Origin of the sequence: Mesorhizobium sp. L103C131B0 (genome assembly GCF_000502275.1) — a bacterium.
Taxonomy (GTDB): domain Bacteria; phylum Pseudomonadota; class Alphaproteobacteria; order Rhizobiales; family Rhizobiaceae; genus Mesorhizobium.
Genome location: NZ_AYXC01000026.1, coordinates 1 through 52,600 on the forward strand (window position 1 = coordinate 1; position 52,600 = coordinate 52,600).

54 protein-coding genes and 3 pseudogenes are annotated in these 52,600 nt (G+C 62.7%); 16 read left to right on the forward strand and 41 right to left on the reverse strand.

Translation table 11 applies throughout. The features are described 5' to 3' along the window. Positions 1-199 (reverse strand): annotated as a pseudogene (locus X730_RS01000000164905) (peptigoglycan-binding protein LysM); the annotation flags it as partial. Between the two features lie 125 nt (positions 200-324). On the opposite strand from X730_RS01000000164905, the gene X730_RS138060 reads away from it, so the two are divergent. Continuing rightward, complete coding sequence (locus X730_RS138060; RefSeq protein WP_023673582.1) at positions 325-936, forward strand: TIGR00730 family Rossman fold protein; 612 nt, start codon at positions 325-327, stop codon at positions 934-936. A 31-nt stretch (positions 937-967) separates the two neighbouring features. Here X730_RS138060 and X730_RS138055 read toward each other — a convergent pair whose 3' ends face one another. The 9 genes from X730_RS138055 to cysS all read right to left on the reverse strand — a co-directional run bounded on the left by X730_RS138055 (position 968) and on the right by cysS (position 8,849). After that, entirely contained in the window at positions 968-1,654 is a 687-nt protein-coding gene (locus X730_RS138055) for a glutathione S-transferase family protein (RefSeq protein ID WP_023827486.1), read from the reverse strand. Between the two features lie 11 nt (positions 1,655-1,665). After that, positions 1,666-2,595 carry an EamA family transporter RarD gene (gene rarD, locus X730_RS138050; protein WP_023824155.1) on the reverse strand — a complete coding sequence of 310 codons (930 nt, stop codon included), beginning with the start codon at positions 2,593-2,595 and terminating at the stop codon, positions 1,666-1,668. Positions 2,596-2,733: 138 nt separating this feature from the next. Continuing rightward, on the reverse strand, positions 2,734-4,350 hold the full coding sequence (gene cimA / locus X730_RS138045; protein WP_023709768.1) for a citramalate synthase: 1,617 nt from the start codon (positions 4,348-4,350) through the stop codon (positions 2,734-2,736). A 187-nt stretch (positions 4,351-4,537) separates the two neighbouring features. Continuing rightward, positions 4,538-5,494, reverse strand: a complete 957-nt coding sequence (gene pip / locus X730_RS138040) for a prolyl aminopeptidase (RefSeq protein WP_023824156.1) — start codon at positions 5,492-5,494, stop codon at positions 4,538-4,540. 8 nt (positions 5,495-5,502) lie between these two features. Then, positions 5,503-5,979 carry a GFA family protein gene (locus tag X730_RS138035; protein ID WP_023684470.1) on the reverse strand — a complete coding sequence of 159 codons (477 nt, stop codon included), beginning with the start codon at positions 5,977-5,979 and terminating at the stop codon, positions 5,503-5,505. Next, a complete protein-coding gene (locus X730_RS138030; protein ID WP_023705379.1) occupies positions 5,976-6,482 on the reverse strand; it encodes a GFA family protein in 507 nt (168 codons plus the stop codon). The genes X730_RS138035 and X730_RS138030 overlap by 4 nt, the downstream gene beginning before the upstream one ends. 22 nt (positions 6,483-6,504) lie before the next feature. Beyond that, a complete protein-coding gene (locus tag X730_RS138025; protein ID WP_023684472.1) occupies positions 6,505-6,891 on the reverse strand; it encodes a VOC family protein in 387 nt (128 codons plus the stop codon). Then, complete coding sequence (locus tag X730_RS138020; RefSeq protein ID WP_023684473.1) at positions 6,888-7,292, reverse strand: endonuclease domain-containing protein; 405 nt, start codon at positions 7,290-7,292, stop codon at positions 6,888-6,890. Before X730_RS138020 ends, X730_RS138025 begins: the two co-directional genes overlap by 4 nt. A gap of 123 nt (positions 7,293-7,415) precedes the next feature. Continuing rightward, complete coding sequence (gene cysS / locus X730_RS138015; RefSeq protein WP_023827489.1) at positions 7,416-8,849, reverse strand: cysteine--tRNA ligase; 1,434 nt, start codon at positions 8,847-8,849, stop codon at positions 7,416-7,418. Between the two features lie 391 nt (positions 8,850-9,240). Here cysS and X730_RS1000000166865 point away from each other — a divergent pair, with 391 nt between their 5' ends. After that, positions 9,241-9,396 (forward strand): hypothetical protein, encoded by a 156-nt coding sequence (locus tag X730_RS1000000166865; protein WP_023673568.1) that lies wholly within the window; start codon positions 9,241-9,243, stop codon positions 9,394-9,396. 134 nt (positions 9,397-9,530) lie between these two features. Here the strand turns inward: X730_RS1000000166865 and X730_RS138010 are convergent, their stop codons facing one another. Then, positions 9,531-10,289, reverse strand: coding sequence for an SOS response-associated peptidase (locus tag X730_RS138010; protein WP_023754766.1), 759 nt, complete (start codon positions 10,287-10,289; stop codon positions 9,531-9,533). A 124-nt stretch (positions 10,290-10,413) separates the two neighbouring features. On the opposite strand from X730_RS138010, the gene X730_RS138005 reads away from it, so the two are divergent. The 4 genes from X730_RS138005 (at position 10,414) to X730_RS137990 (ending at position 12,761) form a co-directional block, all read left to right on the forward strand. Then, entirely contained in the window at positions 10,414-10,821 is a 408-nt protein-coding gene (locus tag X730_RS138005; RefSeq protein WP_023827490.1) for an NUDIX hydrolase, read from the forward strand. Positions 10,822-10,888: 67 nt separating this feature from the next. Continuing rightward, complete coding sequence (locus X730_RS138000) at positions 10,889-11,266, forward strand: TIGR02301 family protein (RefSeq protein ID WP_023754767.1); 378 nt, start codon at positions 10,889-10,891, stop codon at positions 11,264-11,266. A 327-nt stretch (positions 11,267-11,593) separates the two neighbouring features. Then, positions 11,594-11,851: a hypothetical protein gene (locus X730_RS137995; protein WP_023673564.1), complete on the forward strand. Its 258-nt coding sequence runs from the start codon at positions 11,594-11,596 to the stop codon at positions 11,849-11,851. A 106-nt stretch (positions 11,852-11,957) separates the two neighbouring features. Next, on the forward strand, positions 11,958-12,761 hold the full coding sequence (locus X730_RS137990; protein WP_031197385.1) for a hypothetical protein: 804 nt from the start codon (positions 11,958-11,960) through the stop codon (positions 12,759-12,761). A gap of 21 nt (positions 12,762-12,782) precedes the next feature. On the opposite strand, the gene X730_RS137985 is transcribed toward X730_RS137990, so the two are convergent. The 3 genes from X730_RS137985 to X730_RS137975 all read right to left on the reverse strand — a co-directional run bounded on the left by X730_RS137985 (position 12,783) and on the right by X730_RS137975 (position 15,187). After that, positions 12,783-13,511, reverse strand: a complete 729-nt coding sequence (locus X730_RS137985; protein WP_023684480.1) for a nucleotidyl transferase AbiEii/AbiGii toxin family protein — start codon at positions 13,509-13,511, stop codon at positions 12,783-12,785. Between the two features lie 62 nt (positions 13,512-13,573). Next, positions 13,574-13,801 (reverse strand): hypothetical protein, encoded by a 228-nt coding sequence (locus tag X730_RS137980; RefSeq protein WP_027049982.1) that lies wholly within the window; start codon positions 13,799-13,801, stop codon positions 13,574-13,576. A gap of 54 nt (positions 13,802-13,855) precedes the next feature. Continuing rightward, a complete protein-coding gene (locus X730_RS137975; protein ID WP_023698668.1) occupies positions 13,856-15,187 on the reverse strand; it encodes a dihydroorotase in 1,332 nt (443 codons plus the stop codon). 82 nt (positions 15,188-15,269) lie between these two features. Here X730_RS137975 and X730_RS137970 point away from each other — a divergent pair, with 82 nt between their 5' ends. The 3 genes from X730_RS137970 to X730_RS137960 all read left to right on the forward strand — a co-directional run bounded on the left by X730_RS137970 (position 15,270) and on the right by X730_RS137960 (position 18,968). Continuing rightward, a complete protein-coding gene (locus tag X730_RS137970) occupies positions 15,270-16,130 on the forward strand; it encodes a folate-binding protein YgfZ (protein WP_023754768.1) in 861 nt (286 codons plus the stop codon). Further along, complete coding sequence (locus X730_RS137965) at positions 16,130-16,768, forward strand: HD family hydrolase (protein ID WP_023754769.1); 639 nt, start codon at positions 16,130-16,132, stop codon at positions 16,766-16,768. Before X730_RS137970 ends, X730_RS137965 begins: the two co-directional genes overlap by 1 nt. 67 nt (positions 16,769-16,835) lie before the next feature. After that, the gene (locus tag X730_RS137960; RefSeq protein WP_031197386.1) at positions 16,836-18,968 is read left to right on the forward strand and encodes an EAL domain-containing protein; all 2,133 of its coding nucleotides are present in this window, start codon (positions 16,836-16,838) and stop codon (positions 18,966-18,968) included. On the opposite strand, the gene X730_RS137955 is transcribed toward X730_RS137960, so the two are convergent. Beyond that, positions 18,937-19,785, reverse strand: a complete 849-nt coding sequence (locus X730_RS137955; RefSeq protein WP_031197387.1) for an AraC family transcriptional regulator — start codon at positions 19,783-19,785, stop codon at positions 18,937-18,939. The genes X730_RS137960 and X730_RS137955 overlap by 32 nt on opposite strands. A 91-nt stretch (positions 19,786-19,876) precedes the next feature. Here X730_RS137955 and X730_RS137950 point away from each other — a divergent pair, with 91 nt between their 5' ends. Continuing rightward, positions 19,877-21,043 carry an amidohydrolase gene (locus tag X730_RS137950; RefSeq protein WP_023827494.1) on the forward strand — a complete coding sequence of 389 codons (1,167 nt, stop codon included), beginning with the start codon at positions 19,877-19,879 and terminating at the stop codon, positions 21,041-21,043. 12 nt (positions 21,044-21,055) lie between these two features. Here X730_RS137950 and X730_RS137945 read toward each other — a convergent pair whose 3' ends face one another. Further along, entirely contained in the window at positions 21,056-21,973 is a 918-nt protein-coding gene (locus X730_RS137945; RefSeq protein ID WP_023827495.1) for a fatty acid desaturase family protein, read from the reverse strand. Positions 21,974-22,060: 87 nt separating this feature from the next. Here X730_RS137945 and X730_RS137940 point away from each other — a divergent pair, with 87 nt between their 5' ends. Then, positions 22,061-22,960, forward strand: coding sequence for a LysR substrate-binding domain-containing protein (locus tag X730_RS137940; RefSeq protein WP_023753089.1), 900 nt, complete (start codon positions 22,061-22,063; stop codon positions 22,958-22,960). Between the two features lie 12 nt (positions 22,961-22,972). Here X730_RS137940 and X730_RS137935 read toward each other — a convergent pair whose 3' ends face one another. The 8 genes and pseudogenes from X730_RS137935 to X730_RS137905 all read right to left on the reverse strand — a co-directional run bounded on the left by X730_RS137935 (position 22,973) and on the right by X730_RS137905 (position 30,975). Further along, positions 22,973-23,245, reverse strand: coding sequence for a DUF3303 family protein (locus X730_RS137935; RefSeq protein WP_023687293.1), 273 nt, complete (start codon positions 23,243-23,245; stop codon positions 22,973-22,975). 38 nt (positions 23,246-23,283) lie between these two features. Continuing rightward, positions 23,284-24,692: pseudogene (locus tag X730_RS01000000164910) on the reverse strand (RimK family protein). Positions 24,693-24,697: 5 nt separating this feature from the next. After that, a complete protein-coding gene (locus X730_RS137930; protein ID WP_023692865.1) occupies positions 24,698-25,795 on the reverse strand; it encodes a peptidase C39 family protein in 1,098 nt (365 codons plus the stop codon). Between the two features lie 206 nt (positions 25,796-26,001). After that, positions 26,002-26,793: an anti-sigma factor gene (locus X730_RS137925; RefSeq protein ID WP_023687291.1), complete on the reverse strand. Its 792-nt coding sequence runs from the start codon at positions 26,791-26,793 to the stop codon at positions 26,002-26,004. Continuing rightward, complete coding sequence (locus tag X730_RS137920) at positions 26,790-27,308, reverse strand: RNA polymerase sigma factor (protein WP_023670250.1); 519 nt, start codon at positions 27,306-27,308, stop codon at positions 26,790-26,792. Before X730_RS137920 ends, X730_RS137925 begins: the two co-directional genes overlap by 4 nt. 162 nt (positions 27,309-27,470) lie before the next feature. Further along, the gene (locus tag X730_RS137915; protein ID WP_023731424.1) at positions 27,471-27,887 is read right to left on the reverse strand and encodes a type II toxin-antitoxin system VapC family toxin; all 417 of its coding nucleotides are present in this window, start codon (positions 27,885-27,887) and stop codon (positions 27,471-27,473) included. Then, positions 27,887-28,129: a type II toxin-antitoxin system VapB family antitoxin gene (locus X730_RS137910; RefSeq protein WP_023687289.1), complete on the reverse strand. Its 243-nt coding sequence runs from the start codon at positions 28,127-28,129 to the stop codon at positions 27,887-27,889. Before X730_RS137910 ends, X730_RS137915 begins: the two co-directional genes overlap by 1 nt. A gap of 47 nt (positions 28,130-28,176) precedes the next feature. Beyond that, complete coding sequence (locus X730_RS137905; protein WP_023827499.1) at positions 28,177-30,975, reverse strand: DUF2339 domain-containing protein; 2,799 nt, start codon at positions 30,973-30,975, stop codon at positions 28,177-28,179. A gap of 247 nt (positions 30,976-31,222) precedes the next feature. Here X730_RS137905 and X730_RS137900 point away from each other — a divergent pair, with 247 nt between their 5' ends. Further along, positions 31,223-31,705: an NUDIX domain-containing protein gene (locus X730_RS137900; RefSeq protein WP_023827500.1), complete on the forward strand. Its 483-nt coding sequence runs from the start codon at positions 31,223-31,225 to the stop codon at positions 31,703-31,705. Here X730_RS137900 and X730_RS1000000166870 read toward each other — a convergent pair. From X730_RS1000000166870 to rpoZ, 12 genes and pseudogenes are all read right to left on the reverse strand, one after another. Further along, entirely contained in the window at positions 31,676-32,632 is a 957-nt protein-coding gene (locus X730_RS1000000166870) for a TIR domain-containing protein (RefSeq protein ID WP_081731663.1), read from the reverse strand. The two genes, X730_RS137900 and X730_RS1000000166870, sit on opposite strands and share 30 nt — an antisense overlap. A 524-nt stretch (positions 32,633-33,156) precedes the next feature. Continuing rightward, on the reverse strand, positions 33,157-33,933 hold the full coding sequence (recO, locus tag X730_RS137895; RefSeq protein WP_023827502.1) for a DNA repair protein RecO: 777 nt from the start codon (positions 33,931-33,933) through the stop codon (positions 33,157-33,159). Positions 33,934-34,035: 102 nt separating this feature from the next. Beyond that, positions 34,036-34,928, reverse strand: a pseudogene (locus X730_RS02610) (aminoglycoside phosphotransferase family protein). 45 nt (positions 34,929-34,973) lie between these two features. After that, positions 34,974-35,900 (reverse strand): GTPase Era, encoded by a 927-nt coding sequence (gene era / locus X730_RS137890; protein ID WP_023670243.1) that lies wholly within the window; start codon positions 35,898-35,900, stop codon positions 34,974-34,976. Next, positions 35,897-36,613 carry a ribonuclease III gene (gene rnc / locus X730_RS137885; RefSeq protein WP_023692856.1) on the reverse strand — a complete coding sequence of 239 codons (717 nt, stop codon included), beginning with the start codon at positions 36,611-36,613 and terminating at the stop codon, positions 35,897-35,899. Before rnc ends, era begins: the two co-directional genes overlap by 4 nt. After that, complete coding sequence (gene lepB / locus X730_RS137880; RefSeq protein WP_023670241.1) at positions 36,613-37,362, reverse strand: signal peptidase I; 750 nt, start codon at positions 37,360-37,362, stop codon at positions 36,613-36,615. The genes rnc and lepB overlap by 1 nt, the downstream gene beginning before the upstream one ends. A 90-nt stretch (positions 37,363-37,452) precedes the next feature. Next, complete coding sequence (acpS, locus tag X730_RS137875) at positions 37,453-37,866, reverse strand: holo-ACP synthase (RefSeq protein WP_023670240.1); 414 nt, start codon at positions 37,864-37,866, stop codon at positions 37,453-37,455. Beyond that, on the reverse strand, positions 37,863-38,447 hold the full coding sequence (locus tag X730_RS137870; RefSeq protein WP_031197391.1) for a DUF2062 domain-containing protein: 585 nt from the start codon (positions 38,445-38,447) through the stop codon (positions 37,863-37,865). The genes acpS and X730_RS137870 overlap by 4 nt, the downstream gene beginning before the upstream one ends. A gap of 289 nt (positions 38,448-38,736) precedes the next feature. Continuing rightward, positions 38,737-39,117 (reverse strand): VOC family protein, encoded by a 381-nt coding sequence (locus X730_RS137865; protein WP_023827505.1) that lies wholly within the window; start codon positions 39,115-39,117, stop codon positions 38,737-38,739. Between the two features lie 11 nt (positions 39,118-39,128). Beyond that, a complete protein-coding gene (gene pyrE, locus X730_RS137860) occupies positions 39,129-39,707 on the reverse strand; it encodes an orotate phosphoribosyltransferase (protein ID WP_023670237.1) in 579 nt (192 codons plus the stop codon). Between the two features lie 80 nt (positions 39,708-39,787). After that, positions 39,788-42,019 carry a bifunctional (p)ppGpp synthetase/guanosine-3',5'-bis(diphosphate) 3'-pyrophosphohydrolase gene (locus tag X730_RS137855; RefSeq protein WP_023670236.1) on the reverse strand — a complete coding sequence of 744 codons (2,232 nt, stop codon included), beginning with the start codon at positions 42,017-42,019 and terminating at the stop codon, positions 39,788-39,790. Between the two features lie 127 nt (positions 42,020-42,146). Next, complete coding sequence (rpoZ, locus tag X730_RS137850) at positions 42,147-42,548, reverse strand: DNA-directed RNA polymerase subunit omega (protein WP_023670235.1); 402 nt, start codon at positions 42,546-42,548, stop codon at positions 42,147-42,149. Between the two features lie 330 nt (positions 42,549-42,878). On the opposite strand from rpoZ, the gene X730_RS137845 reads away from it, so the two are divergent. Together X730_RS137845 and X730_RS137840 are read left to right on the forward strand one after the other, a co-directional pair. Beyond that, entirely contained in the window at positions 42,879-43,460 is a 582-nt protein-coding gene (locus X730_RS137845; protein ID WP_023670234.1) for an NYN domain-containing protein, read from the forward strand. Further along, positions 43,457-44,122 carry a uracil-DNA glycosylase gene (locus X730_RS137840; protein ID WP_031197392.1) on the forward strand — a complete coding sequence of 222 codons (666 nt, stop codon included), beginning with the start codon at positions 43,457-43,459 and terminating at the stop codon, positions 44,120-44,122. The genes X730_RS137845 and X730_RS137840 overlap by 4 nt, the downstream gene beginning before the upstream one ends. A gap of 268 nt (positions 44,123-44,390) precedes the next feature. On the opposite strand, the gene X730_RS137835 is transcribed toward X730_RS137840, so the two are convergent. The 3 genes from X730_RS137835 to dapA all read right to left on the reverse strand — a co-directional run bounded on the left by X730_RS137835 (position 44,391) and on the right by dapA (position 46,567). Continuing rightward, a complete protein-coding gene (locus X730_RS137835; protein ID WP_023820172.1) occupies positions 44,391-45,110 on the reverse strand; it encodes a GH25 family lysozyme in 720 nt (239 codons plus the stop codon). Between the two features lie 70 nt (positions 45,111-45,180). Beyond that, entirely contained in the window at positions 45,181-45,660 is a 480-nt protein-coding gene (smpB, locus tag X730_RS137830) for an SsrA-binding protein SmpB (protein WP_023687280.1), read from the reverse strand. Positions 45,661-45,685: 25 nt separating this feature from the next. Then, positions 45,686-46,567, reverse strand: coding sequence for a 4-hydroxy-tetrahydrodipicolinate synthase (gene dapA / locus X730_RS137825; protein ID WP_023727558.1), 882 nt, complete (start codon positions 46,565-46,567; stop codon positions 45,686-45,688). Between the two features lie 277 nt (positions 46,568-46,844). On the opposite strand from dapA, the gene X730_RS137820 reads away from it, so the two are divergent. Together X730_RS137820 and X730_RS137815 are read left to right on the forward strand one after the other, a co-directional pair. After that, complete coding sequence (locus X730_RS137820; RefSeq protein WP_023827508.1) at positions 46,845-48,878, forward strand: lytic transglycosylase domain-containing protein; 2,034 nt, start codon at positions 46,845-46,847, stop codon at positions 48,876-48,878. 311 nt (positions 48,879-49,189) lie between these two features. Then, complete coding sequence (locus tag X730_RS137815) at positions 49,190-50,092, forward strand: alpha/beta hydrolase (RefSeq protein ID WP_023709789.1); 903 nt, start codon at positions 49,190-49,192, stop codon at positions 50,090-50,092. 59 nt (positions 50,093-50,151) lie between these two features. Here the strand turns inward: X730_RS137815 and X730_RS137810 are convergent, their stop codons facing one another. Continuing rightward, positions 50,152-51,228, reverse strand: a complete 1,077-nt coding sequence (locus X730_RS137810; protein ID WP_023754782.1) for a site-specific integrase — start codon at positions 51,226-51,228, stop codon at positions 50,152-50,154. Positions 51,229-51,468: 240 nt separating this feature from the next. Further along, positions 51,469-52,599, reverse strand: coding sequence for a porin (locus tag X730_RS137805; protein ID WP_050588159.1), 1,131 nt, complete (start codon positions 52,597-52,599; stop codon positions 51,469-51,471). Between the last annotated feature and the right edge of the window lies 1 nt (position 52,600).

A 52,600-nucleotide genomic window follows, 5' to 3' on the forward strand; every position in this document is an offset into this window, starting at 1 on the left:
GCGCGGCGGGCGCCGGCGGCAGCCTTCCCTCGGTCCCCGGATCGGCCGGCTTTTCAGCCGGCGGCGTCAGCGATGCAATCGCCGCAGGCGGCGTGGGATTCAGATACGGGTCGAGTGCGCCCGATACATAGGCGGTTCCGACGACCGCGACGGTCCCACCGGCCGCGAACAGAAACGCCTTCAATGGATTAACAGCCATATTTCCCCTACCCCTTAGCCACCTGAAGCCGGTCTAGCGTGTTTTGCCGGCACCGACAAGAAAAAGCCCGGGCTTGTCAGCCCTTGGGGCTTGACCCCGCATTCAGACCCAATCACCAATCACGAATGAACACGATTCGATCCGTCTGCGTCTATTGCGGCTCGTCTCCGGGCCGCGATGAAATCTATGCCAAGGCCGGGCACCTGCTTGGCCGCTCGCTCGCCAAAGCCGGCCTGCGGCTGGTCTATGGCGGCGGCACCAAAGGCATTATGGGCGCAGTCGCCGAAGGCGCGCTCAAGGCCGGCGGCAAGGTAACGGGCATCATTCCGCGCTTCCTCATCAACAAGGAGGCAACCGAAACCGCGCTTGACCGGCTCGACGAGTTGCTGATCACCGACAACATGCACGAGCGCAAGCACAAGATGTTCGAGAAATCCGACGCCTTTGTGGCGCTGCCCGGCGGCATCGGCACGGTCGAGGAAATCGTCGAGATCATGACCTGGGGCCAGCTCGGCCATCACCGCAAGCCGATCGTCTTCGCCAACGTTCAAGGGTTCTGGGATCCGATGCTGGCGCTGCTCGACCATATGGCCAGCGAAGGCTTCATCCACACCGCGCAACGGGTCAAGCCGCTGGTGGTCGAAGACCCCGAGGCCATCGTCGCCGCCATCATGGTGGCGGGGTCGTCGGTCGATGCGCCGACGGAAGGCGTGCAGTCGGTGATTGACAAGATGTGATAGTGACTAGTGAGAGAGGCCCCGCTGCCCATCACGCCGTAGCGCGAAAATCCTCGACGATGGTGCCGGCGGCAGCGACCTCCGCCTCATGGTCCGGCTCCCGCCAGGTCTCGGCGAGACCCGCCGCATACCATTCCTGCATGGCCGGCAGGCCAAGCAATTGCGGGGGATAGGCTGCAGCTGCCCCTTCGAAAGACAGCCCATAGGATAGCACACGGAACGCCACCGGAGCAAAGAAGGCGTCGACGGCGGTAAAATGGCCGCCGGCAAGGAACGGCCCGCCGAACAGGGCAAGGCCATCGTTCCAGAGATCGCCCAAACGGGACAGATCCTGCTTCAGCGCGTCCGACATCGGCAACGGTTTCACCCGCAAGCCGCAATTCATCGGGCATGCGCCGCGCAAGGCCGTGAAACCAGAATGCATTTCGGCGGCGGCCGAGCGCGCCCAGGCTCGCGCCTTGGCCTCGGCAGGCCACACACCATGGTGGCGCTCGGCGAGATACTCGGCAATAGCCAGCGAATCCCAGACAGCCCAGCCGTCATCCACCAGGCAAGGCACGCGCCCGCTGGGCGAGAACGCCCGGTAAAGATCGAAACTGGGCCCGGTCGGAAACGGCGTCAATTGCTCCTCGAACGGAATGTCGAGGGTGCGCATCAGCACCCATGGCCGCAGCGACCATGACGAATAGTTCTTGTTGGCGATATGCAGCACGTACATCGAAAGGCTCCCTACTTCGGGGCCAACGCCACTGGGCTGATTTCACGGCCACGAAACATCGACCAGGAATACATCGCCAATGCCGCCCAGATCAGCGCGAAGGCAATTGCTTGCGTGGTGCCGAACGGCTCGTCGAAAATCAGCACGGCGATCAGGAACACCATGGTCGGTGCGATGTACTGCATGATGCCGATGGTGGAGAGGCGCAGAAGCTTGGCGCCGAAGGCGAACAGAAGCAGCGGCACCGAGGTGACTGGGCCGCAGCCGATGAGCAAAGCCATATCGGTGCCGTTGCTGGAGATGAAATGGTCCTGGCCGTTGACGACCAGGAAGACGATGTAGGCAAGCGCCGGCACCGACAGCAAAAGCACTTCGAGCAGAAAGCCCTGGCTCGGGCCGATCGGCAGCGTCTTGCGGAAGAACCCATAGGCAGCGAAGGAAAACGCCAGCGCCAACGACACCCAAGGCAATTTGCCGGCATCGACGGTCAGAACGGCAACTGCGACCGCCGCCAGCAACACGGCCGCGATCTGCAGCCGGTCGAGCTTCTCGCCGAGCAACAACGCGCCGACGACGATGCTAACTAATGGGTTGATGTAGTATCCGAGCGCGGTCTCGACGGTGCGGTCGACCGAGATCGCCCAGACATAGATGGCCCAGTTGACGGAGATCAGGGTCGCCGTCAGCGCCGCCATGGCGATGCTGCGCGGCGAGCGGATCGCCGCCTTGAAATCGGCTGTGCGGCCGGCCCAGACCAGCACTGCAGCAGCAATCGGCACCGACCAGACGATGCGGTGGGCGATCACCTCGATCAGCGGCAGATGCGCAACCGCCTTCATGTAGAAGGGCAACAGCCCCCATAGCAGATAAGCGCCGAGCGCGAGGAGAAAGCCGCTACGGGCTTTGGAGTCGGCGTCGGGCTGGATCGTGTTGCTGGCCATGGCAAACGCTATGGCCCAGTGGGCCATCCAAAACCATCGCAAAATTATGATGGATCAATGGACTTCCGCTGATGGTTCAAGGGGCGCCGCCAGTTCCTCGCCCCACTTCGAGGGGCGAGGAACCCAAGTCCTGCAAGCTTACTCCGCCGCCACCAATCCCGCCATGTCGCGGTTCTTCATCAGCTTGTAGACGATCGAATCCATCAGCGCCTGGAAGGAGGCGTCGATGATGTTTTCCGAGACGCCGACCGTCCACCAGCGGGCGCCGGTGCCGTCATGCGATTCGATCAGGACGCGGGTGATCGCCTCGGTGCCGCCATTGAGGATACGCACCTTGAAATCGGCGAGCTCCATGTCGGCGATCTCGCTCTGGAATTTGCCGAGGTCCTTGCGCAACGCGATGTCGAGCGCGTTGACCGGGCCGTGGCCTTCGGCCACCGACATCTTCTCCTCGCCCTCGACCATCACCTTGACGATGGCTTCGGAGACCGTCTTCAACTGGCCGTTGGCATCGAAGCGGCGCTCGACCATGCAGCGGAACGAAGTGACGTTGAAGAACTCCGGCAGGCCGTGCAGCATTTTGCGCGCCAACAGCTCGAAGGAGGCATCGGCGCCCTCATAGGCGTAGCCCTCGGCCTCGCGCTCCTTGACCACCGAGATCAGCGCATCGAGACGATGGTCGTCTCTGGGCACATCGATGCCGCGCCGCTTCAGCTCGGCGAGGAAATTGGCCTTGCCGCCCTGGTCCGAAACCATAACGCGGCGGCGGTTGCCTACCGCCTCGGGCGGCACATGTTCATAGGTCGCCGGCTCCTTGGCCAGTGCGGAGGCATGGATGCCGGCCTTGGTGGCGAAGGCCGAGGCGCCGACATAGGGCGCCTGCGCTTCCGGAGCGCGGTTCAGCAATTCGTCGAAGGCGCGGGAAAGCCGGGATATCCCGGTCAGCGCCTCGGCCGAGATGCCGGTTTCAAACCGATCGGCGAAGGCCGGCTTCAGCGCCAGCGTCGGTACGATCGAGACCAGATTGGCGTTGCCGCAGCGCTCGCCGATGCCGTTCAGCGTGCCTTGGATCTGGCGCACGCCGGCCTCGACGGCGGCGAGCGAATTGGCCACCGCCTGGCCGGTGTCGTCATGGGCATGGATGCCGAGATGGCCGCCCGGAATACCTGAAACAATGACCTTGTCGACGATGGCGCGCACTTCCGAGGGCTGCGTGCCGCCATTGGTGTCGCACAACACCACCCAGCGCGCGCCGGCTTCATAGGCAGTCCTGGCGCAGGCCAGTGCGTAGTCCGGATTGGCCTTGAAGCCGTCGAAGAAATGCTCGCAATCGACCATCGCTTCCTTGCCCGCGGCGATTGCTGCTTCGACCGAAGCCTTGATGGAGTCGAGGTTTTCCTCATTGGTGCAGCCGAGCGCGACGCGGACATGATAGTCCCAGCTCTTGGCGACGAAGCAGATGGCGTCGGACTTGGACTGCACGAGCGCTGCCAGGCCCGGGTCGTTGGATGCCGACACGCCTGCCCGCTTGGTCATGCCGAAGGCGACGAACTTTGCCTTCGCCGTGCGCTTCTGCTGGAAGAAGGCGGTGTCGGTCGGATTGGCACCGGGATAGCCGCCTTCGACATAGTCCATGCCGAACTCATCGAGCAGCTTGGCAATCGCGATCTTGTCCTCGACGGAAAAGTCGATGCCCGGCGTCTGCTGGCCATCGCGGAGGGTTGTGTCGAAGAGATAGAGGCGTTGTTTGGTCATTGTTCTGTTGGCGCGCGAGCACCCCCCTCTGGCCTGCCGGCCATCTCCCCCTCAAGGGGGAAGATCGGCAGCTTTAGCGTCGGATCGTTTCCTGCAGCGATGAAGATTTGCGAAAGCGCCGATGACAGCCAATCTCCCCCCTTGAGGGGGAGATGTCCGGCAGGACAGAGGGGGGTGCCACGCGCTGTCATTTCCTCGCAAACCCATCCGTCGCGCGTATCAGCCGATCCAGAATCCCCGGCTCCGAATAGGAATGGCCGGCGCCTTCAATGAGGTGGAAATCCGCCTTCGGCCAGGCCTTGTGCAGGGCCCAGGCATAGCGCGCCGGGCACGGCATGTCGTAGCGGCCGTGGACGATTGTGCCGGGAATATCCGCGAGCTTATGGGCATCGCGCAGAAGCTGCCCCTCCTCCAGCCAGCCGGCGTGGACGAAATAGTGGTTCTCGATGCGGGCAAAGGCGATGGCGAAGTGGTCCTCGCCGAACTTGTCGCTGGTCTCCGGCTCCGGTAGCAGCGTGATCGTCTCACCTTCCCACAGGCTCCAGGCAAGGGCGGCTTCCAGCTGCGCCTTGCCATCGGCGCCGACCAACCGCCTGCGGTAAGCGGCCATCATGTCGCCGCGCTCGGCTTCAGGAATTGGCGCCAGGAAACGCTCCCATTTGTCGGGGAACATCTCGGAGACGCCGAACTGATAGTACCATTCGAGCTCGGCGCGGGTCAGCGTGTAGATGCCGCGCACGACAAGCTCGCTGACGCGATTAGGATGCGTCTCGGCATAGGCCAGCGCCAGCGTCGAGCCCCACGAGCCGCCGAACACCAGCCATTTTTCGAAGCCGCACATCTCACGCAGCCGCTCGATGTCGGCAACCAGGTGCCAGGTGGTGTTGGCCTCGAGCGAGGCGTTGGGTGTCGATTTCCCGCAGCCGCGCTGGTCGAACAGGATGACGTCGTAAAGCTTCGGGTCGAACAATTGCCGATGTTTTGGCGAGAAGCCGCCGCCAGGACCGCCATGCAGGAACACGGCCGGCTTGGCGCCCCTGGTGCCGGAGCGCTCCCAATAGATATGATGGCCGTCGCCGACATCGAGCATGCCGGACTCGAAGGCCTCGATCTCGGGATAAAGAGTACGAAGTTCACTGTTCATTTCATTGCTCATATCTTCAGGCCGTGCGCGGGCCAGTCCGTGGTTTCGTGGTCGGGATGCTGGAACGAGATGATCTGCTCCTGGCGGGAGTAGAAATCCGGATCCTGATGCACGGGCTGGTCAAAGATCGTTTCCACCCAAGGCAATCGGACCGCGTAGTTGACCTGGATTTGCGGCGCCAGATCGGAGCGGTCGTCGAAGGCGCCGATGGCGATCTCCAGTGCGCCAGGTTGGCGATAGGTCAGCGGTGTACCGCAGCGGGCACAGAAGCCGCGATCGATGTTGACCGACGACTGGAAGTAGGTCGGCTCCTCGCGCACCCATTCGACGCCATCCTTGGGCACTGTCACCAGGGCGCCGAAAAACGACCCGAACTGTTTCTGGCACATGCGGCAATGGCAGATGGACGCCCGGCCGAGCTTGCCCTTGATGCGGAAACGCACGGCGCCGCACTGGCAGCCGCCGGTTCGAACTTCATCCGTCATGATTTTCCCTCTGGCGGCCGGTGTTCGGTGTCCCATTGGTCGGTGTCATGGTCGGGATGCTGGTAGGAGACGAGCTCGGCGAGATAAGGCGCCGACGACATGTCGGCCATAGTGTCCTCGGCCGGCAATTGCGGGATGGTATCGACATAGGGAAGTTTTGCCTCCGTGCCCCACTGGATCAGCGGCACGATATCAGCCGGATTGTCGAAGGCGCCAATGGCGAGGCCGATGCCGTCGGGCGCGGTAAAGGTCAGCGGCGTGCCGCAATTGGCGCAAAAGCCACGATCGACATGGCTGGACGAGGCGAAATATTTCGGTTCGCCGCGCGTCCAGTCGAGTTTGGCGCCACGCACCGAGACCAGGGGCGCGTAAAATGAGCCGAACGCCTTCTGGCACATGCGGCAATGGCAGATCGAGGCGTCACCCAGCGCACCCTCGACGCGAAAGCGCACCGCGCCGCACTGGCAGCCGCCGGTGTAGATCGGCCGGTTGTCGAGGCTCATGGCGTTTCACTCCGTTTCATAGTCATTCGGGCGCATGGCAGACGGCCTCGACATTGTTGCCGTCGGGATCCAAGACGAAGGCGCCGTAATAGTCCGGGTGATAATGCGGGCGCAGCCCCGGCCCGCCATTGTCCTTGCCGCCGGCGGCGAGCGCCGCGGCATGGAAGGCGTCGACCTCGGCGCGGCTGCGCGCGGTGAAGGCGACGTGCTGATGGGTCCTCGGCTTGTCATCGCTGGCCTGCAGCCAGAACACCGGCCGGTCGCGGCCATAACCGCCGACCTTGGCGCCGCCGGTATATTCCAGTGGCACCATGTAGATCAGCGAGGCGCCAAGCGGCGCCATCGCCTGGTCATAAAAGGCTTTCGACGCGCCGAAATCGGCGACATTGATGCCGAGATGGTCGATCATGAAACAAGTTCCTCCCTTGCTGGCGCCGGCACGTCGGCGCCGGCCAAGCCGGCCTCGATCACGATGTGCTGGCAGACATTGTCGATATCGCGGATGACGTCGTCGTTCCAGAAGCGCAGGATGGTCCAGCCACTGGCACTCAATTGAGCGCTGCGTGCCTTGTCGCGTTCTGCATCTTCTACGTCGGCATGCTGACTGCCATCAACCTCGACTACGAGGTGGTGGGCCGAACAGGCGAAGTCGACAATGTAGGGCCTAATCGGTACCTGTCGGCGAAAGCTCATCCCCATCAGCCGGTGAGCCCGCAACTCATTCCACAGTTTCAGCTCGGCATCGGTCATGACGCGACGCATGGACTTTGCATTCTTGCGCTGACGCGATGGAACGAGGTCGTGACCCATGCTCAGGCCACTCCGCGCTGGCGATTAGCGAAAACCGAGGCGAGGGCTGATCTCCCCCCTTGCGGGGGAGATTGGCTGTCGCTCCGGCCTTCGCCAATCTTACAACGGTGTCTCGCGCCACCCTCACCGCTTTACCTCCCACGTCGTCACGCGTTCGCCAGTGATAGGATCCTTGCCGTCTTTCAGCTGCACGCCCTGCGCCAGAAGCTCATCGCGGATGCGATCGGCTTCGGCCCAGTTTTTCGCTGCGATCAGTTCCAAGCGCTTGGCGATCGCCTTGGCGACCGCAACCTCGTCGACCTTGGCCGCGCCGATATCGAAGCCGAGGAACAACAGCGATGCCTTCAGCGATGCGGCCGCTTCGTTGCCCTCCGCGGCCTCACCGGCAAGCTGCGTGAGCTGCTGGAAGGCGGCATAGGTGGCGAGGTCGTCAGACAGCGCCGCCACAACCTCCGCCGGAACTTGCCCTGCCGACGGGGCGAGATCGGCGGCGCGCTTCCATTTGCGCAGCGTATTCTCGGCCTCTTCCAGCTTGCGTACGGAAAAGTCGATCGGCTCGCGGTAATGCGTCATCAGCATCGCCAGCCGCAGCACCTCGCCCGGCCATTTGCGGCCGCCGAAAGTGTCGGTCTCCAGCAGTTCGGCGATGGCGTAGAAATTGCCGAGGCTCTTCGACATTTTCTGGCCCTCGACCTGCAGGAAGCCGTTGTGCATCCAGACATTGGCCATGACGTCGGTGCCGTGGGCGCAACGCGACTGGGCGATCTCGTTCTCATGGTGGGGGAAGATCAGGTCCAAGCCGCCGCCATGGATATCGAAGACATCGCCGAGATAGGCGGCCGACATGGCCGAGCATTCGATGTGCCAACCGGGCCGGCCCCTGCCCCATGGGCTGTCCCAGCCGGGCTCTTCCGGTGACGACAATTTCCACAGCACGAAATCGCCCGGGTTCTTCTTGTGAGCGTCGACGGCAATTCGCGCACCGGCCTGCTGTTCGTCGAGATTACGCTTCGACAGCTCGCCATATTCCGGCATCGAGGCGGTGTCGAACAGCACTTCGCCGGCGGCGACATAGGCGTGGCCGCGTTGGATCAAACGTTCGATGAGGGTGATCATGTCAACCTTGCCGTCGGCGCGGCGCGCCACGAACTCGGTGGCGCGCGGCTCGACCGTCGGCGGCAAGCAGCCTAGTGCGGCGACATCCTTGTGGTACTGATCGGCGGTCTTTTCGGTGACGCGGCGGATCGCTTCGTTGAGCGTCAGGTTTCCCGACGCGATCTCGGCGCCGAAATCGCGCAGCGCGCGGGCGTTAATCTTGTCGTCGACATCTGTGATGTTGCGCACATACGTGACACCAGTCTCGCCATAGAGGTGACGCAGCAAACGGAACAGCACGTCGAAGACGATAGCCGGACGCGCATTGCCGATATGGGCAAAGTCGTAGACGGTTGGGCCGCAGACATACATGCGCACATTCGACAGGTCGATCGGGACGAACACGTCCTTCGTCCGCGTTAGCGTGTTGTAGAGGCTGAGACCCTTCGATGCGTCAGACATGCGTGCCCTTCCGGTCCGTTAAGTTCTGGAGAGAGCCTTACCTGTGCCAAGGCACAAATCGGGCTCCAGCCTGCTGGCCGGGGCGTTTGTCCACTCTGGGGAAAAATGAGGCGAAAACGTCCGGACCAGCGCGAAGCTAGCCAATAATGCAAATGCCACAAATGGCGAAAAACGTTTTCATCGGCGGCTTTATCGCCTTGGGCGGTGTTGCCGTCAAGTCGCAACTTCCAGCAAAAGCGTCGCTGGATCATAGGTCAGGAGCCGCTGAAACATTTTATTAAACATGTCGGCACAGTCATGAAACATTCGCCGGCTAGTCCACCATAGGTCACGATTCGGTCAGATTCGGCCGGCAAACGCAGACACGGAAATGTTACCAGGGAAGAGATCGATGTCACGAACCAAGCAGGAATCGAGCCGCGCCAAGCAACCGGCGCTCGCCAACCACTACCGTGCGATCGGCCCGGCCGCGATCGTCGCCGCCCTTCTCCATACCGCGAAGAATAAAAAGCCGGCGCCGAAAATCACTTCGCCCCGCGCTGCCTGAACAGGCATCGTGCCGCCGCCGACAAGGCGTGCGCCGGAACGGAAGGCTGAGGCCCCATAGCGCGCCTGAAACAACAGCTCTTCCTATTGAGCAGGTTCTTCCCGAAGGCCGGACTGGCTTCTTGGGAACGCGCTCTAAAACAGCGTCATCTGACTGCCGTCCGCGCCGGGCTTCTGGCGCCTGACCTTGTCGGGCTCGACGATGCCCATGTCCTGTATCTCCGGCCCGGTGTTGGCGACCTTGCTGACGAGGTCGGAGACCGGAATTGCCTCGAAGAAATCGGGCAGCGCGGGTTTGAGCAGGTCGGCCACGTCGCGCGGTTCGAGCGTGCGGCAGTCCAGCCAGCGGTCAAAATCTTCAGGCGCGATCACCACCGGCATCCGGTCATGGATATGGGCGATGCTGGCATTGGCGTTGACGGTAAGAATGGCGCCGGTGTCCATTTCCGAACCGCCCGGCTCGGAATAGGTTTCAATCAGCCCGGCAAAGGCGATCAACCCGCCACGCCTCGGCCGTATCCAGTAGGGCTGGCCCTTCTTGCCGCTGCCGGATTGCTGCCACTCATAGAAGCCGGAGGCCGGCACCAAGGCACGGCGATGGCGCATGGCGGCTTTGAACGAGGCTTTTTCAATAGCGCCTTCCGAACGCGCGTTGATGAGCAGCGGAAATTTCCTGGTGTCCTTGACCCAGGTGGGGACCAGCCCCCAGCGCACCAGCATCGCCTGGCGATCCGGGAAATTCGAGCCCGGCATGCGCGGCGGCCCCGACAGCGCCATCAGCACCGGCTGCGTCGGCGCGATGTTGTAGCGGGCCGGAAAATCGTCCAGCTCCGCCACGCCGAGCAAGGCGGCGGTCTGGTCCGGCGTGGCCGTCAGGGCAAAGCGTCCGCACATTGGCAAGCTCGATGAATTGATCCGATCGCGAACGTGGCGATGGAACCGGCGCTGCGCAACCGCTAAAGCTGCTCGCTGCCAGCCGGTCCACAGGGTGTGGCCTCACATAAGCGAATCGATATCGATGAACGAGCAGCGCAAGACACTTCCCGCAGTCTCGGTCGCCGTCGTGCGCGGCAGGACGGTGCTGCTGGTCAAGCGGGCGCGGCCGCCGTCGCAGGGGCTTTATGCCTTTCCCGGCGGCAAGGTCGAGCCCGGCGAGACGCTGCAAGAAGCAGCGTCGCGCGAATTGCTGGAGGAAACCGGGCTGCGTGCGCAGGACTATCGTCCGCTTCGCGACATCCGCATCGACGGCAGCGGCGAGAATCACCCGGTCGACTATCTGCTGACCGTGTTCGGCGCCGTTTATGCCGGCGGCGAAGCGACGGCCAGCGACGATGCCGAGACCGCTGCCTTCTATAGTCTTGATGAAATGGCGACGCTGCCGCTCGCGGGTGACGTCATGGAGGTGGCTGAAGAGCTTTTGGCCTGAAGCAGGCCCATATCTGCCGCTCCGAGAATCGCCTTGCAGGCGACAAAATGTTTCGTCAGATAGACTTATGACCCGCACCTCGCTGTTCCTTGCCGCATGCATCGCCACCGCCACGGCTGTTGGCGTGCAGCCGGCGCTGGCCGCCGAGTCGCCGTTCGAGCCCGGGCTGATGCGACTGGCCGAGGTGCTGGGGTCGCTGCATTTCCTGCGCAATCTGTGCGGCGAAAAGGGCGACCAGTGGCGCACCGAGATGGAAAAGCTGATCGATTCGGAAAATCCCGATCCGGAGCGGCGTGCCCGCTTCATCGCCAGCTTCAACCGCGGTTACCGTTCCTTCGGCGGCACCTATACCCAATGCACGCCGTCAGCGACCGAAGCCATCAGCCGCTACATGAAGGAAGGCGAGACGCTGTCGCGCGACATCGCCTCGCGTTACGGCAACTGACGAGCGCCAGACGGCGTTTAGCCAACGCCTTTTCGAGCACCCGCCTTGTATCCACGGCACGTTGATGCAATCTTGGTGTTGCACTTGCGCAACAGTATTAACGAAACGTTAGCGCGCGAATGCGGAATTAACTCAAACTGAAGGTTTTCATCCCGCTCACCGGTCTAATCGGCTAAGTTTGAATCGGACCGAACGCAGGCGACGAAGTTGTAAAGACGATCAAAAAAATGTCGTATTTACAGATACTTACTTAGCCTGCGTGAGATAGGGGCAGCCCAAGCCGGATCCGACCCGTCGGACCGCCGCTTGAAAAGGTGGACATCGCAAATGGAACATGGCGTCAACGACATCGACGCGCTGGTCAGGGAAGAAAAGCGCCTGACCGCGGTGGAAAGCCATAGCGAGGCCTGGGCGGAAGGTCTGTCGGCCGGCATAGAACCTGAGATCATCGCCGAGGCAGCGCTTGAAACCGCGTTCGGCGAGATGCTGCGAGCCAATGGCGAAACCTCGGCCCTTGCCCTGCTCGATCGCATGCGTGAAAAGGTGATCGCCGGCGCCTTCGAGCCGGAGCGGTTTCGGCACTAGGCGTCGCGCGTCTCAGAGGGTGCACTGCCAGCTTACCGGTTCTTTGACGACGGCGAGTCGTTTGGGCATCATGCCTGAAGAGCCTAGGCCCGAGGAGAGGCAAGCGGTGAATTTTTCGATGTCAGGCCGGCCTCGCGGCGTGGCCCTCAGCATCTGGCTTGCCGCTTCCTGCGCCGCGGTTCCGCTGGCGCTTGTCCTGACCAGCAACCCTGCCTATGCGCTGAGCGAGATCAAGCGCGAGGAGCTTCCAGCTCCTGCCGGGCCACCAGCCAATGGTGAGACGGCGCCGTCTGAAAATTCAGTGCCAATGCCCGATCTGCCCGGCACGGCGCCACCGGCCGCCAGCCAGCCGAAATCGCCCACGGAGCCCGAACAAAGCCAACCGGAAGCCCCCGCCAACGATGGCGGCGTGGCCAACCCAAGTGCCGATCCCGAAGGGCCGGTGCCTGAAGTCGTCTACGACCTTTCCAAATTGCCGGAGCCCGTCAGGCGCATGCGCGATCTGATGGTCGAGGCCTGCGTCAGCGGCGACATCGAGAAGCTGCGGCCGCTGATCGGCAAGGGCGACACCATGACCCAATTGTCGCTGGGCGAAATCGAGGGCGACCCGATCGCGTTCCTGAAAGGGCTATCGGGCGACAAGGAAGGTCAGGAAATCCTCGCTATCCTGGAAGAGGTGCTCAATGCCGGCTATGTCCATGTAGACGTCGGCACACCGCAGGAACTCTATGTCTGGCCGTATTTCTTCGCCCTGCCGCTGGACAAGCTCAACGCCAGACAGCGGGTCGAACTGTTCAAGATCGTCACCGCCGGCGACTATGACGACATGAAGCAGTTCGGCGCCTACATCTTCTACCGCGTCGGCATCACGCCGGCCGGGCAGTGGACATTCTTCGTCGCCGGGGATTGAACGGCGATTCCCCTGGGATGGCTACTGGCTAGGGCTAGAAAGCTCGAGGCCTGTGTCAGGCCATATGCGGATACCTTCATTTCGAAGGGCCGAAATCGCTTCGACCGCCGCGTTGGGATCCATTTGCAGCACCTCGGCGGCATGCCGCAATTCTTCCTTGTCCCGCAGCCTGTTTACCACCCAAGCCACCTTGCGCTCGATATCCACGCCATAGGCCGCCTTCGCCTTGCCAACAGCGTCGCTCGGGATTTCCTTATAGATGCCAACCAGCACTCCAAGATCGATGGCATCGCGATATGCAATTGCACGGTCCTGACATCGATCCGCGTTCGCCAGCAACTTCTCGGCAAACATATCCGCCGGGACCAGGGCGGATACATTCAGATCGTCGTCGAAATGGCCTCGCAGTTTTATGCGGCCTTCGCGGATGACTTCAAACTTGATCGTTTGGCCTTTCAACCGCACGATCGTCCGCAAGCCATATTGATCGATCTGGAAGTCCCGAACAGCCTCGACCGGCTCAGGAAAGAATGCTCTGACGCCACGTTCGGCTGCGGAGGTCCGCAATTCGCGATAGCCATCACTGTCGGCACACAGGAAGTCCACATCCAGTGAGCGGCGATATTCCCCGAATTTCATAACGATCGCAGTGCCACCGCCGAACCAGCACTGGTTTGCGGTCAGGAAATGGCGATCCATCAACCCGAGCGCTTCGGCAATGATCTGGTGCTCGGGCCTCTTGAATTCCATCATGACGCTCGCGGTGTGTCCTGTTGATATTCCGGCTGCGAGGAACGATCAGGTGAGGGAAATCAGCCGGCGGTCAAGAGCACGCCGTGACCGAATTTGTCTGCCAAACTTTGGATAAGCATCTTCTCACGCACAGTAAGACGCTTTTGATCGACAAACCGCCAATTACGCTCATACAGCGCAAATGCCTCTTCGGCCGGAATCGGGCGTGCCGCATCGCGGTTCCAGGCGAGCGCCTGGAGCTCCGGAAACTCCGCAGGGACAATCATGGGCGCGATATCTGCGTTCATAATGCCCTTAACGTAGTGGATAGCGCTTAAAAAATCCAACGCAGCAAGAAACCGCTAAGCCGGCAGCGCCTCGGAAAACTCTACCGGCCTGCCCTGCCCGGGCGTGACGATCTCGCCTTCCCACATCACGCGACGACCGCGCACGATGGTGCCGATCGGCCAGCCGGTGACTTCCTTGCCGTCATAGGGCGTCCAGCCGGCCCTGGAGCCGGCTTGCGCATTGGTGATGGTCTCGCGCCGCTGGAGGTCGACAATGGTGAAATCGGCATCGTAGCCGGCGGCGATGCGGCCTTTCCTGGCCATGCCGAAGATGCGCTGCGGGCCGTGGCTGGAGAGGTCGACGAAGCGCTGCAGGGTCAGCAGGCCTGAATTGACATGGTCGAGCATGATCGGCACCAGCGTCTGCACCCCGGTCATGCCGGACGGCGAGGCCGGATAGGGCTTTGCCTTCTCGGCCGGCGTGTGCGGGGCGTGATCGGAGCCCAGCACGTCAATGATGCCTTGCGCAATGCCGTGCCAGACGCCGTCGCGATGGCGGGCCGCGCGAACCGGGGGATTCATCTGGATCAGCGTGCCCAGCCGCGCATAGTCGTCGGCGGCGAGTGTCAAATGGTGCGGCGTCGCCTCGCAGGTGGCGACATCCTTGTGCTGTTGGAGGAAGATGATTTCCTCGGCAGTGGAGATATGCAGCACATGGATGCGGGCGCGGGTGTTTCGCGCGATGCGCACCAGCCGCTCGGTACAGCGAAGCGCCGCGATCTCATCGCGCCAGACGGGATGCGATGACGGGTCGCCCTCGACGCGCAGGCCCAGGCGCTCGCGCAGCCGGAACTCGTCCTCCGAGTGAAAGGCGGCACGGCGGCGGGTGTTGCGCAGGATCGATGCGACACCCTCGTCGTCCTCGACTAGCAGGTCGCCGGTGGACGAGCCCATGAACACCTTTATCCCGGCAGCACCCGGCAGCCGCTCGAGCTCACCGACATCATCGGCATTCTCGCGCGTGCCGCCAACCCAGAAGGCGAAGTCGCAATGCATCCGGCTGGTGGCGCGGCGCACCTTGTCGGCAAGCGCCGCCTCGCTGGTGGTCAGCGGATTGGTGTTGGGCATTTCGAAGACGGCGGTGACCCCGCCCAGCACAGCCGCGCGCGAGCCCGTCTCCAGATCTTCCTTGTGCTCCAGCCCCGGCTCGCGAAAATGCACCTGACTGTCGACGACGCCTGGCAGGACGTGCAGCCCGCGACAGTCGATCGCTTCGCCGGCCGAAGCTTGGCGAAGATCGCCTACTGCGACGATGCGACCACCCCTAACGCCGACATCGCGCGCGGCTTCGCCATCATGGTTGACCACAGTGCCGCCTGTCAGGATGAGGTCGTAGGTGGTGGCCATGGGCGTTCGGTCTCTTGCGGGGGGAGTATCGTCGGCTTACGTAAAGGCCGACTGTTTTGCAAGATCAGGTTCTTTGCCGCCCATGCCTTTTGCCCTGTTCAAAGACCGCGCCCTCATTTCCGTGTCAGGCCCGGATGCCGAGCATTTTTTGCAGAATATCCTCACCACCGACCTCGACACGCTGGCCGTCGACGCGGCAAAGCCAGGTGCGCTGCTTTCGCCGCAAGGCAAGATCCTGTTCGATTTCCTGATCTCGCGTAGCGGCGAGAACGCATTCCGGCTGGATTGCCGTGCCGACATCGCAGACGATTTCCTGCGCCGGCTGATGCTTTACAAGCTGCGCGCCAAGGCCGAGATTGCCAGGCAGGATCAAGTGCTTGTGACGGTTGCGTGGGGCGATGATTCAAGCGCTTCACAGTCTGATTCAACGGTACTTGCCGATGCCCGCTTCCGCGAGGTGGCTGTGAGCCGCTCCTATGGCGGCGCATCCGTAGGTGGCGACCCGGCTGCGTGGCAGGCGCTCCGCATCGCCAACGGCATTGCCGAAAGCGGTTCCGATTATCAGCTCGGCGATGCCTTCCCTCAAGACGTGCTGCTCGACGAGACCGGCGGCGTCGGCTTCAAGAAAGGCTGCTATGTCGGCCAGGAAGTGGTTTCGCGCATGCAGCATCGCGGCACCGCCAGGCGCCGCGTGCTGATCGTTTCGGCCGACCGCGCCTTACCCGCGCCCGGCACGGAGCTGACGGTTGCGGGGCGGCCGGTCGGCACGCTCGGTTCCAGCGCGGGCACGGCCGGACTCGCCATTGCCCGCATCGACCGGGTCAAGGCGGCGCTCGACGCTGGCCAGCCGGTACTGGCCGGTGATGTCACCGTCTCGCTCGCCATCCCGTCCTGGGCGAAGTTCAGCTTTCCCAGGGAAGCCATCGGCGCGGAGGACGCCTGATGGCTGCCGATCGCGTCGGAGCGCCACCGCGCGCGTGGCAGCGCATGCTGTCGGGGCGGCGGCTCGACCTGCTCGATCCCTCGCCGCTCGACATCGAAATCTCAGACATCGCCCACGGGCTTGCCCGCGTTGCCCGCTGGAACGGGCAGACCCGCGGCGATCACGCCTTTTCGGTCGCCCAGCATTCCCTGCTGGTCGAGGCGCTGTTCAGCGAGTTGCAGCCGGACGCCTCGGCCAATGCGCGGCTGGCAGCACTGCTGCATGACGCGCCGGAATATGTCATCGGCGACATGATCTCGCCGTTCAAATCGGTAATGGGCGGCTCCTACAAGGAGTGTGAGCTGCGTCTCCAGCGCGCCATCCATCAGCGCTTTTCGCTGCCGCCCGAACTCGGCGTCGGCTTGCGCAAGGAGATCAAGCGCGCCGACCAGATCGCCGCCTATTACGAGGCGACGCTGCTTGCCGGTTTCTCGACCGCAGAAGCAACCGAGTTCTTCGGCCGGCCGCGCGGCTTCAATGCCGACCGCTTCGACTTTACGCCGCACTCGGTGACCTCCGCGCAAGCTGCCTTCCTCAAACGCTACGCCAGGCTTGAAAAGCAACGCCAGCCAACGGTTGCCGTGCATTCGGCGCAGTGAACATACGCTAAATTAACCAGCGGTAACCACAGTACCGGGTTTCGATCACGGTCAGCAGGCACGCCTCATGTCCGTTGCGCACGTCAAGGGTGGTTCGCCCGTCCGCAGACGGGGAGCCGGAGGCGTGGCCGCGCCACGGCAGATCGCCGACGAACTGCGCCACCAGAACGAGCGCTTTTCCGCGGCCGTCGAGAATATGTCGCATGGGCTGTGCATGTTCGACGCCGACGAGCGGATGATCATCTGCAACGGCAACTATATCAGCATCTTCTCCCTCGACGCGAAGATCGTGCGGCCCGGCATCGCGTTCCTGGACATTCTAAAGCACAGCGTCGACATCGGTGTCGCCTCACAGAGCGCCGAAGACCTGTATGCCATCCGCAAGCCCTATATCGAGCGCGCGCAAGCCTCGACCTACGAGGAAATACTGTCGGACGGACGCATCGTTTCCATCACGCACCGGCCGCTGGCCTCAGGCGGCTGGGTGTCGATCTATGAGGACATTACGGAGCAAAGGCGGGCCGAGCAGGAACTGAAGGAGCAGCACCGCCGCTTCGATGCGGCGCTCGCCAACATGTCGCAAGGCCTGTTGATGTACGACGCCGAAGGCACGCTGATCGTGCGCAACCAGCGCTTCCTCGACCTCTACAAGGTCACGCCTGACGACTTCCCGCTCGGCATGAGCCAGCGCGCCCTGCTCGAACAGATGGTGCGACTGCGCATCTATCCGTCGATGGACATCGACGGCGAGATCGCCAACACCAGAGCCAGCCTGCAGGCCGGTGAGGAGCGTTCGACAGACCGCAGCCTTGCCGATGGCCGAACGCTGCTGGTTGCGCGCCGGCCGCTTGCCGGTGGCGGCTGGGTGGCGACCTTCGAAGACATCACCGAGCGCCGGCGCGCCGAAGAGCGCATGAGCCACCTTGCCCATTACGACACGCTGACCGACCTGCCCAACCGATCGATGTTTCGCGAACGGCTCGACCAGGCGATGGCCGGCGATACACCGTTGGCGATCTTCTCGCTCGACCTCGATCGCTTCAAGGCCGTCAACGACACCTGGGGACACCCGGCCGGTGACTGGCTGCTGAAATGCGTGGCGGAGCGGTTGCGGCACAGCCTGCGCAGCGACACCGATGTGGTCGCCCGCCTCGGTGGCGACGAGTTCGCCATCCTGCAGTTCAATCCCAAAGGCGCCACCGATGCGGAACAACTGGCAAAACGCATCGTCGCTGTCGTCAGCCAGCCGTTTCGCGACAAGGGCCGCGACATGCATGTCGGCATCAGCCTTGGCATCGCGCTGTATCCCGGTGACGGCAAGGACGCCGACACGCTTTTGAAGAACGCCGACATGGCGCTTTACAGCGGCAAGAGCGAAGGCCGCAACGTCTACCGCTTTTTCGAGCCCGGCATGGATGCCTTGGTGCGGGCGCGCCTGGCGCTCGAAACCGATCTCGAGACGGCACTGAAGCGGCGGGAGTTCGTGCTGGAGTTCCAGCCGATCACCAACATCGCGTCGGGCAAGATCGTCGGCGCCGAAGCGTTGATGCGGTGGAATTCACCGACGCGCGGCCTGGTGGCGCCCGACGATTTCATCGCAGCCGCCGAAGACAGCGGGCTGATCGTTCCGCTGGGCGAATGGGCGCTGAAACAGGCCTGCAGCGTGGCCGCCGGCTGGCCGCCTGTAATGCGCATCGCCGTCAATGTCTCGGCAGTGCAGATCAGAAGCGCCGACTTTGCCCGCAGCGTAATTTCGGCGCTGGCCGTTTCCGGCGTGCCGGCCAGCCGGCTCGAACTGGAAATCACCGAGACCGTGCTGATGGATGAGAGCGAGACGGTGCTGAAGACGCTGAGACAGCTGCGCGAACTCGGTATCCGCATCGCGCTCGACGATTTCGGCACCGGCTATTCGTCGCTCGGCTATCTCAGGCGTTTTCCCGTCGACAAGATCAAGATCGACCGCTCCTTCATCCACGATATCGACAACAAGGACACGGCGGCGATCGTGCGCACGATCATCGGGCTTGGTGCCGAACTTGGCATCACTGTCACCGCCGAAGGCGTCGAGACCGAAGCGCAGCTCGACATATTGCGCAAGGCTGGCTGCGTCGAGGCGCAGGGCTTTCTGATCGGCATGCCGTCAAAGGCCGCCGACATGGCTCGACTTCTCAAGACGAGGGCAGCGTCCCGGCGCGCCTGAACATCCCCGGCGTCATTCCATGCGCGGCGCGGAAGGTGCGCGAGAGATGGCTTTGGTCGCAGAAGCCGGCCGCAAAGGCGGCACCGGCGAGATCTGAACCTTGCCGGATCAGCAGATCGGCACGGCGCAGCCTGCGGTCACGGATGAAGGCAGCAGGGGTGAGACCCAGCACTTTCCTGAAATCGCGGATAACTTGAAAGCGCGTCACGCCTGCGGCTTCAGCGAGCCGCTGCAAATCGAGGTCCGAGTTCAGATGGTCTTCGATGACCTGTTCATAGACCCGGAGCCGGCTTTTCGATCCGAAGCTTTCGACCGCCTCGCGCCGCCGGCCGCCCCAATCGCCATGGCGCAGGATGAGCTTGCGCAAGGCGATCAGCATGGATGTTTCGGCGCTCGTGGCATCACCCGATGTCGAAGCCAAGTGCGCGACGCCTACTGCCTGGACGAGATCGGCATCATCGACGATCGCTTGCGAAAACAACGGCGGGCGATCCTGCCCGAGTTCGTCCGCGATCGCACCCATGAGCGAGGCCGACGGATAGAAGGTGCGGTAAACCCAACCCTGGTCGGCACCCGCCTCGCCGTCATGCCATATCTCCGGATTGACGAGCAGAACCGTGCCCGACGGCGCGAGGACAGTCTCGTTGCCGATGCGGACCCGCTCGCACCCTTGCGTGATCAGGGCGACGACATAGGTGGGGTGCGTGTGCAGCTGGTAGCGATGCCGCGTGAAGCGCGCCTTGAGCATGCCAAGATCGCGAAAGCGCGGATGACGCCAGAACTGCGTCGTCTCCTGAGGCTGTTGAATTCCAGACACGGTCAATCCTGTTCAAGACGCCGCCGGCGCAAATCCTCTACGTGCTGGCATCGACAAGGCCGAATTTACGATAGCCGGCAAGGAGAGCGCAATGCTGCACAACGACCCCATCGCCGCCCTAACCCCGCAGGTGGTGGAATGGCGGCATCACATCCACGCCAACCCCGAACTCGGTTTCCAGGAGTATGAGACCGCGCGCTTCGTTGCCGACAAGCTGCGCACCTTCGGGCTCGACGAGGTTCATGAAGGCATAGGCGGCACCGGCGTCGTCGGCGTTCTCAGGGGACAGCCAGGCGTGCGCGCCATCGGGCTTCGGGCCGAACTCGATGCCTTGCCCGTGCTGGAAAAGACCGGACTGTCCTACGCGTCGAAAAAAGACGGCGTGATGCATGCCTGCGGCCACGATGGCCACACCGCGATGCTGCTCGGCGCCGCCAAGCTGCTCGCCGACAACAGAGCCTTCGACGGCACCGTCTGTTTCATCTTCCAGCCGGCGGAAGAAAATGAAGGCGGCAGCATGCGGATGATCGAGGACGGACTGTTCGAGCGCTTCCCCGTGGAAGCCGTCTACGCCGTCCACAACTGGCCGGGGCTGCCGCTCGGAAAGATCGCGGCCCGGGCCGGGTCGATGATGGCGGCCGTCGACACTTTCGAACTGAGCTTCGAGGGGACCGGCGCGCATGCCGCCATGCCGCAGCTTGGCGACGATCCCGTGCTTGCGGCCAGCGCCTTCGTTCAAGCCGTTCAGCGTATCGTCAGCCGTTCGGTCGACCCGCAGGCGGCGCTGGTCGTCTCGATTACGCAGATCCATGGCGGCAATGTCGGCAACATCGTGCCGGGCAAGGTCTGGCTGCAGGGAACCTGCCGCTTCTTCGAGCCCGCTTTGTCGGACCATTGCGAAGGGCTGATCGGCGACATCGCGCAAGGCATTGCCTCGGCGCATGCCCTCACCGCCAAGCTCGCCTACAAGAAAGGCTACCCGCCGCTGGTCAACACGTCAGCCGCGACGGCCCAAGCCGTCCAGGCGGCAACCGCGGTTGTCGGCCGCGAGCAGGTCGAGACCGCATTCAACCCGAGCCTCGGCTGCGAGGATTTTGCCTACATGGTCCGCGAAGCCGGCGGCTGCTATGCCTGGGTCGGCGCAGGAGCGGTCAGACTGGGCGAAGGGCTGCACGGCGATCGCTATGTCTTCAACGACGCCATCGTCCCCACCGTGCTCCGCTATTTCGTCACGCTCGTTGAGCAGACGCTACGCTGACGGCCGAGCGCCTCAGCGCAAGGTCTCGACGTATTTCTCGTGGAAGCTGACATAGCCGGGTTCGACGACTTTGAGATGGCGCTCGATCAGCTGGTGGAAGGCCGGCAGCTGATGGAAGGGCACGCCGGGATTGGCGTGGTGCTCGGCGTGATACGGCATGTTCCAGGCGACTTTGCGCACCAGCCAGTTGGTCAGCGTGGTGCGGGTGTTTTCCAGCATGTTGGCGACAAGCGGGCAGCGGCCATGCTCGGCCAGCAGATAGAGCCTGAGGAAGGGCTGGCCGAGCAGCGCCGGCACGATCCAGACATAGAGCAGTACACTTGCCTCGAACCACAGGGCTAGCGCGGCGACCACGACATAGAAAGCGATCATGGCGCGGGCTTCAGTGCGCACCTTGGGCAGGCCTTTCGGCGGCACGTAGCTGTCGTGGCAGCCGCCAATCGCGTTGGTGTAGAGTGTCTGCAAATGCCCCCACCACACCGGCAGGCCCGAGACGTGGACGATGTATTGCCGCATCGTCTCCGGTTTCGGGAAGGCGAGTTCCGGATCGGTCTCTGGATCCTGGGTGAAACGGTGATGGGCGAAGTGGAAATAGCGAAACCAGTCGGCGGGCAGCGCGATCGCCAGGCTGCAGACCCTTGCGGCGGCATCGTTGAGCCACTGCGTCTCGAACGCCGTCCTGTGCACCGTCTCATGCAGCAGCGTGAACAGGAAGACGATAAGAATGCCTTGCGGCAACATCAACAGCGGCCAGTACGACACCTTGGCCGCAATCAGCCCGCCGATAGCCACAATCGCGCCGAGATGGAAGGCGAGTTGGACCAGACCCGGCCCGTCCGACTTGCCGGTCAGGCGGCTGCGCTGCTCATTGGTCAGGAACGCGATGACGTCGAGATGGTCTCTGGGTTCAAACTGGGCCGATACGGTCATGGCGCCAAGCTACTCGAATAAGAAAGCTTTCGAAAGACGAGGATTTCCGCGACACAGATAAGCTGACCTTACCTATCGGATCACCCAATGACCGCGCTTCCTTCCCTGAGAGGACTTCAAGCCTTCGAGGCGGCGGCGCGCTCGGGGAGTTTCGCCGCAGCGGCGGATGAGCTCTCGATCTCGGCGGCTGCGGTCAGCCAGCTCATTCGCACCGTCGAGGAGCAGATGGGTCGAAAACTGTTCCATCGCGTCAACCGCCGCGTGGTGCTGACGGAAGCCGGCGTCGAGATGCTGCCCCGGCTGACCCTGGCTTTTCGGGAGATCGGCAGCATCGCGCGTGGCAGCGATGCCTTCCGCCCGCGGCTTGTCGTATCGGTGCCGCCGTCCATGGCGATGGGCTGGCTTTCCGAACGCCTCGCCGGCTTTGTCGCCAGCCACGGCGCCGTCGACATATCCCTGCGCGGCGATGACGATCCGGTGCCGTTCGACCGCGAACTGATCGACATCCGGCTGTCCTTCGGCCCGCACTATCGTGAACACCCGAGCGAGGAGATCGTCAGGGACGCCGTCTACCCCGTCTGCGCGCCAGAACTCACCGCCAAAACCGACAGCCTCGCCGGCCTGCCACTGATTCACACCGACTGGGGACCGACCGGCGCGTCGTTTCCGTCTTGGCGCACATGGTTCGAGGCGGCGGGCATAGAGCCCGGCCGCACAGTGCAGCGCGGCCTGTCGGCGAACTCGTCGCGGGCAGCGCTCGACCTTGCCATTTCGGGGCTGGGCGTGGCGCTGGCGCAAGGCATTTATTGCGCCGGGGCGCTGGAAGAGGGCCGTTTGGTCCGGGCTAATGCCCTATCGATCGCGCTGCGTCAGCCATATTGCCTGACGATCCCGGAACGCAGTGCAAGGCGCGACCTGGTGGCGGCGTTTCGCAATTGGCTGATTGAGGAATGCCGGCGGTCGGTGGGTTCGCCGGTGCTCCTATGATGGTCAGCAGCGTCAGAGATGCGCAGCCAGCGCCGCTGTCATGTCCTTGTTCGTCGCCACGGGAATGATCTCGAACTCCACCAGGTCAGACCATTCGATGACCCAGCGCTGCAGCAGCGTGACGTCATCGGCCTCGACCAAAAGGAAGCAGCGGCTCATATCAGCCGCGATCCAGGAGTGGTACACGACAAGCGCGTCCGGCTTCAATCTGCCGCGCTCGCCGAAACGGCGGTAGATCTCCTTGCGGTCGCAGCCGGCGAAATCCTCGATGACGATGAACTGCATTTTTCCCCCTCGGTTGAATTACCGCCCGGGGCGGCAAACTAACGCCCGGGACGGTCCAGCCGCTCCAGGAACCATTGCGTCAGCCGCACCCAGACTTCGTCCTTTTCGCCGGAATCCTCCCAGCCATGGTCGAGGTTCGGGTTGTCGTTGACCTCGATGACGAAGACGCCATCCTTGGTTTCCTTGAGATCGACGCCGTAAAGCCCGTCGCCGATGCAGCGCGCCGCCTTCACCGCGGTGTCGACGACATGCGGCGGCGTCTCTTTCAGCGTGAAGGTCTTGATGCCGCCCTGGTCGGGCTTGCCGCTGGCCTTGTGGTTGACGATCTGCCAGTGTTTTTTCGCCATCAAATAATGCACGGCAAACAGCGGCTGCCCGCCGAGCACGCCGACGCGCCAGTCATATTCGGTCGGGATGAATTTCTGCGCGATCAGAAGATCGGAATCCTCCAGCCACTCGGTGGCGAGCGTCTTCAGTTCTTCGAAGTTGCCGCATTTCTTGACGCCGCGCGAGAACGATGAATCCGGGATCTTCAGCACCAGCGGAAAGCCCAGCGTCTGCGCCGCCAGTTCGAGGTCCGAGGTGCCGGCTATCATCACCGTCGGCGGCACCGGCACCTTGTTGTAGGCCATCAGTTCGTTGAGATAGACCTTGTTGGTGCAGCGGATCATCGACAGCGGGTCGTCGATCACCGGCATGCCTTCCTGCTGGGCGCGGCGCGCGAAGCGGTAGGTGTGGTTTGAGATCGAGGTGGTCTCGCGGATGAACAGCGCGTCGTAATTGGCGAGCTTGGCCAGGTCCTTCCTGGTGATCGGCTCGATTTCGACGCCCATCTTTTCGGCGATCTTGGCCCAGTAACGCAGCGAGGAAATCTCCGACGGCGGCAGTTCTTCATGCGGATCGACCAGCGTGGCGAAGGTGTAGCGTGCCGGCGTNAGAGGGCTTCTTCCTCCTCGGCCATCCTGGCCAGCGGCAGGAAGCCGATCTTGCGGATCGAGGCCCATTCGGCGCTGTCCTTGATGTGAACCTCAAGCGCCGGAGCGCGGAACCAGTCGAACAACAGCTTGGCGAAGCGGTCCCAGACCTTCGACGGTCCGATGCCGAAGAAGATGCAGATTTTTTGCGGGAAAACGCCTCCGAGATCCTTGCGGCATTTGTTGAGCGCCAGCTCCAGTTCCGGCAGCGCGTGCTCGTAGAGCTTGCGCTCGGACAGGTCGATCATCGTCTCGACCGTCGGGATGACCTTGTGGCCGCGCGAACCGGCGAGCAGAGAGGCATAATAGCCGCGGCTCTGGTAGGCGTAATTGTTCGATAGGTTGATGACCTTCGGCTGCTGGCCGCGAAACAGCGCCGGATGCGCAAGATAGTCACGGTTGGTGATGATCTTGTGCGGCGTCGCCGCCGGGTCGAGATCGTTCTGACGGCCGGTGAGGATGACCCAGGTCATTGTTATCAGCGTTTCCCAAGAGTGATGGCAGCACGCAGTCCGTCGCGGCCAAATTGCGCCATGTTCATGAAGATGCCGTGCGGCACGGGAATGTTGGCGGCATCGAGGATGGTCTCCTGTCTTTCGTCCTCGACCCAGGGATCGTGGATCAGGATGTGGTCGCCATCGTCGCCGATAGCCAGCACCCAATGCGGCACCTTCTTGCCGAACATCAGGAAGCCGCTGATCAGCACCAGCACCAGTTTTCCCTGAGCCAGGGCGCCGCGGATATCGTCGATGGTGAATGGACGGTAATTCACCGGGATGCCGTAAAGTTCCGCGCGGCGGCGAAAGTCCACCTGGGCAAGTTCCATCACCCGGCGCTTGTCGTCGCTGCGCACTGATTGCAAGAACAGCGCGCCATAGAAGGACACGAAGATTTCCGCCGCAAGCCCGCTTTCGTAGCCGGAAACCGCAAGGCCGAAGGGCTCGCAGCCGCCTGGGCCGGACATCATGAACACGGTCGTTGCCTCGCGCCATAGGCGGATTTCCATGACCGGATCGGGCACGAAGCCGGAATCGAAATTGGCCATCGCCATCATCAGGCAGCATGGACCGCAGGTGAACTCGCAGGTCTGCTGGTAGAACGGGACTTTGGTGGCGACCGGAATATCGCCGCGCAAGGTCTTTTCGTAGCGCAGCGCGGTGGCGCCATCCTCGTAATAGTGAGGCTCGCGACCGATCTTGCGGTAGCCGCTCTGCTCATAGATGCCAATGGCGCGAAGATTGTCCTCGCGCACTTCGAGACGCAACATCATGCGGTCGTGCTCGAAGGCAGCTTCTTCGGCCGCTGCAAGCAGCATGCGGCCAATGCCGCGGCCGCTGAAAAACGGGCTGGTGGCAAGCGAATAGAGCCGGGCGACGCCGCTGCCCTTGCGAAACAGCACGATGGCGTAGCCGGCGACACGACCATCGCTTTCGGCGACCAGCATCTCGGCTGTCTCGCGTTCGATCAACAAGCGGAAGGAGCGCCGGGAAATGCGGTCACTGGAAAAGACCGCCTTCTCGATGGCGGCGAGGTCATCGACGTCGGACGCGCGGGCCTTGCGAATCTCGGCAGGCATGCGGGTTTGGAAAACCTCGATTGGGTGGAGGAAAAGACCGCAGTCAAAAACGTCGCAAACATCAGCCGAAACGCCGATATCCATCAAGCGCTATCGCACCTTGAATAGGGCCGAATTGTGACAGTTCCACCGCGAGTGGCGGGCGGTGACCGCGGCACCGCCAGGTGCGGCGCCGCCTCGGCGCATGACGCCAAAACCGAATGTGCTCAACTGGCGATACCGGCCAGAAGCTGACCGTAGGCGCGCTTGGCGACCGCAGCCAGCTGCTCGCGCGGCAGCGAGCCGACGACGGCGCAGGCATAGCCCTTGTCCAGCCAGTAGACCGCCTCGGGACCGTCGGCGTCGGCCATGTAGGTGCCCTTGGACTTGGCTGAGGAATCAGCGGTAACGAACAAGGAGATGCGCTGACCCTTGGCGTCCTCGTAAAGCAGCATCGCTGCCTTGCCCTGGCCGGCGGGCAGCAGCCGGCCGCCAACCAGCTGGAAGCCTTCCGCCACCAGATCCGGCGCCACCAGTTTCAAGCCGACGCGGTTGGACAGCCAGGTCTGCAGGTGATCCTTGTCGCTTGCCGGCACTTCCACCGCATGGCGCTGTTCGGCGGCATAGATGACATGGGCGGCGATAGCCTCTTCGGCCAGTTGGTCATCGGCGCCATCTTCCCTGCCGATGCCGTCGATGCCGGCAAAATAGCCGCCAAGACCGCCGATGACGAGCACTGCGGCCGCCGCGGCCGCAAGCCACCAGCGCGACTGCCGCGCCGCCGCTTTGGTCGCGCCTTCACCGCTAACGATCTGCTTGAACAGCACCGGCACGGGCTCGTCGAGCACACCGGCAAAGGCGGCGCGCAACGCGGCGCGGTCGGCGGTGTAGCGGGCGCTTTTCGCCTTCATTTCGGGATTGGCGTCGATCCAGGCGTCGTAGGCGGCGCGCTCGTCGCCCGGCAGCTCGCCGTCGAGAGCCATGTGGATATCGCGTTCGGAAAAATCGCGGCGGGTCATTTCTCGACGATCCTTATCGAGCGGCGGCGCGCCGTGTCATCGAGCAGGCTGCGCAGCTCCTCGCGTCCGCGCGCTATGCGCGACATCAGCGTGCCGGCGGGCACGCCGAGAATGTTGGCGGCTTCGGCATAGGAGAATCCTTCGATGGCGACCATGACGAGAGCGGCGCGACGGTCGGGGCTGATCGCCTGCAATGCGTCGATGATCTCGCGCGAGGCGGCGTTCTCCGCCTGCTCGGCGGGGACTGCCTGCGCCTCGTTTGCGTCAAGCGGCAGGATCGCCGCCTCACCGCGCCGGTTCACCTTGCGCATCTGATCGATGAACAAATGATGCATGATCGTAAACAGCCACCTCCGGGGGCTTTCTCCCGTCTGCCAGCTTTCAAGCCGCAAGAGCGCTCGTTCGAGGCAATCCTGGACGAGATCGTCGGCGGATTCGCGGTCGCGCAGAAGCGAGCGTGCGTAGCGGCGCAAGCGCGGTATTTCGCCAAGGATTGCTGCCTTCTTTTCGTCCATGACCGCTGGTTCTGAGGTCGCCCTTGTTTAACCCGATTGAACGCGCCTTCCCGGCGCGGCGCAAGCGGCCAGCGCGAAGCGGTCTGCCGCCCCGGTCACCCAAGCACTGAGATAACGAGGTGATCGGCTAAATTATTCCCCGCAATCAACAAGAGGGCCGAATTATCCTAAATCGGTCTGCGCGAAATCATGGCCTTTGTACAGCAGTGGAAGATCGCGGCTTTTCGCGCAGGCGTAAGCAAAACAGTCCCCGAGATTCAGATCCGCCTTGTGGCCAACGGCTTTGCCGTAACGGGCACTCGCGTCAATGGCCCGAGAGCTGATGTTGTCGTCAATGGCCAGACTCTCTCCCATGATCTCCACAATGAACTCATCGATCAGATCGCGGGCATGGAGAAGGGCTTCAGCGCTGGGTCTGCGCGGGCCGGCGCCAGCCCGTGCCAATGCCTGTGTTGCTTCGAAGTGAACCAACGGAGAAACCCAGACCTGCCCGGAAAAACCGGATAGCTGCTTCAGCAATTCCTCCCACCCAGGTTCCTGGTTGAGAATGGCGACGATCACCGACGCGTCGACAAACATCAGTCTTCCCACAGCTCGTCGGTGAACTTCTTCATATCGAAATCGGGATTGGGCAGGCCAAGCTTCCTGGCCCTGTCCTGAAGACTGGCGATCCGGTCGCGCAGCGGCACCTTCGCTCGATTGCGCTCAAGTTCGTGCACGAGCGCGACCCGCACCGCCTCCGTTTTGCTCGGAGCGTTCGTCTCGCGTTGCAATCTGCTGGCCAGCGCATCCACTTCGTCGTCGCGGATATAGAGCGGCATCGAATATCCTCCGTTGGATATTCATATATTCCACCTTGTATATCACTTCAAGTTGCGGCGTTGGCCTCCCTCGCCGCCCGCGTCAGCAGCCGCTGGTAGAACAAGCCGATGCCGATCAGCACGGCGCCAAGACCGATGAAGGACAGCGCCCTGAGCACGCCTTCCAGTTCCGACATGTCGAATAGGAAGACTTTTACCACGGCGATCGCGATCAGCGCCGCCGAGGCAATGCGCAGCACCTGCGACTTCAGCCAGACGCCGGCGGTGAGCAGCACGACGCCAATGACCAGCCAGAGCGCCGAATAGGTGTAGGTCTCAAGCTGCCCGAGGCCGCTCCACAGGCCGATGAACTCGCCCTTGAACACGCGCCTGACCGACAGTGTGGCGTAGGCGAAGACAAGCAATGCCGCCACTACCGCCAGCATCTGCGCATACCATGGCGGCCGCTTGTCCCTGGCATAGAGCGCCAGCCCGCCGGCGGCTATGGCCGGCAACAGGTAAGCCAGGAACAAGAGGTTGAACACCGGGATCTGGCCGGTCGATTCGTCGGTGAACAGCGGATTGAGCACCAGGAAATGCTGGAGGACGATGAAGGCGACCGAGAGCACGCCGGCGGCCATCGAGCCGTAGCGCAGCACAGAGCTTGGCGAGCGCATGTCGATGGCCACCAGTATCGCGCCGGCACCGATGGCGATCAGCGTATAGATCGCCTGTTCGGCGAGCGTCACCGGGCCGGTGTCGATGACGCCGCCATGCATGGCGTGGCGCACCAGCATGGCGACGGTGAGCAGCGCAAACAGGGCTGCACCCGCCTCCATCGCAAGGCGCGGCCGGCCATTGCCAGTTGTTGGTAGTGCGGGGGTGGTACGCGCGAGTTGCCAGGCGGCAAAGCCGAAGGCCAGCGCCGGTACGCCGTATCCCGGCAGCAGCCAGTTGAACACCGGCGTCGTCGTCAGGAACTCGGCACCGACGATGGTCGAATCGAAGGCGACGCGGCCCAGCACGGCAACGACCGCGCCTGCCGAAATCCAGCCAAGCACCGGATAGCTGCGCCACCGCGTCGCCAGCGCCGGCACGATGGCGGCAACGCCGGCAAGAATGGTCGTCCAGCCGGAACCGAAGGCCATGTGCAGCATCAGGAGCCCGGCCAGAGCCGAGCCGCAAAGCGCGAAGGAGACGGCGACGTTGCCCTTGAGCGGCGGCTGTTCGGCGCGCGCAATCCATTCGCCGCCGGCGGCGAAGACGACGACCAGAAGGGCAGCTATCGCTGCGTAGACAAGGTCGCGGTCGAGATTGCCGTAGGCGAACCACAGCGTCAGCAGAATAAGCAGCGGCGAAGCGACGCCCCATGCCGCCCAGCATGCCGCGCGGACCCGTGCTGAGGCGGCGAAGCGGCGTGCGGCCCAGAAGCCGGCGCCGATGAAAACCAGGCCGAGGGCAATGCCGATGCGCAGCGTCAACGGATTTCCGGCCGCCACCGGCATGCCGTCAAAGCCGATATTCCCCTGGGTTATGTCGGAGCCGATGGTGGTGGGCGGAATGATGCCGAGATGGATCATCACGCTCACCACGCCGGCGGCATGCAGCAGCGACAGCGCGCGCGGCCGGTAGAGTGCGGTAGCGACAAGGGCGACGAGGACGAAGGCGCCCGGCAAGGCGCCACCGGCGGCGACCAGCGTCGTGTCGACGGACAGGCCTAGCGCTGAAAACGCAACGAAAACGCCAGGCATGATCGAGGGCCAGTCGAAGCCCGCCTTTGCAGGTTCCGCTTCGCCGCCACGACTGCCCAGGCAAACAAAGGCAAGCACCGCCAGCGTCACCGCGTCGATGAACAGGACGACGGCAAGGTCGGCGAACCGGATGACGGCAAGGTCGGCGACGAGCGTACTCATCATGTAGGCGATGGTCCAGGCGCCGGTGCCGAAGAAGGCGGCCGCAATCAGGAATTTCCAGTCGCGAATGCGGGCGATCACGGCTGTGGCGGCAAGCACGATCGCCAGGTAGACGAACAGCGCCCATGGGTTGGGCGCCTGCGAGGACACAAGCGCCGGCGTCGCCATCGAGCCGACAAGGCCGATGCCGGCCAGGGCCTGACCGTGGACGAGAGCGGCGACAATGGTCGCTACGCCGATGGCGCCGAGCACGGCGAAAGCGAAGGCCGGGCCGACGAAACCGTAAATGGCGTGCGCGGCATAGACCGTACCGAACAGAATGAAGGCGCCGGCAGCCGTCAGGATCGCCGGAATATAGGCGCCTGCAGCCCCTTGCACCGGCACCTTGAAGCCGGTGCGGCGGATGAACTCGCCGCCGCCGATCAGCACCAGGCCGAGCAGCGCCGCCAGGGACAGCCGCACTTCGGGGCCGAAAATGCCGGCCTCGATGGTGTAGCGGATCAGGAACAGGCCGCCCAGGGCCAGCGCGACGCCGCCGACCCAGACCGCCCATCGTGTGCCGAGCGCGGTTTCGACCTCGGACTGGCGGGCTGCCTTCGCCGTGGCGGCAGGCGCGGATCCGGTGAATGCCGCCTTGGCCGCGGCTGACAGTTCTGGCACGGCCTCGCTGGTGGCCGCATCGGCTTCGGCGGCCGGTGCCTGGGCATGTGCCGCGTCGGCTGTTGTTGGCGAAGCTATGTCGGCAACTGGTGCGGTGGCCTGAGCGGCATCCGCCGGTGCGCTTGCAACCTGCTCGACCGGTTTGGCAACGGGCGGTGTCGCATGCACGCCGGACAGAACCAGGCTGCGCAGCGCTCCGAGCTCGCGCTCGATCAGACTGACGCGGCCCTGCTGGCGCAAGACGAGGACAAAAAGCACGATAACGACGACGGCGCCAATCAGGCTTTCAAACATGGCGGTTCCCCCAAACCAGGCCAGTTTTCACTGACAATTGCGGCGGCCACACGGCCACCCCAGACGGCTATTCAAGTCACGCCACCGCAATGGTGGCCGAAAAGAAGTTATCGAGCATGTTTCGTCGGCAAATTCCAGCGGCCTACGGTCTTTATCCTCACCCATCATCTGAGATAGCCAGGAATGGCATGCCGCCGCCACTTGCCCAGGAGCCATGCTATCCTCGGATGAACTGTGGGGAAATCGAATGCCGAAACGAAGTGCAGGGCTGCTGATCCACCGGACAAGGGCCGGCATTCTCGAATTTCTGCTCGTCCATCCCGGCGGCCCATTCTGGGCAAGGAAGGATGAAGGCGCTTGGTCGATCCCCAAGGGCCTCGTCGAGGACAATGAAGATGAGTTGGCCGCCGCCCGGCGCGAGGCTGGGGAAGAACTCGGAGTCAGCATCGATGGCGATTTCGAACCTGTCGGCAGCTATCGGCAAGCCGGCGGCAAGATCGTCATCGCCTGGAGTGTCGAAGCCGATTTCGATCCCGATGCCGTTAAAAGCAACATGTTCACGATGGAATGGCCGCCCAGGTCAGGCGTGACGAGGGAATTTCCCGAAATCGACAGGGCCGGCTGGTTTTCCTTCGCCGAGGCAAGCCTCAAAATACTGAAAGGCCAGCGCGTCATTCTCGACGATTTCGTGCAGAGGCGGCTACAGGCGTCCTGCCAACTTGGCCGCTAGATCAGCCCACTCGCCCAAGTTCTTCCAACCATTTTGTTGCTGGAAGTCGTAGGTCATTGCACCTCTGTTGAGCGGAGAAAGATGTCCGGGTGATGGTGTGGCAAGATACTTCGGCAAAGATACAGGCAAGTGGTAATCGCGATAGCGACGCCAACGACCATCATCCCCTACTTCGAAAAGGCGATCTGTCCCGTCTTCAATCTTTCCGACCCCCATGTATTCCAACGGGTTTGGACCTGTGGTGTGGGAGACCCCGTCCTGAATGTGGGGCAAACTATTGATGCTTGCAGCCATCAGGCCCTTCTTCTCAATGACGCTCCGTGCGATCTCATAGCGAACCCAGCGTCGAGCCCATGTTTCAGAACCAAATAGAACGCAGACCACTGAACTGAATTGCATTTCTCGCTGGATCATGCCCTTCAGAGATTCTGGGGCAGTAAGTTTCGCCTTTTCCCAAACGCTCTTGTCGATAAAGCAACTGGCGTCTTTAACATCCTTCTGGAATTGCATCGCATTGCGTACGTTGTTCACTCGATGAATGTCTGCGTAATGGAAAGAAAAGAAAATCCCACGCTTCTTCGGTTCGACGTGTAGAGGAGGTCTCGGAATCGTCGGCGCCCCCAATCCCTTAAAGCCAAGACTCAGCAGGCCCATCAGATTTTCTGGAGGCTGCGGAGCCAGCGAACCGAGCAAGCTATTGAACGGATTTTCGCGACGAGGTGCCAAACCTCTAAGTAATTCGCCAAGCGAGCTCTCAAGCGAATTAGGTGCCGGCGCCGGAGATATCGAACCCAACAAGCTATTGGATGGGTTATCACGCCGAGGAGTCGAACCTGCAACAAGCCCCCTAACCGAGTTAGGTGGCGGGTCGCTCCTTGTAAGAGCGTTGACAATAGCCTTGAGCAAGTCACCGGTTTCGTCGGTCATGGATGACCTCCGTAGCGCCAAACAGCCACTAAGATAATTACGACCCCTATGTAGGGCAACGCGACAGTCCAAGAAAACGCCAGTCTGAAAGGGCTTGCAACCTGATGTCGGAACTCTCGCCAGTTCATGGAAAATGGAGAGATTTCCTCATCTAGTCGAACTGCATCGTATAGGCGCCTGTAAGCCCGCTCCACGTGCAGCTGTTTGGCTGTCAGTCCCCAGAAGATTAGAATCGGAAAAATCGCGATCAGTGGAAGGTAAGATGGCGTCGAGCCGGGCGGCGTTCCGACCTGGGTCTGGCCAAGTGCTATGATTGCGGCAGCGACCGTTATGGCTAGGGTCTTCAAGGTCTGGCTGTCAGATGCCATCCGGCCAATGATACCTTGGATCATTCCAAGATGAGCTATTTTTTGTTCCAAGGTTCGAATCCCCATTTGCCAATGCTTAACATATTTCGGGATTCGAACATATAGGGAACAATACGGACCGAACGATGAGAGCCCGAGTAGGAGTTTCCGCTTCGCTTATCTGACAATGCCTCTGGCGGAGGCTTTGGCGCCGATCGCCTTACCTGGCGCATGATGTTTGCGCAAGGCGGCGAGAAAGCCGGCGCGGGCGTCTGGCTGTTCGATGCCGCGCGGCTCGTAGACATGGCGGGTGAAAAAGAAACCGGTCAAATGGAAGGCGTCCTCGAGTGCCGCGTGGTCCGCCCGCAAGCCGGAGCCGCGCTGCAGGAAGGCCGGCAGCGCCAGCATCTTGTCGCGCCATGGCGCGCCGGCCTGGCGCGAAACCGCGCGGCCGGATTTCGGCGAGACATAGGCCAGATCCTGTCTGGCGCCGGTCGCCGCGCACTGGCTGAGATCGAGGCCGAAGCCGAGTTCGTCGAGGATGAGCAGTTCGAAGCGCGCCACCAGTTCCCCGGCGGCATCCGAATCGTCCAGATGGGCGATCATCACGGCAAGCGTCTCATACAGGCCGCCATGGGCGTCGCGCTCCGGCAGGAGCCTGAGATGCGCGGCCATGGTCTGCAGGCCGTAGACGGCGACTGCGCTGTCCATCAACCGGGCGGCATTCATCTCGATCGCCTCGGCCTGGAAGGTGCCGAGATGCTCGTCGAGGCGTGCCCGCCACAAAAGGTCGACGCGGTTGCCGGCCTGCAGCACCGGCTGCTGCTTGCGCGAGCGCCCGCCGCGCACCAGGCCGAGATGGCGGCCATGCGCACGCGTCATTACCTCGAGAATGGCGCTGGTTTCGCCATGCTTGCGGGTGCCGAGTATGATTCCCTCGTCGCGCCATTCCATGGCAGGAGCTTGTCACCGGTTGCGTGGCGAAATCAAGATTTTGGCGCGCCGCGTGCGATCTGTGCTGACATTGGATCCCCACACATCGTCGAAAGGCTCTGATCACGCGAATTCCCGGTGATCGGCCAGGACGTCGTCGATGACGCGGCGCGATCGCTCGGCTTCGGCTTGGTTGGCGTCGTGTCCGGCAACCGTGATCAGCGCCTTCCACAGCGTCCAGCCGCGGCCGCGCGCCCAGGTCGCTTCATCGACGTCGATGGCGGCGCGGAACGCCTCCCGGCTCTCGCCCTGGAAGAACGTCCAGGCGATCGCCAGGTCGCAGGATGATCGCCGATGCCGGAGGTGCCGAAGTCGATGACGGCGCTCAAACGGCCGTTTTGGACCAGAAGGTTGCCCCAGGCGACGTCGCCGTGAAACCAGACGGGCGACCCTTGCCAGGTGGCGGCAAGGGCCGCATCCCAGACAGCGGTGGCCGCCTGGGTGTCGATCTGCCCCTCCAGCGCCTGGAGTGCTTCCCTTGTCTGGTTGTCATACACGCTCGGCGATCCGCCGCGGAAGAAATTGTGCTGGCCCGCGGGCGGCCCGCCCGCCGGATCGATCCGCCGGAGCGCAATGAGGAACTTGGCCAGATCGACCGCGAACTGTGGGCGATCGGCGATTTCGGCGGTCTTGGCTGTTTCGCCGTCGATCCAGCGGTAGACGGACCATTGCCAGGGGTAGTCCTCCCCAGGCTCGCCCATCGCCAGTGGAACCGGGATCGGCAGCGGCAGAAGCGGCGCCAGCCTGGGCAGCCAGCGGTGCTCTTTTTCGACCTGCAAGGCATATGGTGCGGCACTCGGCAGCCGCAGAGTCATATCATTGCCGAGGTGGAAGGTTCGGTTGTCCCAACCGCCAAACGTCACCGGGCTCACCGGCAGATGCCGCCATTCCGGAAACTGCGCGTTGACCAGCCGGCGCACGAGATCGGTATCGATGGTCGGTTTTGGATCAGGCATGTCATCGTCTCAAACTGCCGGAGCGGCATTTCTAGACGATGAAGCTCAATGGGGAAACTCAAGCCCCATCTCACGGTAGCGTTCGGGGTCGTCGCCCCAGTTTTCACGCACTTTGACGAACAAGAACAGGTGCACTTTCTGCTCGAGAATGCCGGCTATTTCCATGCGCGCCGACTGGCCGATGGCGCGGATGGTCTCGCCCTTGTGGCCGAGCACGATCTTCTTCTGGCTGTCGCGCTCGACATAGATGGTCTGGTCGATGCGCACCGAGCCGTCCGGTTTCTCTTCCCATTTCTCGGTCTCGATATGCGAGGAATAGGGCAACTCCTGATGCAGCCGCAGATACAGCTTCTCGCGGGTGATCTCGGCGGCCAGTTGGCGCATCGGCAGGTCCGAGATCTGGTCTTCCGGATAGTACCAGGGGCCGACCGGCAGCGCTTGCGCGAGATAGTCGAGCAAATCCTTGCAGCCGGAGCCGGTCAGCGCCGAGACCATGAAGGTGCGCTTGAACGGCACCTTTTCGTTTGCTGCCGCAGCCAGGGCCAGCAGCGCCTCGTGCTTGACCCGGTCGACCTTGTTGAGGATCAGCACCATCGGCTGGCGGACGTCCTTCAGCCGCTCGAGGATGGCGTCGGCGTCGCCCCTGATGCCGCGCTCGGCATCGATCAGCAGAAGCACGATATCGGCGTCCTTGGCGCCACCCCAGGCGGTGGTCACCATCGCGGTGTCGAGCCGGCGCTTCGGCTTGAAGATGCCGGGCGTATCGACAAAGACGATCTGCGCGTTGTCATGCGTGGCGATGCCGCGCACGATGGCGCGGGTGGTCTGCACCTTGTGGGTGACGATCGACACCTTGGCGCCGACCAGTTGGTTGACCAGCGTCGACTTGCCGGCATTGGGCGCCCCAATCAGGGCAACGAAGCCGGAATGCGTGGCCTCCGCTGCCGGAGGGAGATCTTCGCTGCCGGTCACGCCGCACTCCCTTGGTTGGCCCAGATGCCCTCGCGCATAAGAAACGCCGATGCCGCCGCTTCTTCGGCTGCGCGGCGAGAGCCGCCCGTGCCGCTTGCCGGCGCAAAACCGCCGACCTTCACGGACACCGTGAAAACCGGTTGATGTTCAGGTCCCTCGCGTTTCTCGATCGCGTATTCGGGCCTGACATCACTGGTCTTGGCGATCCATTCCTGCAGGTCGGATTTCGGATTGGGCGGCTTGGCCACCACCTTTTGCGAGCGCGGCTCCCAGTAACGCAGGACGAATTGCCTTGCGGCATCGAGGCCGCCGTCGATATAGACCGCCGCGATCAGCGCCTCGACCGCATCCGCCAGATAGTTTCCGCCCGAGCCGCGCGAGCGCGCCTTCAAGGCAGCGTCGGCCCGAACCAGATCTTCGAGCTGCATTTCAATGCCGATCTCGGAGCATGTCCGCGCATCGACCAGGGCATTGAAGCGCGGGGCGATTTCACCTTCCGGCGCTTCAGGAAACTTTTCGAAAAGCAGGTCGGCAACGATCAGGCCGAGCACGCGGTCGCCAAGGAATTCGAGGCGCTGGTTGTTGCTGCTTGCCTTGACCGCACTGGAATGGGTCAGCGCGGTCTCGAGCAAACGGACATCCCGGAAGGAATGGCCGGTTTTGGCTGTCACCAAATCGGCCAGAGTTTCACCCGTCGGGCGCTTCAAAGCCATCAATTCACGAAATGGAACAGGCGCGACAGGCGCACCAGCGACGGCCATTTCCAGATCTCGAGCGGGCTCGCCTTCCCGGCGATCGAGAAGAAGACGATGTTGGCGCGGCCGACAAGGTTCTCCGCCGGCACGTAGCCGACGCTGAGGCGGCTGTCGGAGGAATTGTCGCGGTTGTCGCCCATCATGAAATAGTTGCCGGGGGGCACGACGAACTCGCGGGTGTTGTCGGTGATCGAATTCGGTGTCAGGTCGAGCGTGTCGTAGCTGACGCCGTTGGGCAGGGTCTCGCGATAGACGTCGACCGGCTCAGGCACTTCCGTGATATCAGGATTTTGGATCTGGCCGGTTTTCACACGAGGCACGCCCTGGCCGTTGATGAACAATTGGCCGTCCTTCATCTGGATCTTGTCCCCCGGCAGGCCGACGACGCGCTTGATGTAGTCGAGCGACGGATCCGGCGGGAACTTGAAGACCACCACGTCGCCGCGCTTCGGATCGGAACCCCAGATGCGGCCGGAAAAGATGTCGGGGCCGAATGGCAGCGAATAACGCGAGAAGCCGTAGGACCATTTGGTGACGAACAGATAGTCGCCTTCGAGCAAGGTCGGCCGCATAGAGCCGGACGGGATCGAGAAGGGCTGGAACAGCAACGTGCGGATGACCATGGCCAGCAGCAAAGCCTGGATGATGACGCTGACGATTTCGCCAAGCCCGCCGGATTTCTTCTCGGATTTTTCAGCCACGCTCATGTCGTCCTCGATTGTGCGTTGGATGGTATAGAGTCTCGGCGCGCGCTGGGCAACGTCAAGTCGGCGTTAGATAGCGGTCGTCTGATGCAATCAATGTGGCGCTTGTTCGGCGGGCAACGCCTCGATGATCACAAAGGCTTGAGCAAGCGGGAAATCATCGGTGATTGTGAGGTGGATCGCCGCTCTGTGCCCCTGTGGCAGGATTTTGGCCAGCCGTGCCGCCGCTCCCCCGGTCAGCGCCATCGTCGGCGCGCCGCTGGGCAGGTTGGCGACCCCCATGTCGCGCCAGAACACGCCCTGCGCCAGGCCGGTGCCAAGCGCCTTGGCGCAGGCCTCCTTGGCGGCGAAGCGCTTGGCATAGGAGGCTGCGCGGCCCTTGCGGCCTTCCGAGCGGACCTGTTCGACCTCGGTGTAGATGCGCTGGATGAAGCGCTGACCATGCCGTTCCAGCGACTTTTCGATGCGTCTGATGTCGATCAGGTCGCTGCCGATGCCGATGATCATTCCGCCGGAACTTCCCGTCCGCCGTGCCCGGCCTTATGCGCCCGCTCTGCCATGCGCTTCCTGCGCTGCTCGCGAAAGGCTGTCATCCCCCAGCGGGTGATGCCGTAGAAGATCAGCCCGAAGATCAGGCCGAGCGGCACAGCGCCGATCAGCATCGGCTCGAGCACCGGATGCCACAGTTTTGCAAACGACAGCGTGTGCATCATCTCACCAAGATGCGCAGGCGGTCCGTTCTTGGGCAGGCGTTCATGCAGGATCAGCTTGCCGACTTCCCAGGACGCTCCCCACAGCAGCGGGAAAGTCAGCGGATTGCCGAAGAATACCGCGCCGAGGGCGGCGGCCACCAGATTGCCGGCGACCACCCAGCAGAGCACGGCGGCGACGGCGAAATGGAAGCCGAGCGGAAAGAAGGAGGCGAAAACGCCGGCCGCGACGCCGGCCGCGACCGCATGCGGTGTCGCGTTCAGCCGCAGGATGCGCTTGGAGAAATATTGCAACGAGCGCGAAAACGAGCGGCGCGGCCACAGATAGGTACGCACCCGCTCCAGAATGCCATCAGGCTTTCGGCGTCGAAAAAGCACTCTGTTCCAGTTCCCGGTTCGTCACGCCCAAATTGCAACCATCCCTGGCCGGGCGCGGTCGCTCCATCTTGCGCTTCGAGGGCGCAGAAAGGCAACAACGACTTTGATATAGCGACTGCCTTGCGGCGGAACAATGAAACGCCGCCGCGATGGTCTGCCGCAGGCGGGTAACGATGGTCTGCCGCAGGCGGGTAACAAGAGCGCCATTGGGGCGAAACTGAGGACAATATCGATGAAAGCTCCCTGACGACGGCAATGTCCGCGCGAAGACGACGCCGAGGCGGATAGACTATTCCCGATATTCGCTGACTTCGACCAAATTGCTGTCCGGATCGCGGAAATAGACCGACATCATCTTACCGCGGGCGCCGGTGCGCTCGACCGGGCCGACTTCGATGGCAACGCCGTTGGCTTCCAGACTGGCGCAAATCTCGGCAAGCGGCCTTGCGGCGATCAGGCAGAAATCGCCGGACCCAGGCATCGGCGTCTTGGCTTTCGGTTCGAAAGTGTGCGTTGCCTGATGCAGATTGATCTTCTGCGATCCGAACAGCAACCCCGTCGGCCGGTTCGGCTCGTCGAGGCGCTTGAGGCCAAGCACCCGCTGGTAGAAGGCGCAGCTGTCCTCCACCGAGCGGACCATCAGCACGAAATGATCGATGCCGGCGATCATGGTGATGTCCCCTAAATGTTGCGGCTACCCGGCTTGATCGCCGGGATGGCGGCAAGTTCCGGCGGCAGGCGGTCGGCGGGATAGGCCGGCACCTCATATTCGGCAAGCGCGATCAGCGGCACGCCGACATTGGTCTTGCCGGCCGAGCGGTCGATGATGCAGGCCGCCGCCACGACCTCGGCGCCAATCGCGCGCAGGCAGTCGATGGTTTCGCGGATCGAAAGACCAGTGGTGACGATGTCCTCGACGATGACGACGCGCGATCCCGGCGCGATCTCAAAGCGGCGCAGCCTGAACTCGCCGCCTTCGCGCTCCACCCAGATTGCTGGCACACCGAGATGGCGCGACGTCTCATAGGCCGGGATCAGGCCGCCGATCGCCGGGCCGACGACGTAGTCGACCTTGCCCGGCACCGCCTTGCGGATCTTTTCGGCCAGCGCCTTGCAAAGCCGCTCGGTCTTGTCGGCATGCATGAAGACGCGCGCCTTCTGCAGGAAGACCGGGCTGCGCAGACCCGACGTCAGGATGAAATGTCCCTCCAGAACAGCGCCTGCCTCGCGGAAAATGCCCAGAACTTCGTCGGTATTCATAACTCGCCCCATGTCCATGGTGAATGGTAGTGAGAACGCCTTCTTTCACTATTCACTATTCACTATTCACTATTCACTATTCACCCATTCACACGCCGCGCATCGCTGACGCTCGAATTATCCTTGAGCTGCGACAGCAGCCGGTTGAGGTGCTTCAGATCCCAGACTTCGAGATCGATCAGCATTTCGGTGAAGTCGGGCGCGGTGCGCACCATCGACAGCGTATGAATGTTGGCGTCGTTGGAGGCAACGACCTGGGCGATGTCGGCGAGCGAGCCCGGCGCGTTGATGGCGGTGACCGAGACGCGCGCCGGAAAGCGCTCCTTGGTCTGCTCGTCAATGTCCCAGCGCACGTCGATCCAGCGCTCCGGCTGGTCGTCGAAGGCCTGCAGCGCCGGCGACTGGATGGGATAGATGGTGATGCCGGTGCCCGGCTGGACAATGCCGACGATGCGGTCGCCAGGCACGGCCCCTTCCGGCGCGAAACGCACCGGCAGGTCGCCGCGCACGCCGCGGATCGGCACCGCGCCATCGCGCGGCTGGTCCTTGTCCTTGCGCGCGGCTCGGGTGCCGGGCATCTGGAACAGCATGCCGGCGGCGTTGCGGATCTTCGACCAGCCCTCCTCGCGCTGCTTGGGGGCGCTGACGGTGACGCGCTCGTCCTTGTAGTCTGGGAAGACGGCCTTCATGACGTCGGTCGAGGCAAGTTCGCCGCGCCCGACCGAGGCCAGCACATCCTCGATGTCCTTGCGCGCCAGCCGGTGCAGCACCGGCTTCAGGCTTTCCTTGGTGAAGGTCTTGCCGGCGCGTTCGAAGGCGCGCTCGAGAATGCGGGCACCAAGACCTGAATATTGCTTGCGAATGGCGTTCTTGGTGGCGCGGCGGATGGCTGAACGCGCCTTGCCGGTGACCACCACCGACTCCCACGCCGCCGGCGGCACTTGCGCCTTGGAGCGGATGATCTCGACCTCGTCGCCGTTCTTCAGTTCCGTCATTAGCGGCATGATGCGGCCGTTGACCTTGGCACCGACGCAGGTGTCGCCGACATCGGTGTGCACGGCATAGGCGAAGTCGATGGGCGTGGCGCCGCGCGGCAGCGCAATCAGCATGCCTTTCGGCGTGAAGCAGAATACCTGGTCCTGGAACAGCTCCAGCTTGGTATTTTCGAGGAAGTCTTCCGGGTTGTCGCCTTCTGCCAGTTGCTCGATGGTGCGCCGCAGCCAGGCATAGGCGTTGGTCTCCTTCGAGATCGCATGGGCGGCGCCGTTCGTCTTGCCGCCGGTGTCCTTGTAGATCGAATGGGCGGCGACGCCATATTCGGCGATCTTGTTCATCTCGCGGGTGCGGATCTGCAGTTCGACGCGCTGGCGCGACGGGCCGACAATGGTGGTGTGGATCGAACGGTAGTCGTTCTGCTTGGGCGTAGAAATGTAATCCTTGAAGCGGCCAGGCACCATCGACCATGTGGTGTGGATGGCGCCGAGCGCGCGGTAACAGTCTTCGACGCTGTCGACGACGACGCGGAAGCCGAAGATGTCCGAGAGCTGCTCGAAGGACAGCGCCTTGGCCTCCATCTTGCGGAACACCGACCACGGCTTCTTCTGCCGGCTCTTCACCCCGGCATTGATGGCATGCTTCTCGAACAGCGCCGACAGCGCCTTTTCGATGTCGGTCAGCACACCCTTGTTGCGCTCGAATATCTCGGCAAGCCGCGCGGTGACGGCGCGGTAGGCTTCCGGATTGATGAAGCGGAAGGCGATCTCTTCCAGCTCCTCACGCATGCCTTGCATGCCCATGCGCCCGGCCAGCGGCGCGTAGATGTCCATCGTCTCCTCGGCGATGCGCAGGCGCTTGGCCTCGGGCATGTGGTCGAGGGTGCGCATGTTGTGCAGCCGGTCGGCGAGCTTGACCAGCAGAACGCGGACATCCTCCGAGATGGCCAGCAACAGCTTGCGCAGGTTTTCCGCCTGCTCGGCCTTCTTGGAGACGAGATCGAGCTTCTTCAGCTTGGTCAGGCCTTCGACCAGCTTGCCCATTTCGGGGCCGAACAGATCGTCGATCTCGGCCCGCGTCGCGGTGGTGTCCTCGATCGTGTCATGCAGCAAGGCGACGGCGATCGTCGCCTCGTCCATGTGCATTTCGGTGAGGATGGCGGCGACTTCGAGCGGATGCGAGAAATAGGGATCGCCGGAAGCGCGCTTCTGGTGGCCATGCTTCTGCATGGCGTAGACATAGGCCTTGTTGAGCAACGCCTCGTTGACGTCAGGCTTGTAGCGCGCAACGCGCTCGACAAGCTCATACTGACGCATCATGGGCGGGTTCTCACGGTGCTGAAATGATTGATGCGCCGCACTGATGTACGGCGCATCTCATAGATAGCCACGAAACTCACGGGACGGAAGTGCCGGAACCATATTCCCGGCAGGTCCAGGGCAGCGATTAGTAGTCGTCGCTCTTTTCCGGGGGAACCAGGCCCTCGATGCCGGCCAAAAGGTCTTCCTCGGTCATGCGATCGAAGGTGACGTTTTCTTCGGCGTCGTCGGCATCGGTAGCTGCAACTGCGTTGCCGGTCTGGTCGGCGATCGCCTCGCCGTCGGCCTCGGGCTCGTCGACCTCGACATGCTTCTGCAGCGAGTGGATCAGATCTTCCTTGAGGTCGTCGGGCGACAGCGTCTCGTCGGCGATCTCGCGCAGCGCTACGACCGGGTTCTTGTCGTTGTCGCGGGGCACGGTGATCGGCGCGCCCTGGCTGATCTGGCGGGCACGGTGGCCGGCGAGCAGCACGAGCTCGAAGCGGTTGTCGACCTTGTCGATGCAGTCTTCAACGGTTACGCGGGCCATTGATTGCCCCTTTCATGCCTGGATTTGATGGAAAACAGGCGCGGTCCATAACCCGAACGCCGCCAAAATACAAGCATTATGGCGCCGTGGCCCCATCGGCTGGCGAATGCCAGTCTCTGGCGCCGGTGAATGCCTTGCCGGCAAAGCCCGCCTACCGGCGACGACACGGCTCCGATCACAATTGCTTGCAGTGCGCCCCGGCACCCTTGGATTGCCGTAAAACTGGCGCTATCTCGGTTGACGAAAGGTCAGCCGGTTTATTTACGAGCCGACCGATATAACGACCCATTTCGATTAGTCCGCCACCTATTTCGAAAAAGGAATATTGCCATGTTCGACCCCCGTGAAAAAATCGCTCTTTTCATAGACGGCGCCAATCTCTACGCCACCTCGCGCGCACTCGGCTTCGACATAGACTACCGCAAACTGCTGTCCAGCTTCCAGAAGCGCGGCTATTTGCTGCGCGCCTATTACTACACCGCTCTGGTCGAGGATCAGGAATACTCTTCGATCCGCCCTTTGATCGACTGGCTCGACTACAATGGCTTCAAGGTGGTGACCAAGCCGGCCAAGGAATTCACCGACTCGACCGGCCGCCGCAAGATCAAGGGCAATATGGACATCGAACTGACCGTCGATGCGCTCGAACTTGCCGATGTTGTCGATCACTATGTCATCTTCTCCGGCGACGGCGACTTCCGCACACTGGTCGAAGCGCTGCAGCGGCGCGGCCGCAAGGTCTCGATCGTCTCCACCATGGCCTCGCAACCACCGATGATCTCGGACGATCTGCGCCGCCAGGCCGACCATTTCATCGATTTGACCTCGCTGAAGAACGAGGTCGGCCGCGATCCCTCCGAACGGCCGGTGCGCAGGCCCGAGCCGGCCGAAGTCGAAGAGGAAGACTATTGACGGCGGCGGCCTTGGACGCCGCTCCCGAACCCGACCGCGACTGCCCGCTCTGCCCGCGCCTGCATGATTTCATCGCAGACTGGCGGCAGCGCGAGCCGTCGTGGTTCAATGCGCCGGTGCCGACTTTCCTGCCGCCTGATGGCGAGGACGCCGTCGAGCTGCTGATCGTCGGGCTGGCGCCCGGCCTGCGCGGCGCCAACCGCACCGGGCGACCGTTCACCGGCGACTATGCCGGCGACCTGCTCTACTCAACGATGATCGCTCACGGTCTTGCCCGCGGCGAGTTCAAGGCGCGGCCGGATGACGGGCTCGAACTGATCGGCACCGCGATCACCAATGCGGTGCGCTGCGTGCCGCCTGAAAACAAGCCGGTCGGCGCCGAGATCGCCACTTGCCGCAGCTTTCTGGTGCCGACGATTGCACGCTTTCCCAAACTGCGCGCCCTGCTGGCGCTGGGCTCCATCGCCCACCAGTCGACCGTCAGGGCGCTGGGCCAGCGCGTCGCCGCCTATCCGTTCAAGCACGGCGGTCAGTTGCCGGCCGGCGGCGTCACGCTGTTTTCCAGCTATCATTGCTCGCGCTACAACACAAACACCGGTGTTTTGACCGAACCCATGTTTGTCAAGGTATTCAGCGACATCGCCGCCTTCCTGCGCAATTAACGCCTTCAGAACCCCGCCAGCACGATCTTGCCCTTGGCTTGCCCGGGCGCGGATGACGAAGCTTGCCGAAAGGCAGGCATGACGAGACAGGCGCTCTCCAAAGCCTTGAGCGGCGACGGGAAGCCGGAATTGCGACAATCATGAAAGTCCCGGAAGCGCTCGGTCTGAAACCGACCTTCGTTAGCGCGCAGACTGGCCGGAACGCTGGGTAGGGCCGATCAGCGCCGCGATGTTTGGTTCCAATCTCGCGCCGGTCGAGCACGCCAGGTCAAGGCGCGGCAAACAACTCAGCCAGCTTCTCCTGCCCGCCCTTCAGCACATTCAGATCGACATCGCCGATGATACCGTCGACGCGGCCCATATTGTGGTACTGCCAGTAGATCCAGTCGTTGCGACCTGGCTCCAGGAGCAACGAGCGACGCCAGAGCGGGCGAACGTCGATTTTCCCGGCATAGGCGTCCTCAGCCTCGTCGGTCAGGTAGATGATCGCCGGCTTGCCGAACGCAGCTTCAACCGGTCCGAGGAAGGCCTGGAGTTCCGCGCTCAGCTGCTCCGGCGACGGGCGTTGCGGGCAGTTGCCGCCGAATTCGATGTCGACGACCGGTGGCAGCAGCGGCTGGTCGTGCGGCACCACCGCGATGAAATTTTTCGCCTGGTCGGCGCCCGGCCGGCAGAAGGTGAAGAAGTGATAGGCGCCGACGGCGAGGCCGGCCGCGCGCGCCTCGCGCAGATTCTTGGCGAAGGCATCGTCGACATGGTCGCCGCCCTCGGTCGCCTTGATGACCGCGAAGGCGACATCGTCGGCGGCAACGCGGCGCCAGTCGATCTCACCCTGATGATGGGAAACGTCGATACCCCTGACCGGATAGCTGTCACGATCCGGCGAGAAGGTCCGGAAATAGAAGAAGCCGCCTGCCGCGACGAGGCCGGCAAAGACCAGACTGGCCGCACCCCAGAGGATGATCCGGTTCTTCAAACCTTTCCCCATCGTGTGTCGCTGCTGCAGCTGTTCGAAACTTGAAAGCCGACGTCTGGCTTTTCTGGGACTGCCCGAGGTTCTAGCCGCGTTCCTTCATGAGCCGGCCCTTTTCGCGCGACCAGTCGCGCTGCTTTTCGCTCTCGCGCTTGTCGTGCAGTTTCTTACCGCGGCCGACGGCGAGCAGCAGCTTGGCACGGCCCTGGTCGTTGAAGTAGATTTTCAGCGGCACCAGCGTCATGCCTTCGCGATCGATGCTCTGCGCCAGTTTTGCCATCTCGCGCTTGTTGAGCAGCAGCTTGCGGCGCCGCCTGGGCTCGTGGTTGAAGCGGTTGGCCTGCAGATATTCCGGCAGATAGGAGTTGATCAGCCAGATCTCGCCGCCCTCGACCGAGGCGTAGCTGTCCTGGATGTTGGCCTGACCCTGGCGCAACGACTTGACCTCGGTGCCGGTCAGCACAAGGCCGGCCTCGACCGTGTCGAGCACCTCATAGGAAAACCGCGCCTTGCGGTTTTCCGCAACGGTCTTGTTGTTGGGATCGGCTTTTCTGACCTGGTTCATGATGCGGAGAGGTGGCGCCTCATCCTTAATTTATCAAGCCGGCGTGTTTCATCGCCGCATCGATCTTCTCGGCGGTCGACGCCTCGATGGTCACCAGCGGCGAGCGCACCACGTTCTCGACCTTGCCAATTTTCGACAGCGCGTATTTGACGCCGCACAGGCCGGGCTCGAGGAAGATGGCCTTGTGCAGCGGCAGCAGACGGTCCTGCAATTCCAGCGCCTTGGCGCTGTCACCGGACAGTGTGGCTTCCTGGAATTCGGCGCACAGCCGCGGCGCGACATTCGACGTCACCGAGATGCAGCCGACACCGCCATGAGCGTTGAAGCCGAGGGCAGAGGCATCCTCACCTGAAAGCTGGATGAACTCCTTGCCGCAGGTGGCGCGCTGTTCGGACACGCGCTCGACCTTGCCGGTGGCATCCTTGACGCCGACGATGTTCTTGAAGTCGTGCGCCAGCCTGCCCATCGTCTCCGGCATCATGTCGATCACCGAGCGCGGCGGGATGTTGTAAATGATGATCGGCAGCTTGGTCGCCCTGGCGACGGCAGCGAAATGCTCGTACAAGCCGCGCTGTGTTGGCTTGTTGTAATAAGGCGTGACGACCAGAGCGGCGTCGGCGCCCGCCTGCTCGGCATACTGCACCAGACCGACCGCTTCAGCGGTGTTGTTGGAGCCGGCGCCGGCGACGACCGGAGCGCGGCCCTTGGCCACATCGATGCAGACCTTGACGACATGGCGATGCTCGTCATGCGACAGCGTCGGCGACTCACCGGTGGTGCCGACCGGGACGAGGCCCGTCGTGCCCTCGCCAAGTTGCCATTCGACGAAGGCGCGAAAGGCTTTCTCGTCGAAACGCCCGCTCTTTTCGAACGGTGTCACGAGCGCAGTAAGCGAGCCTCTCAGCATGTCGTCCAACTCCTTGGGACTTGTTTGTTTATGCGTGTCATCGTCCCAAAACCGGTTCCCGCTTTTGGGCGACTGCATCGGGCGCCTTCTAGCCGAAAGCGAAGCCGCGCACCATAGTCTCGACACTGTTGCGCGGCAAGCATGCCGATGGTGCCAGCAAGCGCAATTCGAACGGCCTCGATAACCCTTTGTTTACGGGCTCTTCACGACCTAAGTCTAGGCTCTCGGGCACCTGGGCTTGCCATCTAAAGTGCCGCAACAGGGAAAGATCAGGATCATGCCGGCCGGTCGGCCACTCCGCTTCATATTGCTTGGCGCCGTTGCCCTGCTGATAGTGGGGACGGCGGCAAACGAGAGCGTCGACGAGCAGACGACCTCATCGATCCCGATGCCCGACATGCAAGACAGAGCGCAGACCGATGCGCCCTCCCCCAGTATCGTCGTGCTGAAAAGCGGTCTCGACGCATTGGCGACCGGCGATATCGCCGCGGCGCGAGCCGTGCGCGAAACATTGCCGGCCAATTCGCTGGACCGCCATATCCTGGCCTGGGCAATCGCGCTCTATGGCGGCGACCATGTGCCGAGCAGCGAGATTGCCGATACCGCAAAGATGCTGCCGAACTGGCCGGGCACCATGGCCTTGCGCAAGAACAGCGAGCGCGCGCTCTACCGCGAAAGCCCGTCGCCGCAGACCGTGGTGAAAGCCTTTGACGGCAGCCAGCCGCTGACCTTTCAAGGCGTGGTCATCCTTGCCCGTTCTTATGTAGCTCTTGGCAACACCAAGGCTGCGCTTTCCGTGCTGTCGCCATTCTGGCGCACCGAGAAGCTGGAAGCCAGGGACGAGGCGGCCGTCAGCAAGGAGTTTGGCGCCATCATTCCGGCTGCCGACCATCGTTTCCGCATGGAACGGATGTTTTATGCCGACCGGGAGAATTCGGCACTGCGGGTCGCAGCCCTTGCCGGCGCGCAACCGCTGGCCGATGCCTGGGCCGCCGCCTCGCGTGGCGACAAGAACGCGGCCAAGCTGTTGAAAGCGGTGCCTGCCGCGCAGCAATCGGCCGGCTATTTCTTCGCGCAAGCCGAATATCTGCGCAAGCAGCGGAAGTTTGCGGACGCCGCCGCGGTGATGATGAAAGCGCCAACGAACCGCGACGCGCTGGTCGATCCCGATGCCTGGTGGGTCGAGCGCCGCGTGCTGTCGCGCGCACTGGTCGACCAGGGCGACTGGAAGACCGCCTACAAGATCGTTGCCGCGCATGCCGCCGAAAGCCCCGCCAGCGCCGCCGAGGCCGAATTCCACGCCGGCTGGTATGCGTTGCGCGGCCTCAACGATCCTGCGACGGCCTCGACCCATTTTGCCCGCATCGCCGATCTCGCGCAGGGACCGATGTCGCTGTCACGCGCCTATTACTGGCTTGGCCGCGCGGCGGAAGTCGGCGGTCCCGGCAATGCGAAGGATTATTTCACCAAGGCGGCAGCCTATGGCACCACTTTCTACGGGCAGTTGGCGGCGGAACGGGTTGGCTTGCGCACGCTGAACATCGTCTATCCCGAGCCAAGCACTGCCGACCGCCAAAGCTTTGACGGCCGCGAAGCCGTCAGCGCCATCAAGCGGCTGCAGGAGGCGGGCTACGACCGCTATGCCGAGACGCTTTACCGCGACCTCGCCGGGCAGTTGACCAGCCCCGGCGAGCTGGCGCTGCTTGCGGTGCTGGCGGAAAAGCAGGGCAATCATTTCATGGCGCTGAAGATCGGCAAGATCGCCGGCGCGCGCGGCATCGATGTCGGCGCGCTGTCGCATCCGCTGGGCGTCATTCCCGACACCGCCGACATATCCGGCTCGGGCAAGGCGCTGGCCTATGCGATCGCCCGCCAGGAAAGCGAATTCAATGTCGGCGCCGTCTCCAGCGCCGGCGCGCGCGGCCTGCTGCAGCTGATGCCGGGCACCGCCAAGCAATTGGCGAAGAAGGCCGGCGTGACCTTCTCGCAGGATCGGCTGACCAGCGACGCCGGCTACAATGCGACGTTGGGGGCTGCCTTCCTCGGCGAGCAGCTCGACCGCTTCGGCGGCTCCTATGTGCTGACCTTCGCCGGCTACAATGCCGGCCCTAACCGCGCCAGCCAATGGGTAGCCAAGTACGGCGACCCGCGCGGCAAGGGCATCGACGCCGTCGTCGACTGGATCGAGCGAATTCCCTACACCGAAACAAGAAGTTACGTGCAGCGCGTGATGGAGAATTACGAGGTCTACAAGATGCGCATTTCGGGGAAGTACGATATCGTTGGGGATTTGGTGAACGGAAGAGGCTGAGGCCGCAGAGCTGTCGCCACGGGCAGACGTTGGCGATCCTTGGCGCCCCCCTCTGGCCTGCCGGCCATCTCCCCCACGAGGGGGGAGATCAGCTGTCATTGCCGATTTCGCCAATCTCCAACGTCGAAGGAAGGGCGTAGCACCTGAACCGCCAATCTCCCCCCTCGTGGGGGAGATGTCCGGCAGGACAGAGGGGGGCGCTGTCCCTCCGACATTTCCAAGAGTGTCAGCTTGCCGACAACCCTCGATTTGACCGCTCCCACCCTCGCCTGTAGCAGACGGAGACAATCCGGCCAGGGAGTCCTTTTAATATGTCGAGCACCGACGGCTTCTCCGACTTTTTCTACACCGCGCCGGACGGGCTCAAGCTTCACGCCCGCGTCTATGGCGAGACCAATTCGGCAGACTGGCAGGTCGTTTGCCTGGCCGGCCTGACCCGCAACGCGCGCGATTTCCATGAGCTGGCGCTTTATCTGTCGCAGCGGACCGACAATCCGCGCAAGGTCATCGCCTTCGACTATCGCGGCCGCGGCCAGTCCGCTTACGACCCTGATATCGGCCACTACACTATCGGCATCGAGGCCGGCGATGTCCTCGCCGGACTGGCCGCTCTGAACGTCGAGGAAGCGGCCTTCGTCGGCACCTCGCGCGGCGGGCTGATCATCCACGTGCTCGGCGCGCTGCGGCCAGCCGCGCTGAAAGCCGTTGTGCTGAACGACATCGGACCGGTGATCGAGGCCGCGGGGCTCGCCCATATCCAAACCTATCTCGACCCGGCACCGAAACCGAAGAGCCGCGCTGAGGCGATCGATGCGCAACGCGTCGCGCACGGCGCGGATTTTCCCGCGCTGACGGCAGCGGATTGGGAGCGGATGGTGTCGGCCCTTTACCGGGAGACGGGCGAAGGTCTCCTGCTGCCGGATTTCGACCCGCGGCTGGTCCAGACGGTGGCGGGCCTCGACCTCAGCAAGCCGTTGCCGGATCTGTGGCCACAGTTCGAGGCGCTGGCGGCCATACCTTTGCTTGCCATTCGCGGCGCCAACTCGAAACTCCTGTCGGCCGACACACTCGACGAGATGCAAAAGCGTCATTCCGGCATGGAAGCGATCACCGTCGAGGGCCAGGGCCATGCGCCCTTCCTGGAGACAGGCAATCTGCCGGGCGCTATCGCGGCTTTCCTGGATGGAGTACCAAATTCTGCCCAGAAAAAGTAAACCCCAAGATCAAATATGATCCTGGGGTTGCCGCGGCAGTATATGAAAGCCTTGGTTAACTATTTGGCTTTCGAGCTTTTCCGGGGCGTCTTGGGTGCCTTCGCCGCTGCCGCTTTGCCCTTTTGGGCAGGCGCTGGCACTGAGGCCGTGGTCAGCGGCGACGCGAAGGCGGAGTTTTTTCCATCGCCGGACAGCCCTTCGCCGCGGGGCGTTTCCAGCACGACAACGCAGCCGTCGAGATCGTTGGTGGCCAGATGCGCATAGCGCATGGTCATCGAAAGTGTCTGATGGCCGAGCCACATCTGAACGCGCCGGATGTCGATGCCGCCCTGGACCAGACGTGAGGCACAGGTGTGACGCAAGATATGCGGAACCACCTGGTCGTCGGCGCCGAGGCCGACCTCGGCCTTGGCATCGTTCCAGATGGCGCGAAACTGCGCCTGGCTGAGTTTGGTGAACGGACCCTTGGGCCGGCGGCCCTCTGACGGCGGCAGTTTGATCACCTCTTTGACCCGCTCGGTCATCGGGATGGTGCGGCTGCGGCCGGATTTGGTGATCCAGAACGAGACGCGATGTTCCTGGATGTCGTTCCAGATCAGTCCGAGCGCCTCGCCGAGGCGGCAGCCGCTGTCGACAAGAAAGACCGAGAGACGGTAGGCATCTTCGCTGCGGGTCCTGATGGCGGCAAACAGCCTTGCTTCTTCGTCCCTTTCGAGGAAACGAATCCGACCCGCCCGCTCCTTCTGGCGGCGGAACTCGGGCAGGCTGTGGATATCTCCCATCTTGTAAGCCTTGCGCAGCAGTTTGCTGAGGGCAGCCATCTTTCGATTGATGGTTGCGTTGCTGTTGCCGCGCTGGCGCAAGGTGCCGATAAGATTATCAAGGGTGCTCTGGTCAAAGGCGCTGAACCGTTCTCCGAGGAGAATCTCGTCTATTTCGCCGATGAAGGAGCTGACATTGTATTTGTGTCGTCCATCATCCCAGAGTATGTCTCGGTATGCTGAAAAAAGCTCCCCGACCCGGTGCGACTTTACTTCTCTGATCTTGTTGTAGCTGTATTTTATCTTCGCATTTTGAGAAGAGAACATTGAGAAATGTTCGGAGGGGTTGCCCTCTTGTATCGCGTCGATGGTCATAATTTGCCACACCCCCGAGTGGATAGAGTCAGACCTACCCGCTTGGAAGCGTCCTTTCAAGAGATTTAATCACGCAGTTGTGAATTCACCCGCCCATCAGCGGATCCCACGAACTCACCCTACGGACTGTTCAGCTGCCGATTCCCCCTGTTCCTTCTGCTTGTCTTGACCCAGTCACGAAACAAAACAGCCCGGGCGTTGAAGCGCCCGGGCTGGTATTCACCTGTCGTAAGCCAGCTCTTAGAACGAGCGCTGGAAGCGGAGCATGCCGCCGATGGCGTCGTCGTCCCGGGCATCGGTCCAATCGGAGTCGCCAACGTTGATGTAGTCGACTTCGGCCGTGACCGTGAAGCCGGGAACGACGTCGTAGGCGATGTTCGCCGCGGCGCCGAAGTTCTTGTCTTCGTCATACGAAAGCTGGACGTTGAACGAGGTCTTCTCGTTGATGGTGTAGGTGCCACCACCCCAGACTGCCCAGTTGCCGCCCCACTGCTTGTAGAAGCCGCGGCCGCCGGCCGGGATTGCCCAGGTCGGATCCGACAGATTGTCGTCGGTGCCGTAGCCGCCAATGATGAACAGCGACAAGTTCTGCATCGGGGTGACGTCCAAACGAACCTTGCCGGCGACTTCTTCGTAGTTGCTGTCGTAAGCAATGACGCCGGTGATGGCCCCCCAGCCCTGCGTATACTTCAGACCGCCGACGACATGCGGAACATAGCTGTCGATGGTGCCGACGACGCCAGCGCCTTCTTCGAGCGAGAGGACGGCGGAGAAGCCGTTGCCGGCATCGAAGTAGTACTGGATGACGTTGGTGTCGAAGCCGCCGTAGGGAACCAGCGTATCGTTGATGACGCTGCCTGCGTAGCCGATGAACGTGTTGAAGGCCGATTCGTCTTTACCAACACGGAGACCACCGAGCTGGATCCAGGCGAAGTTCAGCGAAACGCTCTTCATGCCGGCCGGATTGCTATCGATAAAGGCTTCATTGACGAGGGGGGTGTTCGGATTATCAGGGGTGTTGACGCCGTACCGGTTGTTGTTGCCGAAGTTGAAGCGGGTCTCGGTGTAGGTCTTCAAGGTGCCGAGTTCGGTTTCCTGGTTGGTCCAGGTCTTGAAGGTGGCGCGGGCATTCTTGTACCAGGTGTCCTGCACGTCGCCATCTTCGTGGTCGACCGACTCCGCACCCGTGAATGCGCCGACGTCGCCGGCGCCGATATCATAGCGGACATAGCCGCCGATGCGCAGGCAGGTTTCGGTGCCGGGAATGTAGAAGTAGCCCGAGCCGTAAACGTCGCAAATCTTGACGTATTCAGCCGGTTCCGGCTCGGCGACGACGACGGCGTCGGCGGCGCGCGCACCGGAAACTGCGATC

Bases quoted from the DNA above. Each gene is read 5' to 3' on its own strand.
- X730_RS137920 (WP_023670250.1), bottom strand. From the start codon at position 27,308: ATGGACGAAAAGAAGGCAGCAATCCTTGGCGAAATACCGCGCTTGCGC.
- rpoZ (WP_023670235.1), bottom strand. From the start codon at position 42,548: ATGGCCCGCGTAACCGTTGAAGACTGCATCGACAAGGTCGACAACCGC.
- X730_RS138030 (WP_023705379.1), bottom strand. From the start codon at position 6,482: ATGAGCCTCGACAACCGGCCGATCTACACCGGCGGCTGCCAGTGCGGC.
- X730_RS137835 (WP_023820172.1), bottom strand. From the start codon at position 45,110: ATGGGGAAAGGTTTGAAGAACCGGATCATCCTCTGGGGTGCGGCCAGT.
- pip (WP_023824156.1), bottom strand. From the start codon at position 5,494: ATGAACAGTGAACTTCGTACTCTTTATCCCGAGATCGAGGCCTTCGAG.
- X730_RS137930 (WP_023692865.1), bottom strand. From the start codon at position 25,795: ATGCCTGCCGAGATTCGCAAGGCCCGCGCGTCCGACGTCGATGACCTC.
- X730_RS137940 (WP_023753089.1), top strand. From the start codon at position 22,061: ATGACCGCGCTTCCTTCCCTGAGAGGACTTCAAGCCTTCGAGGCGGCG.
- cimA (WP_023709768.1), bottom strand. From the start codon at position 4,350: ATGACCAAACAACGCCTCTATCTCTTCGACACAACCCTCCGCGATGGC.
- rnc (WP_023692856.1), bottom strand. From the start codon at position 36,613: ATGGCTTTGAAGCGCCCGACGGGTGAAACTCTGGCCGATTTGGTGACA.
- X730_RS137905 (WP_023827499.1), bottom strand. From the start codon at position 30,975: ATGTTTGAAAGCCTGATTGGCGCCGTCGTCGTTATCGTGCTTTTTGTC.
- X730_RS137925 (WP_023687291.1), bottom strand. From the start codon at position 26,793: ATGACCCGCCGCGATTTTTCCGAACGCGATATCCACATGGCTCTCGAC.
- X730_RS137980 (WP_027049982.1), bottom strand. From the start codon at position 13,801: ATGAACGCAGATATCGCGCCCATGATTGTCCCTGCGGAGTTTCCGGAG.
- recO (WP_023827502.1), bottom strand. From the start codon at position 33,933: ATGGAATGGCGCGACGAGGGAATCATACTCGGCACCCGCAAGCATGGC.
- X730_RS137960 (WP_031197386.1), top strand. From the start codon at position 16,836: ATGTCCGTTGCGCACGTCAAGGGTGGTTCGCCCGTCCGCAGACGGGGA.
- X730_RS137935 (WP_023687293.1), bottom strand. From the start codon at position 23,245: ATGCAGTTCATCGTCATCGAGGATTTCGCCGGCTGCGACCGCAAGGAG.
- X730_RS137865 (WP_023827505.1), bottom strand. From the start codon at position 39,117: ATGATCGCCGGCATCGATCATTTCGTGCTGATGGTCCGCTCGGTGGAG.
- X730_RS137815 (WP_023709789.1), top strand. From the start codon at position 49,190: ATGTCGAGCACCGACGGCTTCTCCGACTTTTTCTACACCGCGCCGGAC.
- X730_RS137950 (WP_023827494.1), top strand. From the start codon at position 19,877: ATGCTGCACAACGACCCCATCGCCGCCCTAACCCCGCAGGTGGTGGAA.
- acpS (WP_023670240.1), bottom strand. From the start codon at position 37,866: ATGATCATCGGCATCGGCAGCGACCTGATCGACATCAGACGCATCGAA.
- X730_RS138035 (WP_023684470.1), bottom strand. From the start codon at position 5,979: ATGACGGATGAAGTTCGAACCGGCGGCTGCCAGTGCGGCGCCGTGCGT.
- X730_RS1000000166870 (WP_081731663.1), bottom strand. From the start codon at position 32,632: ATGACCGACGAAACCGGTGACTTGCTCAAGGCTATTGTCAACGCTCTT.
- X730_RS137910 (WP_023687289.1), bottom strand. From the start codon at position 28,129: ATGCCGCTCTATATCCGCGACGACGAAGTGGATGCGCTGGCCAGCAGA.
- lepB (WP_023670241.1), bottom strand. From the start codon at position 37,362: ATGAGCGTGGCTGAAAAATCCGAGAAGAAATCCGGCGGGCTTGGCGAA.
- X730_RS138005 (WP_023827490.1), top strand. From the start codon at position 10,414: ATGAACGAGCAGCGCAAGACACTTCCCGCAGTCTCGGTCGCCGTCGTG.
- X730_RS137965 (WP_023754769.1), top strand. From the start codon at position 16,130: ATGGCTGCCGATCGCGTCGGAGCGCCACCGCGCGCGTGGCAGCGCATG.
- rarD (WP_023824155.1), bottom strand. From the start codon at position 2,595: ATGGCCAGCAACACGATCCAGCCCGACGCCGACTCCAAAGCCCGTAGC.
- pyrE (WP_023670237.1), bottom strand. From the start codon at position 39,707: ATGAATACCGACGAAGTTCTGGGCATTTTCCGCGAGGCAGGCGCTGTT.
- X730_RS138025 (WP_023684472.1), bottom strand. From the start codon at position 6,891: ATGATCGACCATCTCGGCATCAATGTCGCCGATTTCGGCGCGTCGAAA.
- X730_RS137970 (WP_023754768.1), top strand. From the start codon at position 15,270: ATGCCTTTTGCCCTGTTCAAAGACCGCGCCCTCATTTCCGTGTCAGGC.
- cysS (WP_023827489.1), bottom strand. From the start codon at position 8,849: ATGTCTGACGCATCGAAGGGTCTCAGCCTCTACAACACGCTAACGCGG.
- X730_RS138055 (WP_023827486.1), bottom strand. From the start codon at position 1,654: ATGTACGTGCTGCATATCGCCAACAAGAACTATTCGTCATGGTCGCTG.
- X730_RS137915 (WP_023731424.1), bottom strand. From the start codon at position 27,887: ATGTTTGTCGACGCGTCGGTGATCGTCGCCATTCTCAACCAGGAACCT.
- X730_RS137810 (WP_023754782.1), bottom strand. From the start codon at position 51,228: ATGACCATCGACGCGATACAAGAGGGCAACCCCTCCGAACATTTCTCA.
- X730_RS137820 (WP_023827508.1), top strand. From the start codon at position 46,845: ATGCCGGCCGGTCGGCCACTCCGCTTCATATTGCTTGGCGCCGTTGCC.
- X730_RS137975 (WP_023698668.1), bottom strand. From the start codon at position 15,187: ATGGCCACCACCTACGACCTCATCCTGACAGGCGGCACTGTGGTCAAC.
- smpB (WP_023687280.1), bottom strand. From the start codon at position 45,660: ATGAACCAGGTCAGAAAAGCCGATCCCAACAACAAGACCGTTGCGGAA.
- X730_RS1000000166865 (WP_023673568.1), top strand. From the start codon at position 9,241: ATGTCACGAACCAAGCAGGAATCGAGCCGCGCCAAGCAACCGGCGCTC.
- dapA (WP_023727558.1), bottom strand. From the start codon at position 46,567: ATGCTGAGAGGCTCGCTTACTGCGCTCGTGACACCGTTCGAAAAGAGC.
- X730_RS137985 (WP_023684480.1), bottom strand. From the start codon at position 13,511: ATGGAATTCAAGAGGCCCGAGCACCAGATCATTGCCGAAGCGCTCGGG.
- X730_RS137945 (WP_023827495.1), bottom strand. From the start codon at position 21,973: ATGACCGTATCGGCCCAGTTTGAACCCAGAGACCATCTCGACGTCATC.
- X730_RS138000 (WP_023754767.1), top strand. From the start codon at position 10,889: ATGACCCGCACCTCGCTGTTCCTTGCCGCATGCATCGCCACCGCCACG.
- X730_RS137900 (WP_023827500.1), top strand. From the start codon at position 31,223: ATGCCGAAACGAAGTGCAGGGCTGCTGATCCACCGGACAAGGGCCGGC.
- X730_RS137995 (WP_023673564.1), top strand. From the start codon at position 11,594: ATGGAACATGGCGTCAACGACATCGACGCGCTGGTCAGGGAAGAAAAG.
- X730_RS138010 (WP_023754766.1), bottom strand. From the start codon at position 10,289: ATGTGCGGACGCTTTGCCCTGACGGCCACGCCGGACCAGACCGCCGCC.
- X730_RS137845 (WP_023670234.1), top strand. From the start codon at position 42,879: ATGTTCGACCCCCGTGAAAAAATCGCTCTTTTCATAGACGGCGCCAAT.
- X730_RS137855 (WP_023670236.1), bottom strand. From the start codon at position 42,019: ATGATGCGTCAGTATGAGCTTGTCGAGCGCGTTGCGCGCTACAAGCCT.
- X730_RS138020 (WP_023684473.1), bottom strand. From the start codon at position 7,292: ATGGGTCACGACCTCGTTCCATCGCGTCAGCGCAAGAATGCAAAGTCC.
- X730_RS138060 (WP_023673582.1), top strand. From the start codon at position 325: ATGAACACGATTCGATCCGTCTGCGTCTATTGCGGCTCGTCTCCGGGC.